Annotated in this window: 64 protein-coding genes, 1 tRNA gene and 1 rRNA gene (1 of these 66 running past the window's edge); 25 read left to right on the top strand and 41 right to left on the bottom strand. The window is 42.5% G+C overall.

The features are described 5' to 3' along the window. The 7 genes from BLQ53_RS19075 to BLQ53_RS14435 all read right to left on the bottom strand — a co-directional run. Window positions 1-81, bottom strand: a 16S ribosomal RNA gene (locus BLQ53_RS19075); the annotation flags it as partial. A 394-nt stretch (window positions 82-475) separates the two neighbouring features. Continuing rightward, window positions 476-1348, bottom strand: coding sequence for a nucleotidyltransferase-like protein (locus tag BLQ53_RS14410; RefSeq protein WP_093728008.1), 873 nt, complete (start codon window positions 1346-1348; stop codon window positions 476-478). A gap of 144 nt (window positions 1349-1492) precedes the next feature. After that, a complete protein-coding gene (gene perR, locus BLQ53_RS14415) occupies window positions 1493-1936 on the bottom strand; it encodes a peroxide-responsive transcriptional repressor PerR (RefSeq protein ID WP_093728009.1) in 444 nt (147 codons plus the stop codon). A 120-nt stretch (window positions 1937-2056) separates the two neighbouring features. After that, window positions 2057-2602 carry a cob(I)yrinic acid a,c-diamide adenosyltransferase gene (locus BLQ53_RS14420; RefSeq protein ID WP_093728010.1) on the bottom strand — a complete coding sequence of 182 codons (546 nt, stop codon included), beginning with the start codon at window positions 2600-2602 and terminating at the stop codon, window positions 2057-2059. Then, a complete protein-coding gene (locus tag BLQ53_RS14425; RefSeq protein WP_170829715.1) occupies window positions 2602-3558 on the bottom strand; it encodes a D-2-hydroxyacid dehydrogenase in 957 nt (318 codons plus the stop codon). Before BLQ53_RS14425 ends, BLQ53_RS14420 begins: the two co-directional genes overlap by 1 nt. 371 nt (window positions 3559-3929) lie before the next feature. After that, window positions 3930-4400: a thioredoxin-dependent thiol peroxidase gene (bcp, locus tag BLQ53_RS14430; protein ID WP_093728012.1), complete on the bottom strand. Its 471-nt coding sequence runs from the start codon at window positions 4398-4400 to the stop codon at window positions 3930-3932. Window positions 4401-4461: 61 nt separating this feature from the next. Continuing rightward, window positions 4462-4887: a potassium channel family protein gene (locus tag BLQ53_RS14435; RefSeq protein ID WP_093728013.1), complete on the bottom strand. Its 426-nt coding sequence runs from the start codon at window positions 4885-4887 to the stop codon at window positions 4462-4464. Window positions 4888-5049: 162 nt separating this feature from the next. Here BLQ53_RS14435 and BLQ53_RS14440 point away from each other — a divergent pair, with 162 nt between their 5' ends. The 3 genes from BLQ53_RS14440 (at window position 5050) to BLQ53_RS14450 (ending at window position 8526) form a co-directional block, all read left to right on the top strand. Beyond that, a complete protein-coding gene (locus tag BLQ53_RS14440; RefSeq protein WP_093728014.1) occupies window positions 5050-6339 on the top strand; it encodes a glutamate-1-semialdehyde 2,1-aminomutase in 1290 nt (429 codons plus the stop codon). 143 nt (window positions 6340-6482) lie between these two features. Next, on the top strand, window positions 6483-7550 hold the full coding sequence (locus BLQ53_RS14445; protein WP_093728015.1) for an FUSC family protein: 1068 nt from the start codon (window positions 6483-6485) through the stop codon (window positions 7548-7550). Window positions 7551-7647: 97 nt separating this feature from the next. Further along, window positions 7648-8526, top strand: coding sequence for an aminoglycoside 6-adenylyltransferase (locus BLQ53_RS14450; RefSeq protein ID WP_093728016.1), 879 nt, complete (start codon window positions 7648-7650; stop codon window positions 8524-8526). Window positions 8527-8666: 140 nt separating this feature from the next. Here BLQ53_RS14450 and BLQ53_RS14455 read toward each other — a convergent pair whose 3' ends face one another. The 11 genes from BLQ53_RS14455 to mutY all read right to left on the bottom strand — a co-directional run bounded on the left by BLQ53_RS14455 (window position 8667) and on the right by mutY (window position 18970). Next, on the bottom strand, window positions 8667-8891 hold the full coding sequence (locus BLQ53_RS14455) for a hypothetical protein (protein WP_093728017.1): 225 nt from the start codon (window positions 8889-8891) through the stop codon (window positions 8667-8669). Between the two features lie 2 nt (window positions 8892-8893). Continuing rightward, window positions 8894-9541: a class II aldolase/adducin family protein gene (locus tag BLQ53_RS14460; RefSeq protein WP_093728018.1), complete on the bottom strand. Its 648-nt coding sequence runs from the start codon at window positions 9539-9541 to the stop codon at window positions 8894-8896. After that, window positions 9528-10475: a 1-phosphofructokinase family hexose kinase gene (locus BLQ53_RS14465; RefSeq protein WP_093728019.1), complete on the bottom strand. Its 948-nt coding sequence runs from the start codon at window positions 10473-10475 to the stop codon at window positions 9528-9530. Before BLQ53_RS14465 ends, BLQ53_RS14460 begins: the two co-directional genes overlap by 14 nt. Window positions 10476-10489: 14 nt before the next feature. After that, window positions 10490-11845 carry a PTS galactitol transporter subunit IIC gene (locus BLQ53_RS14470; RefSeq protein ID WP_093728020.1) on the bottom strand — a complete coding sequence of 452 codons (1356 nt, stop codon included), beginning with the start codon at window positions 11843-11845 and terminating at the stop codon, window positions 10490-10492. A 12-nt stretch (window positions 11846-11857) separates the two neighbouring features. Then, on the bottom strand, window positions 11858-12136 hold the full coding sequence (locus BLQ53_RS14475; protein ID WP_093728021.1) for a PTS sugar transporter subunit IIB: 279 nt from the start codon (window positions 12134-12136) through the stop codon (window positions 11858-11860). Between the two features lie 5 nt (window positions 12137-12141). Beyond that, complete coding sequence (locus tag BLQ53_RS14480) at window positions 12142-12609, bottom strand: PTS sugar transporter subunit IIA (RefSeq protein WP_093728022.1); 468 nt, start codon at window positions 12607-12609, stop codon at window positions 12142-12144. After that, window positions 12602-14647, bottom strand: coding sequence for a BglG family transcription antiterminator (locus BLQ53_RS14485; RefSeq protein ID WP_093728023.1), 2046 nt, complete (start codon window positions 14645-14647; stop codon window positions 12602-12604). The genes BLQ53_RS14480 and BLQ53_RS14485 overlap by 8 nt, the downstream gene beginning before the upstream one ends. A 354-nt stretch (window positions 14648-15001) precedes the next feature. Next, on the bottom strand, window positions 15002-16780 hold the full coding sequence (locus BLQ53_RS14490; RefSeq protein WP_093728024.1) for an ABC transporter ATP-binding protein: 1779 nt from the start codon (window positions 16778-16780) through the stop codon (window positions 15002-15004). Between the two features lie 72 nt (window positions 16781-16852). Then, the gene (gene ntdP / locus BLQ53_RS14495) at window positions 16853-17380 is read right to left on the bottom strand and encodes a nucleoside tri-diphosphate phosphatase (RefSeq protein ID WP_093728025.1); all 528 of its coding nucleotides are present in this window, start codon (window positions 17378-17380) and stop codon (window positions 16853-16855) included. Between the two features lie 181 nt (window positions 17381-17561). Then, entirely contained in the window at window positions 17562-17810 is a 249-nt protein-coding gene (locus BLQ53_RS14500; RefSeq protein WP_093728149.1) for a gamma-type small acid-soluble spore protein, read from the bottom strand. Between the two features lie 74 nt (window positions 17811-17884). Then, window positions 17885-18970, bottom strand: a complete 1086-nt coding sequence (gene mutY, locus BLQ53_RS14505) for an A/G-specific adenine glycosylase (RefSeq protein WP_093728026.1) — start codon at window positions 18968-18970, stop codon at window positions 17885-17887. Window positions 18971-19042: 72 nt separating this feature from the next. Here mutY and BLQ53_RS14510 point away from each other — a divergent pair, with 72 nt between their 5' ends. Beyond that, window positions 19043-20038: a metal-dependent hydrolase gene (locus BLQ53_RS14510; protein WP_093728027.1), complete on the top strand. Its 996-nt coding sequence runs from the start codon at window positions 19043-19045 to the stop codon at window positions 20036-20038. 29 nt (window positions 20039-20067) lie between these two features. Here BLQ53_RS14510 and BLQ53_RS14515 read toward each other — a convergent pair whose 3' ends face one another. Further along, window positions 20068-20331 (bottom strand): YfhJ family protein, encoded by a 264-nt coding sequence (locus BLQ53_RS14515; RefSeq protein WP_093728028.1) that lies wholly within the window; start codon window positions 20329-20331, stop codon window positions 20068-20070. Window positions 20332-20430: 99 nt separating this feature from the next. Here BLQ53_RS14515 and BLQ53_RS14520 point away from each other — a divergent pair, with 99 nt between their 5' ends. Further along, on the top strand, window positions 20431-20595 hold the full coding sequence (locus tag BLQ53_RS14520; RefSeq protein WP_093728029.1) for a YpzG family protein: 165 nt from the start codon (window positions 20431-20433) through the stop codon (window positions 20593-20595). Between the two features lie 30 nt (window positions 20596-20625). Here BLQ53_RS14520 and BLQ53_RS14525 read toward each other — a convergent pair whose 3' ends face one another. Then, window positions 20626-20955: a YfhH family protein gene (locus tag BLQ53_RS14525; RefSeq protein ID WP_093728030.1), complete on the bottom strand. Its 330-nt coding sequence runs from the start codon at window positions 20953-20955 to the stop codon at window positions 20626-20628. A gap of 18 nt (window positions 20956-20973) precedes the next feature. Next, complete coding sequence (gene recX, locus BLQ53_RS14530) at window positions 20974-21801, bottom strand: recombination regulator RecX (protein ID WP_093728031.1); 828 nt, start codon at window positions 21799-21801, stop codon at window positions 20974-20976. An 84-nt stretch (window positions 21802-21885) separates the two neighbouring features. On the opposite strand from recX, the gene BLQ53_RS14535 reads away from it, so the two are divergent. From BLQ53_RS14535 to BLQ53_RS14555, 6 genes are all read left to right on the top strand, one after another. Next, window positions 21886-22782: a TIGR01777 family oxidoreductase gene (locus BLQ53_RS14535; protein WP_093728032.1), complete on the top strand. Its 897-nt coding sequence runs from the start codon at window positions 21886-21888 to the stop codon at window positions 22780-22782. Window positions 22783-23076: 294 nt separating this feature from the next. Continuing rightward, the gene (locus BLQ53_RS14540; protein ID WP_093728033.1) at window positions 23077-24228 is read left to right on the top strand and encodes an AI-2E family transporter; all 1152 of its coding nucleotides are present in this window, start codon (window positions 23077-23079) and stop codon (window positions 24226-24228) included. 654 nt (window positions 24229-24882) lie between these two features. Further along, entirely contained in the window at window positions 24883-25056 is a 174-nt protein-coding gene (locus tag BLQ53_RS18980; RefSeq protein WP_170829717.1) for a hypothetical protein, read from the top strand. Between the two features lie 72 nt (window positions 25057-25128). Then, the gene (locus BLQ53_RS14545) at window positions 25129-25548 is read left to right on the top strand and encodes a YkvA family protein (RefSeq protein ID WP_093728034.1); all 420 of its coding nucleotides are present in this window, start codon (window positions 25129-25131) and stop codon (window positions 25546-25548) included. A gap of 199 nt (window positions 25549-25747) precedes the next feature. After that, the gene (gene ltaS / locus BLQ53_RS14550) at window positions 25748-27679 is read left to right on the top strand and encodes a lipoteichoic acid synthase (RefSeq protein WP_093728035.1); all 1932 of its coding nucleotides are present in this window, start codon (window positions 25748-25750) and stop codon (window positions 27677-27679) included. A 281-nt stretch (window positions 27680-27960) separates the two neighbouring features. Continuing rightward, window positions 27961-28818 carry an AEC family transporter gene (locus tag BLQ53_RS14555; protein ID WP_093728036.1) on the top strand — a complete coding sequence of 286 codons (858 nt, stop codon included), beginning with the start codon at window positions 27961-27963 and terminating at the stop codon, window positions 28816-28818. 37 nt (window positions 28819-28855) lie between these two features. Here BLQ53_RS14555 and BLQ53_RS18985 read toward each other — a convergent pair whose 3' ends face one another. From BLQ53_RS18985 to BLQ53_RS14570, 4 genes are read right to left on the bottom strand one after another with little or no spacing between them, the layout of a single operon-like run. Continuing rightward, on the bottom strand, window positions 28856-29005 hold the full coding sequence (locus BLQ53_RS18985; protein WP_170829718.1) for a hypothetical protein: 150 nt from the start codon (window positions 29003-29005) through the stop codon (window positions 28856-28858). 44 nt (window positions 29006-29049) lie between these two features. Further along, window positions 29050-30807 (bottom strand): ABC transporter ATP-binding protein, encoded by a 1758-nt coding sequence (locus tag BLQ53_RS14560; protein WP_093728037.1) that lies wholly within the window; start codon window positions 30805-30807, stop codon window positions 29050-29052. Next, on the bottom strand, window positions 30789-31238 hold the full coding sequence (locus tag BLQ53_RS14565) for a hypothetical protein (protein WP_093728038.1): 450 nt from the start codon (window positions 31236-31238) through the stop codon (window positions 30789-30791). Before BLQ53_RS14565 ends, BLQ53_RS14560 begins: the two co-directional genes overlap by 19 nt. A gap of 48 nt (window positions 31239-31286) precedes the next feature. Then, window positions 31287-32174 (bottom strand): exonuclease domain-containing protein, encoded by an 888-nt coding sequence (locus tag BLQ53_RS14570; RefSeq protein ID WP_093728039.1) that lies wholly within the window; start codon window positions 32172-32174, stop codon window positions 31287-31289. Window positions 32175-32319: 145 nt separating this feature from the next. Here BLQ53_RS14570 and BLQ53_RS14575 point away from each other — a divergent pair. Then, window positions 32320-32392 (top strand) — tRNA-Ala (locus tag BLQ53_RS14575). A gap of 675 nt (window positions 32393-33067) precedes the next feature. Here BLQ53_RS14575 and BLQ53_RS14585 read toward each other — a convergent pair. The 3 genes from BLQ53_RS14585 to BLQ53_RS14600 form a co-directional block, all read right to left on the bottom strand. Beyond that, window positions 33068-33730, bottom strand: a complete 663-nt coding sequence (locus tag BLQ53_RS14585; protein WP_093728041.1) for an ABC transporter ATP-binding protein — start codon at window positions 33728-33730, stop codon at window positions 33068-33070. Next, window positions 33727-34947, bottom strand: a complete 1221-nt coding sequence (locus BLQ53_RS14590; RefSeq protein WP_093728042.1) for a peptide ABC transporter permease — start codon at window positions 34945-34947, stop codon at window positions 33727-33729. Before BLQ53_RS14590 ends, BLQ53_RS14585 begins: the two co-directional genes overlap by 4 nt. Window positions 34948-35596: 649 nt before the next feature. Beyond that, window positions 35597-35926: a hypothetical protein gene (locus tag BLQ53_RS14600; protein ID WP_093728044.1), complete on the bottom strand. Its 330-nt coding sequence runs from the start codon at window positions 35924-35926 to the stop codon at window positions 35597-35599. Window positions 35927-36803: 877 nt separating this feature from the next. Here BLQ53_RS14600 and BLQ53_RS14605 point away from each other — a divergent pair. Then, the gene (locus BLQ53_RS14605; protein WP_212733370.1) at window positions 36804-37742 is read left to right on the top strand and encodes a methyl-accepting chemotaxis protein; all 939 of its coding nucleotides are present in this window, start codon (window positions 36804-36806) and stop codon (window positions 37740-37742) included. A gap of 48 nt (window positions 37743-37790) precedes the next feature. After that, window positions 37791-38048: a methyl-accepting chemotaxis protein gene (locus tag BLQ53_RS19080; protein ID WP_212733371.1), complete on the top strand. Its 258-nt coding sequence runs from the start codon at window positions 37791-37793 to the stop codon at window positions 38046-38048. A gap of 150 nt (window positions 38049-38198) precedes the next feature. Here the strand turns inward: BLQ53_RS19080 and nadD are convergent, their stop codons facing one another. The 5 genes from nadD to BLQ53_RS14630 all read right to left on the bottom strand — a co-directional run bounded on the left by nadD (window position 38199) and on the right by BLQ53_RS14630 (window position 41979). Beyond that, window positions 38199-38813 (bottom strand): nicotinate (nicotinamide) nucleotide adenylyltransferase, encoded by a 615-nt coding sequence (nadD, locus tag BLQ53_RS14610; protein WP_093728045.1) that lies wholly within the window; start codon window positions 38811-38813, stop codon window positions 38199-38201. A gap of 1 nt (window position 38814) precedes the next feature. Continuing rightward, on the bottom strand, window positions 38815-40275 hold the full coding sequence (locus BLQ53_RS14615; protein ID WP_093728046.1) for a nicotinate phosphoribosyltransferase: 1461 nt from the start codon (window positions 40273-40275) through the stop codon (window positions 38815-38817). Then, complete coding sequence (locus BLQ53_RS14620) at window positions 40272-40835, bottom strand: cysteine hydrolase family protein (RefSeq protein ID WP_093728047.1); 564 nt, start codon at window positions 40833-40835, stop codon at window positions 40272-40274. The genes BLQ53_RS14615 and BLQ53_RS14620 overlap by 4 nt, the downstream gene beginning before the upstream one ends. 18 nt (window positions 40836-40853) lie before the next feature. Continuing rightward, entirely contained in the window at window positions 40854-41630 is a 777-nt protein-coding gene (locus BLQ53_RS14625; protein ID WP_093728048.1) for an NUDIX hydrolase, read from the bottom strand. A 112-nt stretch (window positions 41631-41742) separates the two neighbouring features. Then, window positions 41743-41979, bottom strand: a complete 237-nt coding sequence (locus BLQ53_RS14630; protein WP_093728049.1) for a DUF3953 domain-containing protein — start codon at window positions 41977-41979, stop codon at window positions 41743-41745. Between the two features lie 87 nt (window positions 41980-42066). Here BLQ53_RS14630 and BLQ53_RS14635 point away from each other — a divergent pair, with 87 nt between their 5' ends. Next, on the top strand, window positions 42067-42327 hold the full coding sequence (locus BLQ53_RS14635; protein ID WP_093728050.1) for a hypothetical protein: 261 nt from the start codon (window positions 42067-42069) through the stop codon (window positions 42325-42327). On the opposite strand, the gene BLQ53_RS14640 is transcribed toward BLQ53_RS14635, so the two are convergent. The 3 genes from BLQ53_RS14640 to BLQ53_RS14650 all read right to left on the bottom strand — a co-directional run bounded on the left by BLQ53_RS14640 (window position 42320) and on the right by BLQ53_RS14650 (window position 44771). Then, window positions 42320-42904 (bottom strand): NAD(P)H-dependent oxidoreductase, encoded by a 585-nt coding sequence (locus BLQ53_RS14640; protein ID WP_093728051.1) that lies wholly within the window; start codon window positions 42902-42904, stop codon window positions 42320-42322. The two genes, BLQ53_RS14635 and BLQ53_RS14640, sit on opposite strands and share 8 nt — an antisense overlap. 96 nt (window positions 42905-43000) lie before the next feature. Then, window positions 43001-43231, bottom strand: a complete 231-nt coding sequence (locus BLQ53_RS14645; RefSeq protein WP_093728052.1) for a hypothetical protein — start codon at window positions 43229-43231, stop codon at window positions 43001-43003. A gap of 112 nt (window positions 43232-43343) precedes the next feature. Continuing rightward, window positions 43344-44771, bottom strand: a complete 1428-nt coding sequence (locus BLQ53_RS14650; protein ID WP_093728053.1) for an alanine/glycine:cation symporter family protein — start codon at window positions 44769-44771, stop codon at window positions 43344-43346. A 132-nt stretch (window positions 44772-44903) separates the two neighbouring features. Between BLQ53_RS14650 and BLQ53_RS14655 the strand changes: the two genes are divergently transcribed. The 3 genes from BLQ53_RS14655 (at window position 44904) to BLQ53_RS14665 (ending at window position 45880) form a co-directional block, all read left to right on the top strand. Further along, window positions 44904-45083, top strand: a complete 180-nt coding sequence (locus BLQ53_RS14655; protein WP_093728054.1) for a hypothetical protein — start codon at window positions 44904-44906, stop codon at window positions 45081-45083. Continuing rightward, window positions 45083-45469 carry a GNAT family N-acetyltransferase gene (locus BLQ53_RS14660; protein ID WP_093728055.1) on the top strand — a complete coding sequence of 129 codons (387 nt, stop codon included), beginning with the start codon at window positions 45083-45085 and terminating at the stop codon, window positions 45467-45469. The genes BLQ53_RS14655 and BLQ53_RS14660 overlap by 1 nt, the downstream gene beginning before the upstream one ends. 102 nt (window positions 45470-45571) lie before the next feature. Further along, the gene (locus BLQ53_RS14665) at window positions 45572-45880 is read left to right on the top strand and encodes a DUF3243 domain-containing protein (protein WP_093728056.1); all 309 of its coding nucleotides are present in this window, start codon (window positions 45572-45574) and stop codon (window positions 45878-45880) included. Between the two features lie 32 nt (window positions 45881-45912). Here BLQ53_RS14665 and BLQ53_RS14670 read toward each other — a convergent pair whose 3' ends face one another. Continuing rightward, a complete protein-coding gene (locus tag BLQ53_RS14670; RefSeq protein ID WP_093728057.1) occupies window positions 45913-46809 on the bottom strand; it encodes a ComEC/Rec2 family competence protein in 897 nt (298 codons plus the stop codon). Window positions 46810-46935: 126 nt separating this feature from the next. On the opposite strand from BLQ53_RS14670, the gene BLQ53_RS14675 reads away from it, so the two are divergent. The 6 genes from BLQ53_RS14675 (at window position 46936) to BLQ53_RS14700 (ending at window position 51153) form a co-directional block, all read left to right on the top strand. Beyond that, entirely contained in the window at window positions 46936-47517 is a 582-nt protein-coding gene (locus BLQ53_RS14675; RefSeq protein WP_093728058.1) for a GNAT family N-acetyltransferase, read from the top strand. A gap of 90 nt (window positions 47518-47607) precedes the next feature. Beyond that, a complete protein-coding gene (locus BLQ53_RS14680; RefSeq protein WP_093728059.1) occupies window positions 47608-48462 on the top strand; it encodes a glycosyltransferase family 8 protein in 855 nt (284 codons plus the stop codon). Between the two features lie 80 nt (window positions 48463-48542). Further along, the gene (gene lepB, locus BLQ53_RS14685; RefSeq protein WP_212733372.1) at window positions 48543-49094 is read left to right on the top strand and encodes a signal peptidase I; all 552 of its coding nucleotides are present in this window, start codon (window positions 48543-48545) and stop codon (window positions 49092-49094) included. A gap of 144 nt (window positions 49095-49238) precedes the next feature. After that, entirely contained in the window at window positions 49239-49598 is a 360-nt protein-coding gene (locus BLQ53_RS14690) for a GntR family transcriptional regulator (protein ID WP_093728060.1), read from the top strand. After that, window positions 49595-50455 carry an ABC transporter ATP-binding protein gene (locus BLQ53_RS14695; RefSeq protein ID WP_093728061.1) on the top strand — a complete coding sequence of 287 codons (861 nt, stop codon included), beginning with the start codon at window positions 49595-49597 and terminating at the stop codon, window positions 50453-50455. Before BLQ53_RS14690 ends, BLQ53_RS14695 begins: the two co-directional genes overlap by 4 nt. Beyond that, entirely contained in the window at window positions 50452-51153 is a 702-nt protein-coding gene (locus BLQ53_RS14700) for a hypothetical protein (RefSeq protein WP_093728062.1), read from the top strand. The genes BLQ53_RS14695 and BLQ53_RS14700 overlap by 4 nt, the downstream gene beginning before the upstream one ends. Before the next feature lie 42 nt (window positions 51154-51195). Here BLQ53_RS14700 and BLQ53_RS14705 read toward each other — a convergent pair whose 3' ends face one another. From BLQ53_RS14705 to BLQ53_RS14720, 4 genes are all read right to left on the bottom strand, one after another. Beyond that, entirely contained in the window at window positions 51196-53340 is a 2145-nt protein-coding gene (locus BLQ53_RS14705; protein WP_093728063.1) for an ATP-dependent Clp protease ATP-binding subunit, read from the bottom strand. A 218-nt stretch (window positions 53341-53558) separates the two neighbouring features. Further along, window positions 53559-55139, bottom strand: a complete 1581-nt coding sequence (gene mbcS / locus BLQ53_RS14710; protein ID WP_093728064.1) for an acyl-CoA synthetase MbcS — start codon at window positions 55137-55139, stop codon at window positions 53559-53561. A 111-nt stretch (window positions 55140-55250) separates the two neighbouring features. Further along, window positions 55251-56123 carry a DNA-3-methyladenine glycosylase family protein gene (locus tag BLQ53_RS14715; RefSeq protein ID WP_093728065.1) on the bottom strand — a complete coding sequence of 291 codons (873 nt, stop codon included), beginning with the start codon at window positions 56121-56123 and terminating at the stop codon, window positions 55251-55253. A gap of 12 nt (window positions 56124-56135) precedes the next feature. Then, window positions 56136-57023, bottom strand: coding sequence for a LysR family transcriptional regulator (locus BLQ53_RS14720; RefSeq protein ID WP_093728066.1), 888 nt, complete (start codon window positions 57021-57023; stop codon window positions 56136-56138). Window positions 57024-57137: 114 nt separating this feature from the next. Here BLQ53_RS14720 and BLQ53_RS14725 point away from each other — a divergent pair, with 114 nt between their 5' ends. Further along, window positions 57138-57164 carry the 5' end (the start) of a flavodoxin family protein gene (locus BLQ53_RS14725; protein WP_158221479.1) on the top strand. 525 nt of this gene lie beyond the right edge of the window, so 27 of the gene's 552 nt are visible here — the first part of the coding sequence; the start codon lies at window positions 57138-57140; the stop codon falls past the right edge of the window.

The raw sequence follows: 57164 nt of genomic DNA on the forward strand, positions 1-57164 counted from the left end.
ATCTGGTTTCCTGCGCTCGACTTGCATGTATTAGGCACGCCGCCAGCGTTCGTCCTGAGCCAAGATCAAACTCTCCATGAAAGTGTTGATGCTTTGTGCTCGTTAGAGCTGACGTTGATCTTAATGATCATGTCGTTTAGTTCGTAATTGGTTGTTTTGTTCAGTTTTCAAAGATCAATTTCGTTCCATCGCTCATTTGGCGACTAGAACATCATATCATGTTTTAACTTGCCTTGTCAACAAGTTTTTTTGTTTCTTTATCGTCAGCCGTTGTGCTCGCTGGCGACGCATATAAATATAACACGCTAGATAAATCGCCGTCAACACTTTTTTATAAAAATCTTACATTCATTTTCAACAGGCTGTTTACAGCTAGAACAGCTTAGCACATATAATCTCCCTACACCATATGAAATCGGTAATTTTTAAAAGAGGGCAGGTTAACCCCGAACCAGCACCCCTCTCGCATCTTTTATCAAAATTCTTTGATTCGGTATTCCCGATGGTATATTGCTTTACCTTTTGTTTCTGTCAGTACCGCTTCAATGATCTCCTTCTCCTCTAAGTAATTGAGGAGTGCACTCAGATGCGCTGCATAGGCTTCCACTTCTGGTCTATTCTTTAATTCCCCGAAGGTCCATGCCTCTTTCTTCACACGCATGACACGCAGCAGATGCTCTGCGGCCGAGTGGGATCTGGCATTGATGGCGACATTGACGGCAAGGAGCATAAGCTGTACGCGCTGATCTGTCTCTTCCTTGCTCTGGATGAACTCTTCACAAAGCTTATATACTTCCGAATCTATTCTACGCACTTGATTCCAAACGGTGACTTCCGGGTGGTGTCCTTTTTCTATAATGGACAGTCGAGCCAGGTAGTGCAGGCATCGAACCATTCGCGTATATGCATCGAGATACTGCCCGCTGTCATGAAGATCCTTTGTCTCGGCATAAGCACTGATCAGTTTCGCAAATTCAATCGTCATTTTCAGCTTCCGCTTTTCATATGGAAAACCAGCCAGTTCTTTTTTTAGTTTGTCGATATATTCATTACGATCAAAAACAACTTTCCCTTCGAAGATCCATTCAACCGCCCGCCGATACGTACTAGTATCAATCCAATAATGAAGCAGCGACTCCTCTACGATATGCATCGCCGCTATTTTCCCTTCATAACTATAATGCTTCGTAAACCACGGCTCGGCTGCCTGTTTGACGATCACCAACAGAATCATATCGAAATTATCCGTGGTCGGGCTCACTGGTCTTGTTTTTTCCACTAAGATGATCCCCAATGTATTCGGCATACTAGCACGTTCTTGATAAATCGGACGAAGAATGTTCTCCAAGGCAATCCCTCCGCTTGTAATTCTATATATTTTAGTAGTAATTCAACACATTTCTCCAAAATCCTTTTTTACCTGACAAAAGAAAAGCCTTCATCACGAAGGTGACAAAGGCAATTTCTATCTATAGAAGAACTCCGCTCGAGGTTAATGCTTGGTTGTTTGCTGACAATCCGGGCACGTACCATACAATTCCATCCGATGGTGAGTTACATCAAAATTAGTTACCTGGGCAGCGAGCTTCTCTACTTCATAAAGACTTGGATAATGGAAATCGACAATCTTCCCACATGAATCGCAAATCAAGTGGTAGTGTTCTTCTGTATCACAATCGAATCGGCTGGAGGAATCTCCATAAGTCAACTCCCGTACCAACCCGTTCTCACGGAACACACGAAGGTTGTTGTAGACCGTTGCTACGCTCATATTAGGAAACTTATCCTCTAGCGCTCGATATATATCATCAGCGGTAGGATGGATCTTGGAATTCAGCAAGAACTCAAGCACCGCATGACGCTGTGGTGTAATTCTGACGCCGGATTCTTTTAATCGCTCCACTGCTGCTTGTAATCTCTGTTCAGACACCGTCATGCACCTCGCTTTCACTTGTAAATAATACATTTGTCTAAACAATGACTATTATTACATTATACTTCTTCTAAATTGTAAAGGGCTTTCCCTGATCTTGTCAATATAAAACCCTGGTTTCCTTTAAATATCCGGGACAAGGGGATTCTCTTCTGTCCCTTGGAGGTGATTCGCGTATCTTGCAGCTACAAAAAGATAATCCGACAAACGATTGATAAAAGAAAGTGTCTTACCGCTTCTATCTCCCTCCGCCAACGCGACAATCAATCTTTCTGCACGCCGTACAATGGTACGCGCTTGATGCAAAGCAGCGGAACTCGGGCAGCCTCCGGGCAAAATGAATTGTTGCAGCGATGGCAGCTCCTCTGACCAACAATCGATATCCGACTCCAAAATGGAAATGTGCTTGGATTCCAGCTTCCATTGAACTTCTTTATCTGGTGGCGTTGCAAGTTCAGCCCCTGCATGAAAGAGCAGTGTCTGGACACGCTGCAGTGATTGGCGGAAGGGATCGTTTTCGGCCGCTAAAAGACTGAGTGCCATCCCAATGGCCGCATTTGCTTCATCCAACGTACCATAAGCTTCGACACGGGGATGATTTTTCGGTACCCGCGTTCCATAGATAAGTGAAGTTTCCCCTTTATCGCCTGTTTTTGTGTAAATCTTCATTAGTATCCTCTGTCCAAATCAATTTTATTTATATACTGCTTATCAGCTGCTTCATCTGTATATACCGCTAGATTCTTTTCGAAAATATCCATTGCCCGTTCATTATAATGAGGGGATTTACCTGCCATATGCGGAGTCAGCACAACACGTTCATGATCCCAAAACGGATGATCCCCCGGAAGCGGCTCTTCCTCGAAAACATCCAGCACAGCAGCCTTTATCTTCTCTTTGTTCAATGCATCCAGCAGGACATCCGTCGCCACCGCATCTCCGCGTCCCATATTAAGGAAGACCGCATGCTTTGGCATAAGGTCGAAGTGACTTTCTTTATAGAAATACTTCGTTTCCTTCGTACTTGGCAGAATGGAAATCAAATAATCTGCATGCGGAAGTACTGTTTCGATATCTTTTTGCTTATATACTTCATCAAAATGGTCTTTCGGTGACCCGCTGCGACTCACGCCGATTGTATGCATGCGGAAGGCTTTCCCTAGACGAGCCACTTCTTGACCGATAGCACCAGCACCGACGACCACAAGTTTTTTCGCTGTGATTTCATCTATCATCAGATTCTTATCCCATACATGTTCCTCCTGTTTCTTCAGGAAAGCACGCTCGTTGCGGGCAACTGCCAGGATGGATGAAATCGCATATTCCGCCATTTGGATGCGATGGATACCGTTGGCGTTTGTCAGCATAATGCCTTTTTCCGCCATCACATCAAGCGGCAGGTTATCGACACCGGCAGAAATGACCATGATCCATTTCAGCTTATCCGCTTTTTGTAGTGATGCCTCATCCGCACCTCTTCCGCCAGTCACCAAAATTTCCGCTTCCTTGATGAGTTCTTCCGTCTCTTCCTTTGAGGAACTGAAGTGGAAAGTAATACCTGGATAAGAGCTTTCAAAATGCTGTTTCATTTGCTGATCTAATTTCACCGCTACAAGAACTTGCATCTGCATCCCCTCCAAAAGTGTATGTATTTGTTTTCTCCCTTTACTATACCCCTTTTGCGGTGGGCACGAAAAGCGACATCCTCCACAAAAAAAGCCCAGACACTGAATGTCTGAGCCAATATCATGTAGGGGAGGTTTCATAGTGTACTATATGCCAGCGATTCCTCCCCCGTATATGCACTTGTCACGGATTGTGCCCTTTCAGTTCATCCAGTACAAATAATCCGTCCTTACGTATAAGCACATCATCGAAATAAATCTCAGCTTCCCCCGCTTGTTTGTTCAACCGAAGATCTTTCATCGGATCACCTCTCTTTTAATACCCATTATTACAAAAAACGACCCAATGCGTGTGCATTGAGTCGTGGATATTATTGAAGGTTTTCCCGAATGAACTGCAGTGCTTCTTCGGTATGTCCGTCCACTTTCACCTTACGGAACTCCTTCTGAAGGTTTCCTTCTTTGTCGATGATAAAAGTAGAGCGTTCGATTCCGTAATACTCTTTACCGAAGTTCTTTTTCAGCTTCCAGCATTCATAATCTTCTGCTACAGCATGGTCTACGTCTGCAAGCAAAAGGAATGGCAGGTCGAACTTATTGATGAATTTTTCATGGCTTTCGATCGGGTCTGGGCTGACACCGATGATGACTGCATCCAAGTCAGTAAATTTATCATGATTATCCCGGAAGCTGCACGCTTCTGTCGTACAGCCTGGTGTATTATCTTTTGGATAAAAATAAAGTACGATATTTTTTCCTTTAAAGTCATGCAGCGAAACGATATCTCCGTTTGTCGCAGGCAGAGTGAAACTTGGTGCTGCTTTGCCGATTTCCGTTGTCATGGATAGGCCTCCTTTAATTTCTGATATGTCTTAGCGTATCCGATTTAAGCAAGAAGCACAACTAATCTCCTTCGCCATTCATCTTCTGCCTTACGACTGTGTGCTGCCACACTTTCAGCACCAATCCAGATGGCAGCAAATATCCGATCAAGGCCTCTATCAAGGCAAGGAAGCGACCGACACCTACAGGCAGGATATCGCCGTAGCCGACAGTGAGTAACGTAACGCCGCTAAAATAGATGGAGTGCAGCAAAGAACCCGCAAGTGATGAATCGATCAAGTCACCGCCTTCTGCCAGTACGATGCCCTCGATTGACAAGATGAAATAAATCAAGCCAAATGCGAGCATCACACTCACATACAGAAATAACAAAGACAGGAATAAATCGATGGAAAATATCGAGGAGGATTTCACCTCGTGTTTAAAAAAGGAATACATACAGCCGATCAAGGCAATGAATATCAGAATCACCAATACAAACACCATGTCCATCCCTCCGGTCCAGCTGCAAAAGCCAAACTGCTTTCTCCGCTTGTCTAATTAGTTTACGAGCGGCATGTCCCGACTATGTGTCCCAAGGCGCTTTTTTCGATGGTCCAAGGCACATATGCTATACTGTATAAGAGAATGATACGGAGGTTCACCTATATGAATAAGACTAAATCAGAACAGTTACATAAAGAAGCACAGGAGCATATCGTCGGCGGTGTGAATTCCCCATCCCGTTCGTTCAAAGCAGTCGGCGGCGGTTCTCCAATATATATGGAAAAAGCACAAGGAGCTTATTTTTGGGATGTAGATGGCAACAAGTATATTGATTATCTGGCTGCATACGGTCCGATCATCACTGGTCATGCGCATCCGCATATTACAGAAGCCATCACCAAAGCTGCCCATAACGGCGTGCTGTACGGAACACCGACGCGTCTGGAGAACCAATTCGCGCAAATGCTGAAAGAAGCAATCCCTTCCTTGCATAAAGTGCGCTTCACAAACTCCGGTACGGAAGCGGTCATGACGACGATCCGGGTCGCTCGTGCCTTTACCGGACGCAATAAACTGATCAAGTTTGCCGGCTGCTATCATGGGCATTCCGATCCAGTGCTCGTGGAAGCAGGATCAGGTCCATCCACTTTGGGTACACCTGACTCTGCCGGAGTACCAGCATCGATTGCTGCAGATATGATCACTGTCCCATTCAATGATCCAGAAGCATTACACGACGCTCTGGAAAAATGGGGCGACCAGATCGCCGGTATCCTAGTCGAACCGATTGTCGGCAACTTCGGTATCGTGACACCAGAGCCTGGATTCCTGGAAAAAGTGAATGAGTACGCTCATGCCAAAGGTGCCCTTGTCATCTATGATGAGGTCATCACAGCCTTCCGCTTCACATACGGCAGTGCTCAGCAGCTTCTCGGTGTTGAACCGGATTTGACAGCGATGGGCAAAATCATCGGCGGCGGTCTGCCAATCGGTGCATATGGCGGTAAAAAAGAGATCATGGATCAAGTAGCTCCGCTCGGACCTGCATATCAAGCTGGTACAATGGCTGGAAACCCAGCTTCTATGGCAGCGGGTATCGCTTGTCTGGAAGTGCTGAAGCAGCCAGGTATTTATGAGCGTTTCGAAGAGCTCGGCGCGAAACTGGAAGCCGGTATCTTACAGCATGCAGCTGATGCAGGTGTGACGATAACTGTCAACCGTTTGAAAGGGGCACTTGCGGTCTACTTCACCGATGAGAAAGTCACCAATTACGCACAAGCTTCCGCCTCCGACGGCGAGAAATTCGCACAGTTCTTCCAGCTGATGCTGGCACAAGGAATCAATCTTGCGCCTTCCAAATATGAAGCATGGTTCATAACGACTGCCCATACAGAAGAAGATATCGACCGGACACTCGAAGCGGTAAAAACAAGCTTCGAACAAATGAAATAAGGGTATGCTAAAAGGCATCAGCACTTTCGCTGATGCCTTTTTTTGGTCTGAAATATTTATTCAGTTAATACTTTATTATCTCAGGGCATTCGTGTAACATCATATAGGATAATCTTTCATGGAAAGAACGGAGGATCCAAGAAATGAAACTTGGTGCCAGAATGCTAAAAACTGGCGTGGCAATCACTATTGCCTTATATGCAGCGACCTTACTTCAACTGACGCCGGTATTCGCTGCCATCGGAGCTGCCTTTTCAATGCGGCAGTCCGTCTATCAATCCTATATCGGACTCATGGATCAAGTGAAAGGGAATATTGTCGGTCTGGTCGTTGCCGTTACAATGTATTATACCTTCGGGACGGAACCAATCATCATCGGGGTTTCCGCCATCTTGACCATTGGTCTTTGTGTAAGCTTGAAAATACGGGAGAGTGTCATTGCAATCGTATCTCTAGTTTCTGTTATGGAGAATACAAGCGGTATGGATTTTCTACCATTCGCCCTGCTGCGGTTCTCGACATTGACATTGGGTATTTTATCCGCCTTCTTTGTGAACCTGGTTTTTCTTCCACCTAAATATGAAGTTGTATTATTGCAGAAAATCGATCAATTCAGCACTGAAATCCTCCAGTGGCTGCGTGTCGCTACGCGTAACTGGTCGGACCAGCCAGCTTTGAAGGATGAGATTGCCAGGATCGAATCTGAAATCCAGAAAATTGACGATATCTATACCCGATTCACAGAAGAACGAACTTATACGAAAAAACAAAAGCTCGTGAAAGCTCGAAAACTCGTTGTCATCCGCCAGCTCATTACGACCTTGAAACAGTCACATGGCATCCTTGAAGAAGTATATGATCTTGGAGAAAAGATGTCAGAGCTTCCGACTTGTTCAAGCGATAAATTCGTCGAAGAACTCGATAAAGCAATCATGTCACATGAGAAACTTATCCTGAGCGCAATGGGCCGCATCAAGCACCAGCAGGAAGAAAGCAATATCCGCGAAACACTGGATCCCGATATCCCGGCACTTGTTGACTTGCTGATCCATGTTTTCGAAAACAAGGAAAACGATGAGAAGATGATCTTCCTTCCGCTTGCTTCGCGACTGATGGAATATCACAGGGAACAGGATAGACTGAAGCGGCTTTTGAACAGTTACCTCAGATACCATAACGAAGACTTTACAGTGGTTATGCCAAAGGAATAAAGTACATCACTTTTTTATCAAGTGATGTACTTTATTTATATCCATTTAACGGAAAATGATAAAATGGATATACAAAACTTATCAGGGGGTTTTCTGACTGAGGACAAATCACGACATGATGGAGTTAATACAAAACGTAGCAAAAAAAGACGAACGAATCCGCGCGGTATATATGAATGGTTCCAAGACCAATCCCCAAGCACCAAAAGATATCTTTCAGGATTATGACATTGTCTATGTAGTAACTGATCTGACTTCCTATCTCGATAACCCGCAATGGATCGATGTGTTTGGAGAACGGCTGATGATGCAGGAACCAGATAAACTGGATATCCAAAGAGGCCTTCATGTCAATACGAATAGTTACGGATACCTTATGCTTTTCCAGGATGGAAATCGACTTGATCTGCGTTTGCAGACGATTGAAGAAATGCAAAATACATATGAAACCGACAGCCTTACTGTTCCGGTTTTAGATAAAGACGGGATGCTTCCACTTATCCCTCCTGCCTCCGATAAAGACTATCACGTCCACCAGCCGTCAGAAGCTGATTATTATGCCTGTACCAATAATTTCTGGTGGTGTTTGCAAAATGTCGCTAAAGGTATTTGGCGAAGGGAACTTCCATATGCGAAGCAAATGTTCGAACTAGTCATACGCCCTTGCTTGGACCAAATGGTGAATTGGTGGATTGGCTGCAAGTATGCATTTCAAGTGAGTCCAGGAAAAATGGGGAAGTATTTTAGTACATACCTTCCTCCTGACTATTGGCAGCTTTACTTATCGACCTATTCCAGCAGCTTGGAGCAGCATTTTTGGGACAGCGTATTCTCGACTTGCAGATTATTCCGATGCTTAGCTCTAGACGTAGCATCTAATTTAGGATTCTCGTATGCCGAAGAGGAGGAAAAAGCAATGCTCCTTTTTCTTTATAAGGTTAAAGATTTACCCGATGGTGCATCATCAATTTTTTAACAAAACCTTTATCATTATGGGAATCTCTACCCAAGCTTCTATAATGCACTAAGGAAATGATTACCCTATGCACATTTACTAGAAAGCGGCTATAAACATGTCAAAATGATGTCCAGAGAGACAAAAAAGACTGTTGAGTTCTACTCCTCAACAGTCTTCTTCTGTAGTTTTTCCAATCTCTCTTTCCTTCTTTTAATAATTTCTTTGTAGTTAAAATAGGAGCTATTATACGTTTTCCCGAATACTCGCTGTGCCTGCAAAGCCGAGATAAGCGCCAACCCAGTCATCAAAAAGGAAGAGCTGAAAATTCCTGCTATTAACAACCCCGCACTTATAAAAATCCATAACTGAATGGAGTATTTCATTACTATTCCTCCAAATTATAGGTATGCACTTCTTCTGAACGCTTTGAGATATTTAATGCTTCAAATAAGAGGGCTTTTGAGGCGACATACGCATTATACTCAATTCGCTCAAGCATGTCATACGCTTTCCGAAGTGTTTTATCTACGACGAGTATGCCGTGCTTATTCAATAGCATCGCTTTAGGGAGCGCTTCATCTGACAAATCACTTAGATGATCTTTTACAATAGCTGCCAGCTCTTTAGAAGTTGCTGGTGCAAACGGTAATGTCGGAATTTGACCAAGCTTTTGCGTAGCCTCCGTTAAGTTAGGCAACTCCATTCCTAATGTGGCAAATACCATAGATTCCTTTGGATGTGCATGTAAGACACAACCAATATCTGAACGTTGTTTATAACAGGCCATATGCATGTTTATCTCACGTGTTATATTTCCTTCACCTTCTATTTTTTGCTCATTCATATCTACTACTAATATTTCATAAGGTTTTAAATCGCAGAACTTTTCCTGAGACATCAAAGTAGGGGTCATGATGATATGGTCATCATTCATACGTACACTCACATTGCCGCCTGCTGCATTTGTCTCATAGCGATCAAACATAATCTTTACAACCTTACATAAGTCCTCGCGTTCTTTACGATATAGCATCTGGGTTTACCTCCATTTTTTTAATTTCTATCATTGGCAGCATCTGCTCTGCTTGGTTTAAATCAAAATCAGTGCAATTCCGTTTTGTTACCTTGGATGCAGAACAAACTGTAGCATATGCGATTGCTGTTTCCAGATTGGCCTTTTGTGCTAATTGTGCAAGGAAACTCCCAACGAACACATCCCCTGCACCTGTATCATTTACTTCTTTAACCTTTGGCGGGACCACACGGTAAACTTCACCAGCATGAACAATATAACTTCCTTCTTTCCCCATGGAAGCAGCCACATATGGAATGCTTTTATTTAAAGCTAATAAACGATTTTTTATAGAATCTATTCCTGGAGTTAGTAGTTCTTCTAGTTCAAACTGATTCGGCTTAATAAAATCCACTTGCATCTCTACCGCTAATCGGAGCGCATCACCAGAAAGATCACACGCAATAAAGCTCCCTGCCATTTTGCCAACATCAATTATTTCTTTAAGTCGTTCCAGTGAATAATTAGGGGGAAGCGAGCCCGCTAAAACAAGCATATCTTCTTTTCGCAATAATCTTTGCAGTTGGGAGATCAATTTTTTATGATTAGCTCTTGAAATTTGAAAGCCGCTATCCGTCACCATCGTACTACCCTGGCTCTCCTCATCTATTAACACGATACACTCCCTGGTTGATGCATTTTTTTCGACAATCAACTGATGAGTCACTTGTTTCGCTTGCAGAATTTTTTCCATCTGCTGTTGATTCTCAGACCCTATAAAACCTAACGCAATATTTTCAATACCAAATTTGCTTAACACATGCGAAACGTGGAGTCCTTTTCCGCCTAGATCGTACTCTACCGTTTTTACGCGATTCGTTTTCTTTTTCATTAATAAACCGCTTGTTTGGATAAGCCGATCGATGGCCGGATTAAGCGTGACGGTGTAAATCATTTTTTATCGCCTCCTTACGCTACTTCTTCCTCCTTCTTTAATGCTTCCGTACGTTTTTTCATCATTCTGTAGTACACAACAAGCAACACAATCCATACTGCTCCAAAGAAGATTCCTAGAATGCTGCCGCTTGATGCATCTGCAAATATATAACGGAAAACGGGATATTCTAATGTACTCCAGGAAAGAAGCTGGCCGTCTGCAATATTTACGGCATTAGTATCTCGAGCAAGCTGTGTAATGGTTGGTGCGAATCCTGTAGCAATATATAAGAATATTGGAGTTGTAACAATACCGAGTAATATCATCCGAAGCAAGTTTCCTCCTGTGATGATTAAGGCCGGAACTGCTAACGATGTATTGATAATCCCCGCAAACGGAAGAACATTGTTACCTGGCAGGATGATCGCATAAATAAGGGTGATCGGTACTAGGATGATCATCGCTACCCATACTTCGTTACTTCCTGCTAGTATTGGCCAATCGAGACCAATGAACAGTTGTCTGTTTTGAAACTTCTTTCTCATAAAATCGGAGACAGCTTCTGATAAAGGAGATAACGCCTGCATAAACAATTTTGCTACCATCGGAAAAAGTGTTAGCGCAGTAGCCGCCTGAACCGCAAGCGTCAAAGTTGCCTGAACAGAATAACCAGCAACAATACCTAACAATAGACCAATGATAAAACCCATCACATGGTTTTCCGCAAAGATGCCAATTCTTTCTTTTAAAGTATCTGCATCTACATGTTTATCCAGAAATGGCACTTTACTAATAAGCCAGTTAAACGGAAGCAGAAAAGCCCCGAATATCATCATACTGTGCGACACCGTAACTCCAGGGATGCCGGTTATTTTTTCTATTTGCTTTTGATTCACGTCCCCTAAAAGCAGTTCGATGACCATTTGGAAAGCTGCTACTAAAAATGCGAGGACGACATTTCCGCTTACTCCAATAACTAGTACTGCCGTAAGGATTTTTCCCCATACATTCCACAAGTCCACGTTTAGCGTCTGGGTCTTGTTGATGATCAACATCACTGCATTGACAGCCATTTGCAACGGAAACATAAGGAAGGCTAAAGGCCACGCCCAAGCTAAAGTTGCCAAAGAAGTCCAGCCGCCATCAATGATATTGAGCTCAATACCTGTACGTTCCACAAGCCCTTGCGCTGCGGGCGTTAGTGCATTAAGCATAAAGCCGATAACAATGTTCATTCCAATAAAAGCTACGCCAAGAATGACAGCTGCACTAAAGGCTTCTTTCCATTTCATTTTTGCTGCTATCCCTACAATAAACATCAGTAACGGTACGAAAACTGCCGCTCCTAGATCTAATACATATTGAAAGATTTGTTGTAAAAGATCCATCCTCTCCACCTCCTACGATTTTAAAAGCGAGATTAGTTTTTCGGTTTCTTCCTTCATTCCCATACCTGTTAAAAAGGCAATTCCATTTAAAGTAGGGATATCATATTCTTTCTTGGCCTTTGTAATTGCGATATATACATGGCTAGTCTTGATATACTGATCCAATGACTTAATATCCACCGCTTCCACGTTTGCTTTCACACCATTTTCATTCAATATCTTTTTTACTTTGGACGCTACCGTCTGACTCGTTGCTACACCGGAACCACATGCAACAATAACTGTTTTCATCTTGCTCACTCCTCAAATTTATTTTTAATAAAGGAAAATAACGTATGCTGTTCATGATTAGACTGAAGTCCCTGAATAAACTCGACATTTGAAAACTTCTCCATCAAAAGTTGAAGCAGCTTTACTTGGTCTGCCGGATCTTTAATGCCAAGGATAAAAAAATAATCGATTAAAATTTGTTGATTATTCGTGCCCATATGAATGAAAGGAAGCTTATATTTATTTTTGACCACTGCTACAAAACCTGTATTTACGTGCATCGGGTCTGTATGCGGAATACCTATATTAATTCGCTCCAAGGCCAAGCCAGTTGGGTACAGTGCTTCCCTCTCTATGATTGCACGTGTAAAAGTGGATTTTACATATCCCCTCTTTTCCAGCTCCTCCCCTACAAATAAGAAAAGATCTTCAGTTTTTCTCGCATCAACATCCAGAAACACGAGCTCTTCATGTAACAAATCCACTTCACTCATGTGGGTCACCTCCTTTTTCCTTGTTTATAATTTTCAGTGCATCTTCTGTATTTAAAGCGCTTACAATTTTGTTGAAACTATCTTCTTCTAAAAACAGTTCATTTAAATGTAATAGTGTAGGAACATGGAGATGATAATCACTTGGAGCTAAAACAACTATTATCTTAGCAAAACGGGTATCGGGCATTTGAATTTGATTCCTGCAAATAAGTATGGAGAAATCCTGCTTGTGTACTCCATCAGACGGCTGTGCATGCGGGAGATAAACGTGTGGACCAAGCATCATTCTGTCGCTTTCCCGTTCGAATATCTCATATAATTTTTGTGAATAATTCTTTGTTATGGAGCCTCTGGATAGTAAGGGTTTAATAGCAAACGCTAGAGCGTCCTGCCAATGAATGGTTTCATCTAGAAATAAAATATGTTCTTTCTTAAAAGAAAAAAGACGTGAGTTTGTACTGCGCTCCATTTTTAAGTTTGGAGATTTATTAAAAAAGTCCACAATTTTATCATGAACAAACTGATAATTCTCTTCGTTGATATGTTCTTTCAAATAGTAGGTTAGTTCCCTGGCTTTCTTATCCGCGTTATGGTTAATATGTTTATCGATGGCATTTCGTATCTCTAATCTAGCAGCTCGATTTAAAAAAGGTTTTACTATAAATGTTTTCTTCGGCGTATTAAGAGGAACTGTGGAAAAGATAAAATCCACCTCTTGTTCATGTTCTTTGAAATGTCTTTCTGCATAAGCTCCCATAAATTGAATATGACTGAACATATCTTTTAACGTTTCTAATAGCAGCTTGGAGACGGAGGTTCCATTTCTGCATACCACTAATGCTCGAAAAGCATATTCTTGCTTTTCTTCCGTTCGATAGATCCATGCTTGAATAATCATAGCTAGATAAACCAGTTCTTCCTTGGAAATAGATGCATCAATACACTTTTCAATCGGAAAAACCGATTTTGAAATGATAGCAAACATTGCAGGATATTCCGCGATAAATTGCTCAGTTAAAGGATTTTGAATTGGAAGATTGAATCTTATCCTGTATATTGCTGGTCTAAGATGAAGCAATATTTTAGTCAAAAGCTCGGTTTTATTAAGTAAGTTAGTTGCAAGCTGAGTATCTACCATGTCAATTGTAGTTCGGACTGCCATTGACAATTCATTGCTCGAAGATATTGCCAATACAGATTCAAGCATATTGGATGACAGGACCTGTAAAGCTAAATATGTTTTATCTTCATCATCCAGATGACTATCCCAGAACATACGTTTCAAGGTTTGGATTTCATTGGATTGTTCCATATCTGCTAAATCAAATTCTGCTTGCCAAGATGCATTTGAATGTTTCATTCGCTGAATAAGGAGGTACAATACAACAGGTAAATCATCAATTTGCTCATCAGTTAAAGCGATTGACAACTTTTTCTCCATGTTAATTAATCGCTGTCGTAAGAAAAAGATATCCTCCTTGTTAAGGAAACCAAGACGCCAGAGGAAGGAGAAACCAAATTGTGCTGCTAAAACCCTTTTAATTTCCTCAATAAATAGTTTTCGTATCTTGAACTCTTCTCCACTGACACTGTATCCATTTTTTCTAGTGTAGTTTAACTCAATCAACTTTTCAGATAGTATGTTTTTTATTCGTTTTAAGTCTTGGAGAGCCGTATTCTTGCTTACCTGAACCAAATCAGCTAAGTCTTGAAGTGCAGGATTTTCATCTGTAATGCAAAGCTTGATAAGCAGCAAACTTTCTCGCATTTCAGGAGCAATATAATTCAGTTCGATCATTTTGCCGTGCTTTAGAATATAATACAAGCCCTCCCTTGTACTTTCATTAATCGTAATATTACCGTTCATAGTATCAATTCTAATGACTTCTCTGTTTTCTTTTATTAGATACTGATTCACATCGTCTATACAGGCTTGAAGACTGCGTTTATTTCTGCATACCTCTTCTTCAACTGCTGTTACTGATGATGAATGGTGTTCTAAAAAATACAGGACTAAATCACTCACTTCCTTTTTCATTTTTTCACTCCCTTCGTACTCTTTCTAATTTCATTATATTCGAAGAAAAATCAAGTGAAGTTGGATATATCACAACTTAAGTAAGCGCTTCCATTTTAAATTGTGATGAAATTGGATAATAAAGAACTAGTCAATGCTTGTTCTCTCATTTTCGCCTTTCCATAACGTTCATTTAAACTGTTTCCATGCGTGAATATGTAGTTTCTTCTCCTCTGTATAAGCATAAACCTCCATTTATCATGGATCGACAATACAACAAATTCAAAATATTGCCTTCAGCTGAATGCTTGCTTTTTCGATCCTAATTAAAAAGCAGTTTGCAAAACATAACAAAAAGGATAGATGGCCGTCCATCTATCCTCTTTCCGTAGTACTCAATGTACCTGCATCCTCATCCAGATGCTGTATTTGATATAGATTGAAGTAATTGCCCTGCAGTGCCATCAAATCAACATGAGATCCTTGCTCGACTATCTGACCATCCTGTACAACGACGATTCGGTCTGCATGTGTGATTGTTGCCAGCCTATGGGCAACGATGAATGTCGTTCGATCTGATGCCAGCTTCTCGAGCGCCTCCTGAATGAGATGTTCGCTCTCCAAATCGAGTGCTGATGTCGCTTCATCCAAAATAAGGATCGGTGGATTTTTGAGGAAGATACGGGCGATGGCAATCCGTTGCTTCTGGCCACCGGACAGCTTGACGCCGCGTTCTCCAACCAATGTTCTGTAGCCTTCCGGTAGATGCTCGATGAAGTCGTGTGCGTTGGCTGCTTTTGCTGCCGCCACTACTTCTTCATGCGTAGCCTCTGGCCTTCCAAGTTTGATGTTCATCTCGACTGATTCACTGAACAGGATATTATCCTGCAGTACCATTCCGATTTTATCCCGCAAAGAGCGTGATTGAACATCCCGGATATCGGTACCATCGATCGTGATCCGGCCGCCTGTCACATCATAGAACCGCGGAATGAGGCTGACGATCGTTGATTTTCCACCCCCGCTCATCCCGACAAAAGCGATGGTCTCCCCTTGTTTAACATCGAGCGAAATATCCTTGAGCACAAGCCCTTCCTCTTCGCCGTAACGAAACGAAACATTCTCGAAGGATACATGACCATCGACTTTTGTGAGTTTCGCAGCTTCGGGTTTATCTTCGATATCATATTTCTCATCGATGAATTCAAATACCCTGTCCATGGAAGCAACCGCTTGTGTCAGTGTTGTGGAAGAGTTCACCAGTCGGCGGAGCGGACTGTATACGCGGTCCATGAAGCCGGCGAAAGCCACCATTGTACCTAATGTAAGATTCCCTTGGATAACTTCATACGCTGCATACGCAATGACAATTAAGGGCGCCAAGTCTGTGATCGTATTCGTTACGGCAAAGGTCTTGGCATTCCAGGTCGTATGCTCAATTGCACTATCGAGAAAATTACGATTTTGTATATCAAACTGCTTTTGTTCATAATCCTCCAAAGCAAAACTTCGTGTGACGGGGATGCCTTGCACGCGTTCATGCAAATGCCCCTGTACTTCAGCCAAAGCTTGGGACCGCTTCCTCGTCAAACTGCGGAGTCGCTCATAGAAATACTTGATTGCCACACCATATACGGGAAACAGCACGATTGCCACCAGCGTCAGCGACACATCCATCGTAAACATGATACAAACGGCAATGACGATCGTGGCCAAGTCAAGCCATACGTTCATCAAACCAGTCATGATGAAGTTCTTTGTCTGCTCAACATCATTGATCACACGGGAGATGATTTCCCCCGTTTTCGTCTGGGAATAATACCGAAGGCTCAGACGCTGGATATGATCGAACAACTGGTTCCGGATGTCATATAGCACGCGGTTGCCTGTCCATTGCGCCAAGTATTGCCGATAATACTCCACTGGCGGTCTCAATATGAGAAAGACAATCAAGGAACCGCCAAGCAGCCAGAACAAGCGCTGCACCTTGTCTGCTGTCGATAAATCCGCATTGACGACATGATCGACTACATACCCTAAAATCAACGGAATAAGTAAAGGTATGGCGAATTTTACTATACCGATTATGATCGTCAAGATAATTTTCCATTTGTACGGTTTTACAAAACGTAAATACCGTCTCGTACTGCTCAACACAATCACCTCTCTGTTGTGCACAACGATAAATCCCTGTCGGTACCGGCAAGGATTCATAGCTTATGTTATTTATCTGTAGGTTAGGAACAGCTCATACCATGTATCGATGAAATCAGGTGAGAACGGCCCTTTTCCTTGTCTAATCCAACTGATCAGAACATCGACCTGATTCCATAGGATTTTCTCAATTTCAGGAGGATAATTCATCTGTCGCTTGTGTACATCGAATTCATCTTCATCCAAGAGCTTAAACGTCATATCAGGATATATCTTGATATCCAGATCATAATCGATATACTTCAGTGCCTCTCCATCATATACATACGGAGAACTGATATTGCAATAATAATAAATCCCATCCGTACGCAGCATACCGATAATGTTGAACCAGTGCTTCGCATGGAAATAAACAATGGCCGGTTCACGTGTAATCCACGTCCTCCCATCGCTTTCCGTGACCATCGTCCGGTCATTGGCACCGATCAGGATTTCTGCCGTACTCTTCAATACTGTGCTGCTTTCCCATACCCGATGGAGCTGGCCGTTATGTTTATAGCTGTGTATCTGAATTTTCGTTCCTGCCTCTGGGCCAGCCATGCGAATCTTCCTTCCTTTGTATTGTCCTATATGTAAGATCGTTTCTTTATATTATAAAGATATTTCAGACACAATGGAAATGAAAAACGCTGATTGCCGCCCATACATCGACAAAAGAGCCCCCCAGCGTCCGCTGAAGGGCTCCGTTCATACGAAAGTAACAATTCAGACGATGTCCGTCTTACTTGCGGGATTGTTGATTTTGCTGCTGAACTTGCTGTACATCTGTCTCAGAAGCAAATTCAGTTCCGAATTGGCTGGAACCGCCTTTTGCTTTCTGACGAGACTGCTGGTTCTGCTGTTGAACCTGCTGTACGTCTGTTTCAGAAGCAAATTCAGTTCCAAATTGGCTGGAACCGCCTTGACGTGACTTCTGGTTTTGTTGTTTAACGTGATTTACCTCAGTACCAGATTGTGTCTTTTTGTTCATTGTTATCACCTCCGCCACATTACTTTCTCCTGAATGCGGCGTTGTTATCCAAAAAAATTCAAAAAGCTACTGGTTTATTCTGGTACATGGATTTGCTGCAGTAGTTTCTGATGCGGCACCGGCAATGGGTAGTCATTTATATCCGATAAGCTGACGAATCTGCCCTGTTCCGTTGTTGCATCCGCGGTTTTCGCATGCAGAACGATGATTTCCCATATGATATGGGAAAAAACATGACGGACAGGTTGCAGCGTTTCGCCAAGCTCGATTTGAATGCCATACTCCAGCTTGAACCAATACGCCAGCTGTTCCACAGAAACCTCCGCCGCATCAGCCATTGGAAATTGCCATAAGTTCGCAAGCAGTCCTTCTTCCGGTCTTTTCTCAATAAGTACTTCGCCTTGTGCGTTCTCCACGATAACAGAAAGATACGGCATCGTCTTTTGTTTCTTGCCCTTGGACTTGATTGGCAGCTCTTCCTGGAGCCCTTGCTGGAATGCGGCACAATGCTCCTGTACTGGACATAACATACAAGCGGGTTTTTTCGGTGTACAAATTAGCGCTCCAAGTTCCATTAATCCTTGATTGAAGGATGATGGATCCTCCCTCGAAATCAATTCTTCGACTGCTGCCTCAAAGATCTTCCTTGCTTTAGGCTTCGCAATATCTTCCGTAATCAACAGGATTCGGGATAAAACCCTCATGACATTCCCATCGACAGCCGGCTGCGGAATGCCGTAAGCGATACTGAGGATAGCACCCTTTGTGTAGGGGCCGACACCTTTGAGTTTACCCAACTCGTCCACGTTGTCCGGTACCTTGCCGCCATACGCCTGGGCCACCTCACGCACGGCTGTTTGAAGATTGCGCGCTCGGGAATAGTAACCTAAGCCTTCCCACGCTTTGAGGACGTCCTGTTCATCCGCTTTGGCCAATGCCTGGATTGTCGGAAAGCGTTCCATGAAACGATGAAAGTAAGGAATGACGGTATCCACCTTCGTCTGCTGGAGCATGATTTCCGAAACCCAAATCCGATACGGATCCCGGTTTTCACGCCACGGCAGGGAACGTTTTTCCTGCTGGAACCAATTAATCAAATCATTTTGAAATAAATCTATCGAAAAATGTTGAAACTTAACATGTAGATCGTCTAATTGCAAATTCACTCACGCTCCGTGTTACAATAATTAATGTATTAGGTGGTTTGGTTTCATCAGAAGGAGGACATGAAGATGGACACTGGTACCCATATTGTCATGGGAATAGCCCTAGGCGGGCTTGCCACGCTCGATCCTGCTGTTCACCAAGACCCTGTATTGTTCAATGCAGTACTTGCTGGCACGATTCTTGGTTCACAGGCACCCGACTTTGATACAGTACTGAAATTACGCAACAATGCTTCTTATTTACGAAACCACCGGGGAATCACGCATTCCATCCCCGCTGTCATATTGTGGGGATTGGCGATTTCCCTGCTGCTGTACGTGTTAGTACCGAATATCAACTTTCTGCATCTATGGCTTTGGACTTTCGGTGCCGTTGTATTGCATGTATTTGTCGATGTATTCAATGCTTACGGCACACAGGCTTACCGGCCGTTCTCCAGACGATGGGTCGCTTATGGCTTCATCAATACCTTCGATCCTTTCATCTTTGCGATGCATGTGATCGGTATCGGTCTCTGGCTGATCGGTTTGGAACCTGGTCAGACCTTTGCAGTCATATACGCGATCCTTGTCCTGTATTATGTGAAGCGTTACTTGGATAAACGGCGGATCATCAAACAAGTGAAAGAAAGAATACCCGATGCCCAGATCATTGCCACTTCACCAACAATGAAGCAAGCATACTGGCGTGTTGCCATTACAGCACCCGATCATTTTTATGTCGGCAAAGTCGAGAATTGGCAGCTCCGTATCATCGATGAATTCGCAAGGAAACCACTGCCCGATAGCAAGCTGATGGAAGTTGCCAGAGAAGACAAGAATATTGCAGCCTTCCTTAGCTTTTCCCCTGTTTACACATGGGAAGTGAATTTGTATGATGATTTCACCGAGCTGCGGCTGATCGATTTGCGCTATCATAACAGCGCACAGCATTATCCATTCAAGGCAGTCGTTCAAATTGATGATAATCATCAAGTGATGAGCTCCTATACCGGATGGATCTTTTCCGAACAGAAACTGCAGCGAAAGCTTGTTACCGACGACAATCCATCTGCATTATAAAACCTGGAGATTTGATTCTCCAGGTTTTTTTATTGTTGTCTTCTTTCCATGAATAGATGATGGTACTTAGGATTGCGGTCGAGAAATTCATCCAGTTTCGGACCATAATGCTGTATCCACTGACGCACAATTGCTTCTGTCATGTCCTGCCCTTGATACTTACGACCGGCCTTTGCACGTGTGGCCTCGAAATCCTCCCAAAGAATCTCGACCCATGTCCGAGCCTCATCTATTGTCAGCCGTTCGTTCTGCTGCTGCAAAAGCGCAGCAAGTTCGCGGAATTTATTTTCCATTCATTCTTCTTCCTTTCCATCAGAAACCCAACATAATCTCAAAAAAATAAGCACAAGCTAGAAGTACTGCGGCGCATTAAATCTTGAGGAGGCAGATATATGTCCAAGTTTGATCGTTTTTCCAGAACTGGCACTATCAATTCCGTTATTCAGTCACCCCGCACCACTGCAAAACATGCGAATAACCAGGTGAATGGGGAAACACAGCAAACACAGACTGATATCATCATCCGTACTCAAGCAGTCAAGAAAAACCGCAGATAAAATATACCTCGGCTCTTAAAGCCGAGGCAATTACATAGTCGCCCTCCCGAGCACACTGATCGGCAAAGCTTCCAGCTCTTGTCCTGTTTCGGCGCCCTGACGGCGGTAGCCCCAAGCAAAGACGCCATTCAAATAATCGATCGTGAATACATGTGACCGGTCACCTTTTATCTGATACGTGCCGCCAGGCTTGAAATCATCCGGATTCATCGTATAAGCCTTGGCCATTTGCCGCTTGCGTTCCAGAATTTGATATTCACTGAAATTGCCCATCTGTTCTGCCTTTTGCTGCTGGATTTTCAATTGTTTCATTTCTTCTTTCAGCTGTTCCACTGTCAAATCACTATAACGTACTTGCATCCTCGCACCTGCTTTCCATTAATAAAGGTCTTTTTCTTTCGCTTCCTCTATATACTTCTGGATCAGCTCCATCGGGAAACCCTTTCGATAAAGCGCCATCTTGATTTTTTGATCGAGTTCATAGCCCTCTGCTTTTTGCGAATACTTGCGCCAAAGCTTGTCTCCTTGAAACTTGACAGCCTCCAGCTCAGCGTCCGTATCCTGATCGGTGTCTTTCAATGCCAGTGATACAGCTTCCTTGGCAGCAGCACTCGAGAAACCCTTTGAAAGCAATTGCTGCTGAGCAAGCTGGATTTTCTCCTGATGTGATTTCTTTGCTTTGGTATGCAGTTTGCCGCCTGCAAGCTTGATGGCTTTTTCCAGTTCTTTGTCAAACGTATAATACGCCATCGCTTGGTCTGCAGCTGCCCCCGTAATCCCTTTTTCCTGCAATTCTTTCCGGATGATTAGCGGACCTTTGCTCGTGGTGTTCACTTTCGTCCGGACAAAAGCACCAGCAAAGGCAGCATCGTCTATATAACCTTGCTCATCAAGTCTGTTCAAGGCTTCTTCGATATGTGTAGGATTCTGTTCTTTTTTGAGCAAATAACTTCTTATTTCTTTTTTTGAACGCATCCGGTAGCTTAAATATTGTAAAGCCAGGGTAAAACATTTATGAGCTGTATCTTTTTCGATGATGGTCTGCAACGATTCTTCGGATATTTCCTGTCCTTTGGTGATACCACTTGAAATCAGGATATCCTCATCAAGACCAAAGCCGAACTTTTCGCCTTTACCTTCATCGATAAAGACATTATAACGTCCGATTGTATTTTTTTGGGTCGTGATTTTCGTGATTTTCACCATTTTCGACACCTCTTATTTGTTATTCTACCATGAAATCATTGTCTGCAAAATCGTAAGCTCAACATACAGAAGGAGGATGCAAACATGAACATCGTCATCAGCGGCGGAACAGGATTCGTCGGAAAACAACTGGCAGAGAACCTGATTGAGAAAGGGCATCATGTATATATCCTTACTCGTTCACCTGAGCAAAAGCTCGACACGAAACAAGTCACTTATGTCGGCTGGCTCAAGAAAGGATTTGATCCTCTTTCCCAGCTTCCAGAGATTGATGCTGTTGTCAACTTAGCCGGAACCAGCCTTTTCGGCAAGTGGACGAAGGAGAAAAAAGCGCAGATACGCAGCAGTCGATTGGAAGCCACCGAAACATTGGTGGATATGATCGAAAAAATGCCGAAGAAGCCAAAAGTTTTTGTAAGCGGGTCTGCTGTAGGATATTACGGAACGAGCGAACAAGATGCGTTCACGGAGGATACAACGAAACGAGGTCAGGATTTTTTGGCAGACGTGACATATGATTGGGAAGAGGCTGCTATGCAAGCAAAAGGTCTTGGGGTCCGCATCGTGCTTGCACGTTTTGGAATCGTATTGGGTGACAAGGGAGCCCTGCCGCTTATGCAGCTGCCTTTCCGTTATTTCGCTGGCGGAAAGATCGGCAGCGGAGAGCAATGGCTGTCCTGGATTCATGTCCGGGATGCTGCAGGTTTGATTGCATATGCAATTGAAAATGAGTCGATCGAAGGACCATTGAATGTCACTGCACCTTCTCCGCGGCGGAACAAAGATTTCAGCAAGACACTAGCACTGACACTGCACCGTCCTTATTGGACGACAGCACCTGCATCGATTGTCGAAAAAGCATTAGGTGAAATGAGCATTTTGGTTCTGGAAGGACAATGTGTCTATCCGAAAAAAGCAATCGACAATGGATACCACTTCCGTTTCTCCAGCTTATCCGAAGCATTGGAACAAGCTTTATAATATTCGCTGTTATGGAAATAAGTGACTTGTGCACAATCACCCCTTCAAGACTTGTGGATTATGTGCATAAGTCTTTTTTTCGTTTATCTTATAGTTAATATATTGTTTATAACATTGTTGATAATTTAAGCCGATAAAATTATCTGCCTGTTTCTCGCTTACATTAGAATACGTGAGTAGATTAATTTGTTCCATAGGATTAAAATAAATATGACGGTTATTAGCCTTCATATTGGGCTATAATGATAGAACACTAGAATTAAGGAACAGCGGGCCAAAGAGGAGAGGATTGCCATGCAAGACTTACAGCGTAACAAGCAAGGGAAGTTCAGTAAGTTCTTCCTGAATAATAAATTTGTCATCGCGATGCTGATTCTTTTCATCATCGGGCTGAATATACTAGTTTATTCGCGTGTATCATTCATTTTCACACCAATTGTCGTTATCGTGAAAACAGTGATATTGCCCATCATTTTAACTGGTATTGTCTATTATTTGACAGTTCCAATCGTCAATTACTTGGAGAAAAAGCGTATAAAACGCATATATTCCATCATTGTTCTCTACCTTGTCATCATCGGATTGCTGACTATTCTCATAAGTTCTGTCATTCCGGTTTTGAAAGAACAGACATTGAGCCTGATCGATAATAGTACGGAATACTTTGAACAAGGCATTGAGATGGTCCAATCCATAACAGGGAGCAACATCGTCAATCAGATTCAGCAATCAGGCAATTTCGATTTCAACCAGATACTAAATGAATTACAGACTCGCGGAACAAGCATGCTGAATAATTTGTTCTCTAATTTGACTAGCTTCGTCGGAGCAGTTACCGAAGTGATCATCTCTATCGTGACAGTGCCTTTCATCCTCTTCTATTTATTGAAAGATGGCAAGAAACTGCCGGTCTATATCTTAAAATTGCTTCCGGTACGTTTCCGCAGTCAGACTTATGAAGTGATGTCCGAGATGAATCATCAGATCAGTTCTTACATACGAGGTCAGATTATCGTCAGCTTCGTCATTGGTGTTTTGCTGTATATTGGTTATTTGATCATCGGACTTGATTACGCACCGGTACTTGCTGTCATTGCAGCTTTCACGAGTGTCGTTCCCTATCTTGGTCCAGCAATCGCCATTACACCCGCAATCATCATCGCGATTGTTACTTCGCCGTTCATGCTTTTGAAGCTGATAGTTGTCTGGACGGTTGTTCAATTAGTTGAAGGAAAGCTGATTACACCTCAGATTATGGGGCGAAACATACGGGTTCACCCGATTACCATCATTTTCGTTATCCTGACTGCCGGAAACCTATTTGGTGTTGTCGGCGTTATACTCGCTGTACCTGGATATGCGATTCTGAAAGTTATCGTCACCCATACCTTCCATTGGTTCAAGAAGAGATCACATTTATATGATGAACAAACCAATACAAACTAAAATGGAGCTGCCCTTGGCAGCTCTTTTCTTTACGGCTTCATCAACTTATGCTTCTTTAAATGTTATCCTCTGACGCCATTTGGTGTGTGCTTTTGCATCGGCAGCCCACGTTGAATGGAGTGACAACACGATCACCTTTTTTGAAGTTCTTCATCTAATCCAAATTCCCACGATTTCCATTGGTTCGTGACCGATGATATAGTCTTTTTTAGATATGATCTCTCAGGTACAAATTGCAGATTGGAACCACAAATACCAAACGCAGTTATACGTACCGTCATACTGTAAGGCAAAAATCAGAAATTCTTTTTTAAAAAACGAAACCATCGGCTGCTTACTTCCGTCTATATAATGGAGAACGAAAAAAATATGTTTTCTAACAACATTACCTCCCACATATTTTATTCGTCTCGCCACATCTATATCTAACAACAACAGAAAAGCAGGCAGCCCCCGCTGCCTGCTTTTCCCGTTTTGATATTCTTGCTTCCTCTCTTTGCCCACTTTATTTATAATATAAAAGTGAACTATTTTTCACGCCAATTTTTCCATTGAAATTATTTTATCAATTGAGTCATTCGAGCTGGAAATCCCTGTTAACTCAGCTCTTTCTGACAGTGCCGAATGGTGCCGGTCATTTGAAAGGAGAACAATATGTTCAAAGTCATTGCAGTCGACTCAAACCAAGTGAAGCTTGAATTCGTCGGAAAGGACGGAGAAGTGTTCACTTTTGACACATATGAAGCGGCAGAATCCTTCATGCGAGAAGTAAAAGCAAAAGATACGCTGCCCGAACGATATCGGGTGCTTGTAAAGAAAATAGATTGAAAGCCCCTTCCTTGCATGATGGGGAATTGTTCCTCATAATAGGATAGAGAAGGTAACAAGGAGGCACACCTTATGAAATGGAACCTAACACAGCTCCTGGAGAAACGGCATGCTTACACACCGAAGGCAAAAGCATTGCTGCAGGATAAGGAAAAATCGAAGGAGCTCCTTGCTAATGTATCGACGAAAGCGACAGATAACAAAGGAAAACTCGCAGAAATATGGTCAGACCTGCAGTTAATGGTGGACATGCTTCGCGATTGGCGTAAAGGTGCTTACAAGCAGCTGCCGAAAAAGTCACTGCTTATGATAGCTGCAACCTTCCTCTATTTCCTGAGCCCGGTCGACTTTGTCCCGGATTTCATTCCAGGCGGCCTGCTTGATGACGTCGCGCTTATCGCTTTCACATTTAAGCAGATACAGCTGGATGTAGCAGCATACAAGCAATGGAAACATCAACAGCCAATTGACACCCAATTAGGTGCTTTGTAAAAAAAGAGTGCAGACGCGCTCTTTTTTTCTGGGCAAATATCCCATTTTGCTTTTTCAGTGGAATCTGTTATATTTATAGATTATGAGCCCCAATATTGTTTCTGGGTTTTAGTTGTGTTTAAGTCTGTAAATTTGATAGAATCAATGTCGTTGTTTCATTCAATAGACGCCTGATAAGAAAATGAAGAGGTGAAAGATAATGAAGAAGCTTCTGGCTTCAAGGAAAGGATTTTTTGCGCTGGCCGTTATTTTCTTATGGGCCAAGACGTATTTAACCTACCAAACGGAATTTAAATTAGATATAACGAACGCCATGCAGGAATTCCTGCTCGTAATCAACCCGTTCAGTGCGAGCATCGTGTTCCTCGGACTCGCATTCCTGGCAAAGGGCAAGCGGATGGGAATCTGGCTGCTGGTCATCGATTTCTTCATGAGCTTCCTGCTTTATGCCAATGTCCTGTACTATCGATTCTTTAATGATTTCATTACGCTGCCAACTTTAAAGCAGACGGATAACTTAAGCTCCGGTATGGGCGGCAGCATCTTCGGGCTGATGGAAGGCTTTGATTTCGTTTACTTCCTGGACATCATCCTGTTGATTGTATTGTATGTTTACACTAGAAAGAACTGGACTACGGAGCGTCTTGCTTTCCGGAAGACGGCTATGGTCATCGTTTCCGGTATTGCACTATTCGCAGTCAACCTAGGATTGGCTGAGGTTGATCGACCGCAGCTGCTGCAGCGTACATTCGACCGTACGTACTTGGTGAAATACCTCGGTCCATATAACTATACAATCTATGATGCGGTACAAAATGCGAAAACTTCCACACAGCGCGTCATGGCTAGTCCGAATGACGTAACGGAAGTGAAGGAGTTCGTAGACAAGAATTATGCAGAACCGAATCCAGAATACTTCGGTAAAGCAGAAGGCATGAATATCATCAAGATTCATTTGGAAAGCTTCCAAAGCTTCCTGATCAATTATAAATTGAATGGTGAAGAAGTGACGCCGTTCCTGAATTCACTGGTGAATGATAAGGAACTCACTTATTTCGACAACTTCTTCCACCAGACAGAACAAGGTAAGACAGCCGATGCGGAGCTATTGATGGATAACTCCCTCTACGGTCTTCCGCAGGGTTCTGCCTTTTCTGTAAAAGGTACGAACACATATCAAGCAGCAACTGCCATACTGAACCAGGAACAAGGCTATACGAGCGCAGTATTCCACGGTGATGAGAAAACATTCTGGAACCGTGATGAGATTTACAAGCAATTCGGAGTCGATCATTTCTTCGATTCCACGTATTACAACATGGAAAACTCGATCAACTATGGTTTGAAGGATAAGCCTTTCTTCGAGGAATCCATGCCGATGCTAGAATCACTCGATCAGCCGTTCTATGCCCATATGATCACGTTGACGAACCATTATCCGTTCACGCTCGATCCAGAGGATGCAACGATTGATAAAGCGACAACAGGGGATTCCACTGTGGATAACTATTTCCAGACAGCACGTTACCTGGATGAAGCACTTGAGCAATTCTTCAATGACTTGAAGGAATCCGGCATGTATGACAATTCCGTCATCCTGCTTTACGGGGACCATTACGGTATTTCAACGAACCATAATAAAGCAATGGAGCAAATCATCGGTACAGAAATCACCGATTATGAGAATGCACAATTGCAGCGTGTCCCGCTTATGATCAAGGCGCCAGGTCTTAAAGGCGGCGTGAACCACACGTACGGCGGTGAACTTGATGTTCTTCCGACACTCGAGCATTTGCTTGGCATCGACTCTTCGAAATATATTCAGTTCGGTACAGATTTATTATCCGAAGAGCATAACGGTGTAGTCGGCCTCCGAAACGGTGACTATATCAGTAAAGATTACACAGTACTTGGTGATGATTATTATGATACAAAAACCGGTGAAGTAATCGAAGACGAAGATAAGATCAAAGAAATCGAGTCCGAAAAAGATAAACTAGCCGAGAAATTGAGTCTCAATGACAAAATCCTCTATGGCGACCTGCTACGCTTCTACGATCCAGAAGGATGGACGCCTGTAAACCCAAGCGATTATGATTATAATCACCGCTCAGAGGAAGAGGATAAATAATGTTGAAACACCTGTCTGCCATGACAGGTGTTTTTTTATACAAGCCCAATTCACTAATTTCTTTAGACAATACAAAGCAATATCGATACAATTGAGAATGCTGTATATAATAGAAATTAGGGAATACATCATGTAGCATTTCAGCTGAAAGGAGGTATGATTTTATCGGAAGCTTCATTTACGCCGTATCCATCATACTCATCGGACTTATCATCGGCAGGGCCATCCGGATCATCGCCGAGAAATATCGGCTTCCGGAATGGTTCTCGCTCAATTATTTTATGAACGCATTGATTCGGGTCGTTTTGCTCGTCCTGAATCCCATCATCTTAATCAGTGCCTTTTGGTCAGCTGATCTGACTAATGTCAGGCTGATTTACTTACCGGTTTTCGGAATCGTAACCATTTTTCTTGGTGCTGGTTTGGCATTGCTATATTCTAAATGGAGACAGCTTCCAAAAGACCAGATTGGTTCCATGTTTGTATCTGGTGCATTTCTGAACCTAGGTAGCTTCGGTGTACTTTTTTGTGTGCTCTTCATTGGCGAAAAAGCAGTTGCCTATGCAGCCATGTTCCGATTACTCGAGGAATTCACCTATTATACGATCATTTATCCGATTGCAAAATCATACGGGTCAATCGAAGAGAATACATCAGGATCACGTGTGATGCGGATTGTGAAAGATCCATTCATCATGATCACTTTCTGTTCGATTGTCATCGGAGCTGCACTGAATTTATCTCCAATCGATAGATTTGAATGGCTGGGTGCAAGCAATTCGGCACTTGTTGCATTGGCTTCCATCCTGTTATTGGTTCCGATCGGCTTCAGCATGCGTATTGCTTCCGTAAAAAAATACTGGAATCTCAGCATGTGGCTGATCCCGATTAAGTTCCTGGCTGTTCCGCTTGTCATCACAGGCAGCGCGTACTTGATTGGTCTTGGCAACTTGTATGACGGCATTCTTTTGCAAGTACTCCTCATCATGTCCGCCATGCCGCCGGCAGTCGCTTCACTTGTGCCGCCGAGGCTGTATAAGCTGGATATGGAGCTTGCCAACTCCAATTGGATCGTCGCGACATCTTCGTTGATTTTTGTCTTGCCGATTTTGTTTATGCTCGTTAACTGGATGAAATGAAAAAAAGCTGCTGCCTCATTGGAGGCATCAGCTTTTTTTAGTCTTCCTTGACAGAAATATATTCGTTTTCCGCATCGCCTGACCCATTGACGTTATTCTTGAACTGACTCAATCGACCATTCCGCTTTTCGCCATGGTTCTTGTTTTCTTTGAATTGATGATCATTATTGGGCTTTTTCTTCGGCATGACAGAACCCCCTTTTCGTCTATTATGCGAAAAGAGGGATTCATTTATTCCATTTTACCCGCCAAAAGCTGCTGCTGTGATGCGAACTCACGATACAGATCGTGCTGCTTGAATAATGCTTCATGGGTTCCGATACCGGTTATTCTTCCTTTTTCAATGAACACGATTTGGTCTGCCTCCACAATTGTCGACAATCGGTGAGCTATCACAAAGGTAGTCCGATTCTGCATTAGATTTTGCAATGCTTGCTGGACATAGATTTCCGAGCTGCTATCCAGACTCGATGTCGCTTCATCCAACATCAAGATCTGCGGATCACGCAAGAGCGCCCTGGCGATCGCTATACGTTGACGCTGTCCGCCAGAGAGTTTGACCCCCCGTTCGCCTACCGTCGTTTCAAAACCATCAGGCAGCTCTTCGATGAACTGCTTGGCATAAGCCATCTCCGATACGCGTTCAAGTTCCTCATCGGACACCTCTCGCTCCAATCCATAACAGATGTTTTCGCGGATTGTACCGGAAAGCAGCGCTGTTTCTTGCGCTACGTAGCCAATCTGTCGTCTCCAGTCATGGAGCTTATAATCCTGGATAGGTGTATCATCAAGCCGAATCGTCCCTTCTGTCGGTTCGTAATACCGCTCCAGCAAGCCAAATAGGGTCGATTTCCCCCCGCCGCTTGGTCCTGCGATGGCCGTCACCTTTCCAGCAGGAGCTGTAAAACTAAGATCGTGCAAGACTTGATCAGACTGATACGCGAAGCTCACATGCTCGATATGCAAATCCCCATCCACACGCTGAATGGATTTCCCTTTATCTGCATCCTCTGTCTCTTCCCCAAGCACATCATAAATACGTTCAGTTGCGCCCATCGCTTTTTGCAGATGTGTGAAGAACATGGATAGCTGCGTCATCGGCATGATGATTTGGAACAGGTATAGGATGAAAGCTACCATGTCGCCCGCTGACAATGCACCGGATGCAACGCGGACACCGCCATAACCGATGATCGTTACTAGCAGAAGCATCATGACGAACAGCATGAGCGGTGAAAGCAGCGCTTGAATTTTTGCTTCCTTCAACCCATACGTAAATAATGTCCGGATACCTTTGTTACCGCGTTCCAGCTCGACATGCTCTGCATTTGAAGCTTTGACGAGTTTCATTTCCGGGAGCACCTGATTCAATACCGCTGTGAATTTAGCCGTCTCTTCCTGCATCGTCTTTGATACCCGATACATCTGGCGTCCAAGCACCATGATGATGATGATAGCAACTGGGACAGCCAACAGCATCACAATCGTCATCTTCCAATCAAGAATCAGCAAAATGATGATAGAACCAACAATGGATATGATACCAGTTACGAAGCTAGTCAAATGATCCGTGATCAACTCTTTTAGTATACCCGTATCATTCGTCACCCGGCTTAGTGTCTGTCCTGTTTCATTATTATGGTGAAAACGAATCGGCAGGTGCAACAGTTTCTCCCACAAACGCTCCCTAAGCTTAGCTACGACATGATGACCGACTTTAGCCAGTAAGTAAATGGACAAGCCGCTCGCCAATGCCTGCAGAACGAAAGCAATTACCAATATGGTAATCTGTCCGCCGGTAAACGATTGTCCGCTGAACCCATCCACAAGATTTTTCGTGAATAGTGGCACAGCGAACCCGACACCTGTTGTCATCAAACTCATGAGGAGTGCTGTTATGACTATTCCAAGCGGTGGTTCGGTCCCTTTTACCAGTGCCAGGAATAAACGCCAGTCAAACTTTTTATTCTCTAATTGGTTCTGCTCCATTTTGTACCTCCAAGTTCTAATACATATCTATCTTCTGCGAAAAGCATCGCATATCCTTCATGCGCATTCATTGTGAAGTATTCCTTATCCTTCCTTAGAAAGGATATATCCTCCGGGAGCAGCGGCTGCTGCCAATAAAAAAGACTGTCTGCAGCATCCACGATCAACCGCAGAGATTCTTTGTTAAAATGATAGTAATAATTCGGAACAGATATATGCGCTTGAAATAAGTTGGCACGTGTACCATTCGTATATTCTATCTTTTTAAGATACGGCTCTAGGCTCTCCAGCAGTGTATGGAGCGTTTGTTTCTGACCCATCATCTTTTTCGGCAGTACAGCAAAAGTGAATGTGTCACAGACATCGCATAATCTTTCCATCAATGACTCATATGCCTCTGCCAGTATATCGGTTTCTATTATTTCAAACATCATACTATCCCCTCAATAAAACAAGGAGTCCTCTCGATGGAGAACTCCTTACACCAATGATAGGAATTTTTCTTCAGATATGATTCGCAAAGGCCGCCCGTTCTCGATCATTCGCTCCGCTTGCACAAGCTTGCTCGTTTTCTTTCCGGCAGCGAACTTCTCATAATCCTTCGCTCCGACAACGAGATACTGCGTAGACGCATCCATCTTGTCAGTGTGCACGCCGCCTACATTGACCAGCTTTTGGATGGCGTCTTTCCGTTTCAGGCCTTTCATAGTCCCGGTAAACATCACTTGCTTCCGGTAAAACGGATGTGACGAGTCGAATTGATCCGTTTGCGGCTTAATATCGCCGTAACGTGATCTACTGCCAGAGGAGCTTGTATCATGGATGCTTTTTTGCTTCACCTTCAATACCTTAGTCAGTTCCTCGATGCTCTGTACTCCAGAATCAGCCATCGCATGAAGGAAGATATTCGCTGCCACCCGTGCATCTTCCATAGCATTATGATGCTCGAAGCTGATTTCCTTGCTGGCAGCCAATGTATTAAGCCGATGGTTCTCCATATCCGGCCAAACCTTCTTGCCGATGATCCGCGTACAAAGATAAGCAAAATCCGGCATCTCCAAACCAAAACGTGCCACTGCCTTACGGATGACGCCCATATCAAAGCTCGCATTATGCGCAATAACGACATTACCTGCCAGATAGCTGCCAAGCTTGGGCCAGATTTCCTTGAACGTCGGCGCATCCTCCACATCACGCGGAAGAATGCCATGCACCTGGATATTCTGATCTTCAAAATCCATCAGCGGATTGATCAGGGTGTACCACTCCTCAACCACCCCTGTCTCATCCGCTACAGCAACACCCACTGAACAAGCACTGGACCAATATCGATTCGCCGTCTCGAAATCTATACTCACAAACCGCACTGCATCGTCCTCCAAATCGACTTTATGTTACATAAATTATATCACAGCAGCCGATAGAGTCCCTCAATTGTGCTTGTTGAAAAAGATATTGTCAGCAGGAGAGATAAGCGTTATAATATTTTTGTGACGAAATAATATATTATACGGGGCATTAGCTCAGCTGGGAGAGCGCTTCGCTGGCAGCGAAGAGGTCAGCGGTTCGAGCCCGCTATGCTCCATCTATATAAACCCTCTAAATAACAGCTTTTAATGTTATTAGAGGGTTTTATTATTACATATTTAAGTATGACATTTATTGAATGGTCATACTATTGGTCATGCTAGGGAATTATTACTCACTCTCTTGTTTATCATAAACATTCACATTCATTTCCAATCCCATTTTTCTCCACGAGATACTTCGTTCACCTGATGCTCTTTTAAGATCTTCTTCAAGGAAGAAATTTGGAAATATTAAATTAGTAAAGATGTTCTACTAGATGAACAACAGATAATTCAGAATAAAAATCGTGTAATAATCATACTGCCCCCTCCATATCTAGGATATAGAGGGGGCAGTATAATTATCACATTATTAAAAAAATGCGTTTTTCAATGATTGAAGAAACATTCAAGCAGACTTACAATCATTATGTCCATGTGCTTTTTCAGTTCACTAAAAAAGCTGCGTAAATAAGATAATCGTTTCACTGAGATACCAAATATAACTCATTTATTCTATATAAAACTATGATTCTTAATGAGGCCTTGCTAGATAAACAGCAACAAGAATGAGAATGATTCCTAGCACTATGAAAATCTTATATAAAAAATTCTGTTTTCTACGAGAAGCACCAAGAATGGTGAAGAATATGCCAAGGATGAATGACATGATCATTATATAGAATCCCATTTTATTCATTCCTTTCGAGAGTAATTATTCGTTCATGGCGATTGGCTAAATCTAAATCATGAGTCACTGTAATAACAGTAGTATTAAATTCTTTATTCATATCAAAAAGTAGATTGATAATTTTTTCTTTATTTTCTAAGTCTAAAGACGCAGTTGGTTCATCTGATAAAATTATTTGGGGATTCATAATTACAGCCCTAGCAAAAACAGCTCTAGATCGTTGGCCACCAGAACAATCAAGTGGTTTTTTTTTCAAAATGGGCTCAATCCCAATTTTATTAGTAATTCGTTTAAAGTGATCTTGGACAGTTAGGTCTTTTTCAGTTTTAGCATACATAAGCGGCAATTTAATATTATCCTCTATGGTCAAAGAATTAATTAGTGAGGACTCCTGAAGAACAAAACCAATTTTTTGATTACGCCACTCAGCTAGTTTATTTCGTGATAAATCCTTAACAGATGAATCAAAAAGCTTATAGCTCCCTTGATATTGTGTATCAAGTAGACCAATAATATTAAGCAAAGAAGTTTTTCCAACTCCAGACTCTCCTATAATAGAAAGTCTTTCCCCAGGTTCAACTTCCAAATCAAAATCATTTAAGATAGAAAAACCTTTCTTCTTGAATGTTTTTTTCTGGATTTCTAGTTTAATTATACTATTCATTGTAACACCCCTACGGAAATCGGAATACTTTTAATTTTTCTTATCGTAAGTTCAACAATCGTAAATCCAATAATAAAATCTATAAAAAGAACAATAAGTAAAGCCATCCAATCCATACTTATTAAGCCAAATATTCCGTAAGTAGCAAAAGTTGAGTCTTTGTTTAACCAAAAGCCGTATCTATTGAAAGCGGTTATTGCAAATAATATGGCTAGAATAATAGAAAACAATATTCCAAAATAACTATAAAAAATTACTCTTAGTTTTGAATAACTTAATCCAACTAATAAATTGATTGTAAAATCTTTTATCATCAACCGAATACTGACCAGGGTATTCCAGATTGCTAAACAAACAATGATTATGAGTAAAATAAAGGTGATAGTACAGATGATTTTTAATGAATTAACATAATAATCTTCAAAGTAATTAAAGTTTTCTTGTTGATTAAAAAAGTTAAATTCTAAACCTAGATTTTCCTGGATATGTTCTTTTAAATTCATTGCTTTCTCTTTTGACGAATCAAGAAGCACAATGTCCATCAAACCATTAACGTGGAGGTCAAGACCCGCACTTTGAATAAATTCTTCATTAACAGGTAGAAAAATTGAAAAATTGAAGTAATTCTTTGAATTGGGAGCATAAAAATTAGAACGATGAGTATTCTCCTTCAAGACTCCTTGAACTTTTAAATTGACTAATTGTTGGGTGACAGGATCTGTAATCTCAAAATTTGATCCTACAGGATATGTTGTGGCTAGACCTGCACCTACTAAAACAGGTATTTCTTCTTTATTAAATTTATAATTGAAGTTTAATTGGTTTCCTTGAGATAATCTAAATTGATTTATCTTATAAGCCTCTTCGTTGATATAATTGAAAGGAACTTCCATCTTATGTTTATTATGTAATGAAGTGACAAAACCATCGACTTGAAGAGCATAAGTATAATTGTTGTTTAAATATTCATATACCTTTTGTGTATCATCTATTTCAATTTTAGTAAAATCAGCTTCACTATTTGGGTCTAGATTAGCAATAAAAGTTCCTTCTTGATTCAGAGTTTCTATTTCTTGATAACCTTGAAAAGTTGAAATAACTGAACGAGCAGTAGTAAAAGAAAGATAATTAGCTAAAAAAAGTAATATTATCATACCCAAAACAAGTATCCATCTTTTTAAAAGTATTCTAATTATAAAAAAACGTAAAATTCTCATTCTTTTTCCACCTTACCTGCACTAATTAATATATATATAATAAAAATAAAAACTAAGTAGAGATTGCTGGTTACATTGAGCTCTAAATAGAAGTTTAATAAGAGTGATAGTAAAAAACTAAACACTAATATAGCTAGACTATTCAAGATATATCGAATTATAATATTTACCATTGTATCTCCTACAAGTATTCGGCAGGATATTTCTGTTTTTTTACGATTTAGAAATTGATAGTGAAATACTATTATAATAAATGTAAGAAAAATATTTATTATAAGCTGATAATCTATAATACTTTTTAAAAAAGACTTTAAAATATAAGAACCTTCTAAATTCAAAGTTTGTACATAAATAAATATCAAGTTTGAAGCAAAACAGATTAGATAGCTAGCAAACGCCTCAAAAACGTCGATAAATCTAAATAAAGAATATTTCAATAGTATCACCTTTTAATAAATACCAACTACGTAGTTATTATTCATAATTAAAGTAATGCGGTACTTTATAAGATTTAAAAGTCGAATTCGGGCCCTGTAGGGAAATACCTATCAGGCCCGAACCATTTCCTATAATTCAATAATAATAAATCTCATAGATATTTCATTAAAATTTGTTAATAGAATATTTCAAAAATTTAAACTAAGAAAAATTATTTTTTTGCTCCACGGCTCCAAGTAAATTTCGTAGTATACTTGTCTCCCCATCTTAAATCGTCCCAAACAGAACCTGTCACTTTGCTAGTATAGGCTGTTTTACTTAGTAAAGTTCTACCATTTCGTGTATATTTAAACGAAGTAGACTTATAGGCCGAATTAGAGTAATTCCAGGCGGCACCATTATATTTAATTTGGAAAGACTCTACAGAGGAGGCTCCACTAGAAGAATTTCCGAAAGATGCCGCATCCGCTGTACTTGCACCTAATCCAATTGTGCCAACTACCAACATCGAGCAAATAAACTGTCTCGTTTTCTTTTTCATAGTACATCCCTCCTTTCTATTAGTATTTACTACGAATATAAACTAACATATTTTTCATTAAAGTACAATAAATTGGAAAATAATTATAATAATTTACAGAAAATTATTATATTATAACGGAAATGGTTCACGAATACAGTAAGATGGAAGTTCCTTTTACCCTTTTCAGACGTTTTCCAAGGGAAGTCATTGACAACCGAGCATCTGATTGTAAACGCATTAGTATATCTCTATCGATACTCTCCATATTAAGTACCCCTTCATATAATAATTGTATTTTGTTTATAACTAATTAAAATTCTATCATTCTTCTTCATCTAAAAGGCATACACAGTGGCGATTATGAGTGCTTTAACCCTCAATTTCCATTTATTCCTTAGATATCATCATCAAAAAAACTGTAATTGGAGTACTAGATGTCATACAACGCACATTGAATTTTAGCTAAATCACTGAAGCATCTTTACAACTATGGTCATAAATTGGTCACAAACCTAAGAATACAAGAGATAATCAAAGATAATAAGAATGATTATTATTTCAAAAACACACACAACTAATACTCAGTATTTCTTATAAGGAACTAGAGATTACAGTGCTCTCTACGCTGGCAGCGAAGAGGTCAGCGGTTCGAGCCCGCTATGCTCCACTAAGAACGATAGCAAATCGGAGGCATAATTTATTTATGCCTCTTTTTTGTTTTAATTCCATCCACTTTGTACTTGCTACTTAAGATACATATGCATTTACACGATGACCTATTACTCATCTCATTTCCTGAATAACATTCGCAAAATACTTCTTTTTTTCTAACTTTCTCCATCGTATTATCCAATTCTCGACAAAAATCGACATAAACGTAGGTGCATCGCTGATCATGCATAACGGTAGTGAGAATTCATCCGCTTCTACTGCCAACGGGGAAGCTGTACAGCACACGCAATCAGGATTCATGATTCCGACACCTGTGTTGTGGGGCTTGGTTATTTCCCTGATCGTTGGGGTTATTTTATCGTATATATTAGGAAAAGCGATTGAAAAACCCATTGAGAAGGTAACGGAGATTGCCGGAAAAACTGCTGATTTAGATTTGGTGGATACAGACGAAGATTTAGAAAAATTGTTGAAAGCAAAAGACCAAACCGGTGATATGGCAAAAGCTTTATATGAAACAAGAAAAGCACTCAAGGATATGATTTCTAAACTCCAGATGTTTTCTTCCACTGTTACGAACCACTCAGATAAACTTACTAAAAATACATATGAAAATGTGAACTCGATTACACAGGTAGTCACTACATTGGATCAACTTGCTGCAGGAAACGCAGAAGAAGCAGAGACAATGAGCGGTATTAGCAGGACATTCTCGGATGTGGTCTCGCTGATGGACGATATAGCTACAAATACGTCCGAAAGTGCAGAACAAGCATCTAAATCGATAGAATCGATCAATGAAGGTCAAAAAAGTGTCGATATGCAAACGAAGAAGATGGACGATACCCTTCATGTTTCACATGAAGTCAATTATTCAATAAATGAACTAAAAGAAATGATAAATCAAGTAACAAGTTTTGTCGGTATTATTAAATCCATCGCCGAACAGACAAATTTATTAGCACTGAATGCATCCATTGAAGCAGCAAGAGCCGGCGAAGCGGGTAAAGGATTCGCCATAGTAGCAGATGAAATAAGGAAACTCGCCGAAGAAACTTCTATTTCAGCTGGCGAAATAACAACTATCATCGAAAAGACTTCAAACAAAACAGATTTAGCCGTTACAAATATCAGCAAATCAAACCAATTAGTGAACGAGTAAAGAGATGCATTAAAAGTTACAAAAGACGCATTTGAAAAAATCAAGAGTATGTATGAAGGTATTGTAAATCACTTTAACCAAACGGCAGAAGCCATTCGAACTGTGAACGCAAACTCAAAAACAATATCTAACCAAATTCAAGACCTGACATCACAAGTGGAAGACTTTGCAGCAAGTACGGAAGAATTATCTGCTGCTGGACAAGAACAATTGGCATCAACTGAGATTACCGCAAATTCCGCTAAAGATTTAGATGGATTAGCAATCCAATTAAATGAACAGCTTAATAAATTCAGAATTAAATAGCAGTAAAAGCCAAAGCGTTTTCAGACTTACAATCAAAATGCTTCATAACTTAAATTATATGAAAAAACCGAATATACGTGAATCCTGGTTAAAGAATTCACGTCATAGTTCGGTTTTTGTTCTAGCTACATCATTTTTGTCCCAGTGAAATTATTTATATATCTGATGCTCCTTAATATACTGATAACAGCTCTCCGGCAGCAAGTACCTCGGCTCTCCGCCGACAGCAAACTCATCGCGGATGTAAGTAGAGCTGATTTCCATCGCGAGCCCTTTATCAATCAGATGAAAGGTTTGCCCGTCATCATGATTGCGCAGCAGCGGGGAATGACTGATCACTTTCAGCATATCGATATCGTTACGGGCCATGACAATGAATCGATTGTCACGTACCAATGCTTCACTGTTCCCCCATTTTCCCGCTCCAATATCTTCGAGCAGGTCTGCACCCATGATGAAGTATATCTCATCCTCAGGATAGACTTCCTTGAAATGCTTCAGTGTCTGCTCGGTATACACATTCCATGCTTCTTGCTTCATTTCGTAATCATCGGCAATATAACAATCATTATCCTGGATAGCCATCTGGACCATTTGCCAACGATGTTCGTCGGTTGTATTGAGTTTTTTATCCTTCCGCTTACTCGAGCAAGGCAGGAAGATCACCTTATCCAGCTTGCAGCGATGGGCTACCGTGCTGGCAGTCCACAAATGGACATTTGTAATCGGATCGAAGGAAGAACCATAAATGCCGATTTTCCCCATGTCACTTCTCCTCCAGCTGTGACTTGATGCGTTCGATCAATTCCATCTTATTGTTCCAGCAAGCTGTGCTCAAGTCGACAGGATATGCCTCGGGGTTATGTGTCCGTTTATATTCGTCCCATAGGTAAGTGAGGCTGTGTTTCACATATTCACGCATCTCTTTCAGGGATGGAAGCTTGTAGACGAGCTCACCGTTTTGGAAAATTGGCTGCTGAAGCTCCTTCGCCTCGAAGTCCGTTACGAACTTGCTGATGTACGGGTAAGTCGGGTGGAACATCTTAAGCCTCTTTTCATCCTCTGGATTTTCATCCTTTAGCGCAATATAATCCCCTTCCGATTTCTGATTGGCCCGATTTATGATCCGGTAGACGCGTTTCAATCCAGGTGTCGAGACCTTTTCGGGATTGGCGCTGATTTTGATTGTATCAACCATGCTTCCATTGTCATCCTCGATGGAGACAATTTTATATACCGCTCCCAATGCTGGCTGATCATACGCAGTTATCAGCTTCGTACCAATGCCCCAGTTGTCAATTTTTGCTCCTTGTGCCTTCAGTGCCCCAATTGTCTCTTCATCTAAATCATTGGATGCCGTGATCTTGGTTTCCGTGAAACCTGCTTCATCCAGCATCTTGCGTGCTTGTTTTGATAAATAAGCAAGATCTCCGCTATCCAGACGAATGGCGTTGAAGCGTATTTTATCTCCCATTTCTTTTGCCACTTTGATGGCATTAGGCACCCCCGACTTCAATGTATCATACGTATCCACCAGGAAAGTGCAGTCCACATGGCTTTCTGCATACTTGCAAAAGGCCTCATACTCGTCAATATATGCCTGCACAAGTGCATGGGCGTGCGTACCGGCAACCGGTATCCCGAATTTCTTACCCGCCCGCACATTGGAAGTAGCATGGAATCCACCAATGTAGGCGGCCCTGGTCCCCCAAATGGCTGCATCCATCTCTTGGGCACGCCGGGAACCGAATTCCATTGCAGTCTCTCTCTCATCCAATACCTGCATGATACGAGCTGCTTTCGTAGCAATCAGCGTTTGATAGTTCACGATATTCAGTAATGCTGTTTCAATGAGCTGAGCCTGGGCCAGAGGCGCTTCCACCCGGATGATCGGTTCGGTCCCGAAAACAAGCTCTCCCTCCTGCATGCTATATAAATCCCCGGTAAAACGCAGCTCGCGTAAGTAGGCAATAAACGCTTCATCATAGCCAAGCTCCTGCTCCAGATAATCCAGATCCGAGTTCGAGAAGCGGAAATCCTTCAAGTAATCGATGACGCGTTCCAATCCGGCAAAGACGGCAAAGCCATTGCCAAATGGCTGCTTACGGAAAAACAGTTCGAATACCGCTTTACGATTGTGTTTTCCATCCTTCCAATACGTCTGGGCCATATTAATTTGATAAAGATCGGTATGCAATGCCGTGCTATCATCCTGATAATATGTCATCGTTCCTTTCCTCCTTCCACAACTTCAGCACCTAATACGTTTTTAAAATGATGCAGTGCATAGGCATGCCCTTCCTGGTGGAAGCTTGCCACCGCATCCGCATGGACGATGATTTTATAGCCATAGTTATAAGCATCGACAAGCGTGTGGAACACACAAATATCCGTCGCTACACCAACCACATGGATTTCTTCTATTCCGCGCTCATTCAACCGCTGCAGCAAGTCAGTACCAGCAAATGCGCTGTACCTTGTTTTATCCATAAAGTAGACATTCGATTCTTGTTCAGCCGCTTTATACACATCATCAAGCTTTCCGAACAATTGCCGTCCTTGTGTCCCTTCGATATTGTGCGGTGGATACAGCTTTGTTTCCGGGTGGAACACATCCCCCTCCTCATGCTTATCGATGGCGAAAACAACGTAGTCTGCCCTATTGATAAATGCGGAGGTAATCGCCACCAGCCGTTCCTCGATTTCACGTCCTGGCTCCCCGCAACTGAGCGCTCCATTTTCTGCTACAAAATCATTGGTATAATCGATATTGATCAATGCTTTCATCCTGCATCCTCCTTTGGATTAATGACGAGCTGTATAAATCGATTGCTTTATGTCTGTTTCAACGAAACGATAGAGCTGTGTCGGAAGTTTGGAGGTCCGCTGTGTCTTCTGCCCCTCAACTGCTTCGATAAAGGGCAGTGATTTGATTTTACGCGCAAACGCCTGCTCATTCCGGATTGCCTTGTCATCTGTGATGGTAAGCAGGACAGCCTGCAGCTCTGAATAGGTGAATGACTCGGGTAGGAATTGCTTTGCAACTGTAGTTTGCAATAAATCCCGCGAGATATGAGCGATTGCATCACAAATGATAGCCGAATGATCGAATGCCAATTGATTCCACTCAAGTTCCTCTACCGAAAATAATTCCACATCCGCAGCATCATCATTCGCTTTTCTGGAAAATAATTGATGTTCCGGTACAATTGCATAATGCGCATTCGAGATGATCCATCCGCGCGGATCCCTCTCAGGCTGATCATAAACGCCAAAATGCTTCACAGGAATACCATCGATACCTGTTTCTTCGCTCAACTCACGACTGGCAGCTTCTTGGGCGGTTTCTTCCGGTGTCACGAATCCGCCCGGCAACGCCCATTTCCCTGCTTCAATATTCGGATTCCCTTCTGTATCATAATCCGCGCGCTTGATGAGCATCAGCTTGAGCTCCATTTTGGGTGGGGCATAGGCTTTTGTCCTTTCTGAGGTGATTGTGAAAACGGCGATATCCGATGTATAACCATCAGGTGTACGATAGCGGCTGACATCATAGTGTTTCACTTCTTTATTCGACTTCAATCATGTAATCTCCTTTTAATTAACAATATGTTAAATGTTAATTGCATTATATGCAAGTTAACTCCATAATGTCAAGGATAAACAAAAAAGCCTCCTCTATGATGAAGGAGACTTACGTCTGTGTGAAAATCATGACAGTTGCACCCGCAACAATCACGAAGATGACCACATATAAACTGGCGATCAGCTTTCTTTTGTTCAAAATCGCCTCAATGGAAAACAATAAAAACATGAGTGATAATAGCGGCAGCATCAATTGGGGATTCACTTCATAGTCTTGATCGATATATCGGTAGACGCCGATTGCAATGACAATGACGGCGAGCAGAGCATTTATTTTTCGTAACATTTGCATTCTTCCTTTCCAAGGGGCATGATGAGTCATAGACAGTATAACAGGACGAAGCTCCTTATTGAATAGAAAGGGGTATGTAATATGCCGACTTATGACGAATGGCAAGTAACCTATAAAGAGACGGCCATCCGGGAGATTCAGAAATACTTCCGAATTTATGAAATAGGTAACGTCTCAGAAGCAGTTCTGGAAGCAGGATCTGCCAGGATTGCCCAACAGGCAGAACGCATTGAAGATGACACATTCGCTTCCTTGCTGGAACAAATCAGTCGCAGTTTAGCCAAAAATGATATCCAGGATGTCCGTAACAAATATTACGAATTGGAACAGCTGGCTATTTAGCTAATTTACTAAAGAATGCTTTGGTTCGACTCAGATATTTTTTCTGTTTCCCATCCTTTCTTTCCATGCCGCCGAACTCGAATATCTTCACTTTGCGAATGCCAACAAAATGAAACAGCGCTCGTTCCATCAGGATTTTATGTGCATTTCGCAAATAGAAGCGGCTATATAGAGAGGGACCTTTCATCGTTGAAACACATACTGCCTGCTTCCCTTTTAGAAGTCCTTCTGGCAAAAGTCCGTCATGCCGGTAAGCAAAATTTGCCGCAAAGACTTGATCGATGAATCCAAGTAGCATTGCTGGGGGCCGCCCCCAAAAGATTGGATAAATGAATACAAGCAAATCAGCCTGATTGACTTTCTCACGATATAATGCGAAATCCGGATCGGTGTGCATATCCCGGCGGCGCTTTTTCTCATGAAAAACCAAGGCAGGCTTAAAGTCTTCCTCATATAAATCAATTATTTCCGTTTTGCTGATGACAGGGTTGGCTTTGATCCCTGCTTGTACAGCTTCTAAAAAGCTATGGTTGAGTGATGCATGATTAGGATGTGCGTATACCAATAATGCGTTCATCGATTTCCTCCTGAAACCAAGATATCTCATATACACCAACCATATAAAAAAGTTCCAAAAAAAGAGTGTCAGCATTTTACGCTGCACTCTTTCCATTTATGCTGTCAAGACGAGAACGAGGAGAGCCACGATTTGATAGCCTGCACCAATGACACTTGTTGCCAAACCACCGATTGCCATCCTCCTCCCTGCCTTTTCTACATGCTCTGCTTTCCGTATCGTATGTATGGCAAGGACAAAACCAATGATACCGAAAAAGATACCGTATAGAGAAAGAAACAAACTGATGACCCCGAATACGAGCGAAACAAGTGCTGTTTTCTGCATGGATCAAAACTCCTTCTTCTAAGTTCTGTTTCCATTGTATCCCTAGTCTTCCCTCACTGTCCTGTTTCTTAACTTTTCTAAATTATTTTATCCTAAACAAAAAGGCATCCTCTCAAGAAGAGGATACCTTGGATTTGTCAGCTTGCTTTGCCCAAACATCTTCGTCTACGTTCGGAATCCCCGCTACGCTATCTGCATAGAATTGCGGATTTTTTCCAGCCTGCTTTTGTCCCATATAGTCTTTTAATGCACGGAAAGCGATTTTTCCAAGCAGCACAATCGCAATCAAGTTGATGAACGCCATGATTGCCATGAACAGATCGGCAATTCCCCATACGAAATCAAGACTTGCCATGGAACCAACTGCAACCATCGCAACTACCGCTACACGGTAGATGAATAGCCATGTTTTGCTACGCTTGATAAAATTGATGTTCGACTCACCATAAAAATAGTTACCGACTACAGATGAGAAGGCAAACAATAAGACGATCAACGCAATAAAGATTCCTGCCCAAGATCCAACAAGGGAACTTAGTGCATCTTGTGTCAGCACGATTCCATCAGATTCCGTACTTGTATAAAGTCCGGACAGAATGACGATGAATGCTGTAGCTGTACATACACCGAATGTATCGACATATACACCAAGTGATTGGATGAAACCTTGTTTCACCGGATGAGATACATTGGCAGTAGCCGCCGCTTGCGGTGCACTACCCATACCGGCTTCATTCGAAAACATACCTCGTTTGATACCTTGCATCATCGCAACACCAACGGCTCCGCCAGCAATTTCTTTGATACCGAATGCATCTTGGAAAATGATCATGAATGCATGCGGAATATCCGTGATATGGAAGATGATGATACCGATAGCCAGCAGGATATATCCTCCTGCCATGACCGGCACGATAATTTCAGATACTTTGACGATTACCTTTGTACCGCCGAAGATGATAAGTGCACTGATGACTGTCATAACAATCGCCAATAGTCCTTTGCTGATACCGAAGGAGCTATGGAATGCACTTACGATCGTATTGGCTTGAACGGAGTTAAAAGCAAGACCGAATGTCAAAGTGATGATTACGGCAAAAGTGACACCAAGCCAACGCTTACCTAAAGCTTTCTCCATATAGTAAGCTGGACCACCGCGGAAAGAAGCTTCTCCGTCTCGCGTCTTATAGATTTGTGCTAGTGTCGCTTCGACGAAACCAGACGCTGCACCAAGGAAAGCCATCAGCCACATCCAGAATACCGCCCCCGGACCACCGACAGAAATAGCAAGCGCGACACCAGCTAAGTTACCGGTACCTACACGTGCAGCAGCACTGATACAAAAAGCCTGAAAAGAGCTGACCCCTTTCCCATCGGCTGTCTTTTCACCGATCAATTTAAACATATGCGGTATTTGCGTGAATGTCGTCATCCTAAGCCTAAGGGTAAAATAAAGACCGACTAGGAGCAATAAACCCATCATGATATAAGTCCACATAAAATCACTTGCAGACTCTATTATTTTTAATAATATATCCATCTCTTTCTCTCCCCATTATAAATACACCTAACCAATGTAACAAAATCTAACATGATACGCAATGTTTTTTCCTTCCATCGTGATGCGTTTTCCATGATATACTGGGGTAATAAAGACAAGGTGGGATAGGAATTGAAGCAAGATAAGGAGAAAAAAACCTTTCGTTATCCATTGGCGATCACAGTAGGTGTTATGATGGCAATACTATTCGGAATTGCCCTGCAAAGCGTCGCTACTGGTATAGCAATGGGGGCTATTTGGGCCATCATTTTCGGATCGATGCCAAAAGGTACAAAAAAGGAGAAGAAATAATGATGACAATACGTCCCTATCAGGCAGGAGATCTAAACAGGATTATTACATTGTTAAAAGAAGAAGGCTGGACCACCCTTGCCGCTGATCCTGTCCGCTTCGATCAGGCTATGGAGGGATCAACAGCTCTCGTTGCCATGCTTGATGGCCAAATCTGCGGCTATATCCGCTGTATCACCGATAAAGTCATCACCCTTTTCGTTGCCGAATTGCTAGTGGATGACAAGGTGCGTGGACAAGGGATCGGCGGCAAACTGCTTCAAGCAGCACACGATCTTTATCCTTTGACACGTATGGAGCTGCTTGCCACAAGCACATCAAAATCGTACTATGAGCAGAAACATTTCCGACCTTTTTATGGTTTCCGCAAGACATATGCAGAGTAACTACTCGTTTATCTAGTACATATGATATATATTTAGCATTTGTTGTTTGTCAGTTTGTACACTGGGAATACATTACTAACTCAACTAGAGGAGGTAATGAGAATGGCACATGAAGATCGCGCACAACATGCTGCGAAAAATCTCTCTCAAGAAGATAAGAACGAGATTCTGAACAATTTCCAGAACTTCCAAGATTATTTAGGAAACAAAGTGAAACAAGGGGAACGACTTGGGTTGAGTGAAGAAGCTTTGACAAAAGCCGCTCAGCGCGTCGCTGATTTTTTAGCTGATAAAGAGGAACCTCGCAACCGTGAGGAGTATTTACTCAAACAACTGTGGTTGGTTGCTGATGAGGAAAATAAGAAGCCGCTTGCGAATACACTCGTGAAGCTGGCGGATCAAACGAATTAATGAAAAAAGCGGATCCGATCGGATCCGCTTTTTCATTTGACCCGATAAATCGGATCGGGCTTTTCACTGCTGATCTGACAAGACAGCCCATTCGTCTCAATACTGATTGTGCCGCCTTTGGCCGTTGCATACAGCACAGCACCGGCTTTTCGCAGATTACGCACAACTTCTTTTGTTGGATGTCCCAATTGATTGTCTTTCCCATAGGAAACAACGGCATAATCAGGTTTTACTTTTTTCAGGAAAGCGAGTGTATTACTTGTTCGGGAACCATGGTGTGCCACTTTATATACTTCCGATTCCACTTCAAAATTATTTTTCATCTTGTATTCCTGTTGTGATTCGGCATCACTCATCAGCAGGAAATCGACTGTGCGATACGTAAGCCGCAAAACGATGGATGCTTGATTATTCGTCGCTTTCGGGTGATTGGCGTTCAATACTTGGAGGGAAATAAGCGGATCAATTGATAAATAATGACCTTCTTTGGCAATTGTCACTGGTATTTTCTTTTCTGACAGGAGTTCTGTGTAGCGTTGATACGTTCTGGTCGTGTACAATTTCCCGCTATCCAGCACTTGCTTTACTTCTAGTTTTTCCAGCACAGGAAGGAGTCCGCCGATATGGTCGATGTCCGGGTGAGTGGCAACAACGAGATCTATTTTTTCCACTCCTTTGGCAGAAAGCGCTGATACCACCTTCTCCCCCGCTTCCCTGTCGCCTCCATCCACTAGAATATTATAATGTGATGGCGTTTGTATCAGCATGCTGTCCCCTTGACCAACATCGAGAAAATGAACTTGCAGGTTACCTGCTTCTTCAGTTTGCGAAAATATATAGTCCCAAATGGCATTCCCGCTTTCGGCAGCTGCACTTGTGGGGAAACTAAGTATCAACCAGATACAAGTCATACTTATCCATTTTTTCATTGCGTTCCGCCCCCTTTTCCATAGGATGCAATCCGCAATGCGATCGTATGCACGAAGGCTTTTCTCCTAATTTTAACAATCGCTTGGACATGCTATACTAAAAGCAATCGAAAGGAGCGACGAATCATGTTTACACATCGGATTGACTCAGCCACTTATATGAAGCTTTTGGAACAGCAGGACAGCGAGAAGCTGTTCCAGCTGATCGACAGCTCCCGGGAGCATTTGCGTCAATGGCTTCCGTGGGTAGATCAGAATACAACTGTCGAGCACAGCAGACAATTCATCCAGCGTACACTGGAGCAGTTCGCGGCCAATAACGGATTTACTGCAGGAATATGGTATCAAGGCGCTTTAGCCGGAGTGATTGGTTTCCATAAAATCGACTGGGAGAATCGCTCTACCAGCTTAGGCTATTGGCTGGGGGAAGATTATACTGGTCTTGGTTTGATGCAGAAGGCTGTCAGCAAATCCCTTGATTATGCCTTCCTTGAACTTCGGCTGAACCGGGTCGAAATCCGCTCCGCCATCGGGAACGTACGAAGCAGGAGAATCCCGGAAAAGCTTGGCTTCACGCATGAAGGTACAATCCGCCAAGCGGAAAAGCTTGTCTATGGGTTTGTGAATCATAATGTCTATGGCATGTTATTGGAGGAATGGGAAGAAAAAGAAAACAGCAAGACGGAAGATGATGAAGCACAAGGATAATCATCACATTTCAAATTATTACATTTTCATCTCATACGTTTAGTCTCATATTCCAAAGGTTATATAAACACCAAGGAGATGAGAAGAACAATGAAGAAGAAAATGCATATTGTATCATCGACAGACGACAACTACGCACAGCATTTGGGTATGACATTGGGTTCTTTACTTGAAAACACTTCAAACCCTGAGGATATGGTCATTTCAATCATCGATGGAGGAATTAGTCAGCAAAAGAAACAGTTGCTGAAAGAAACGGCGGCTGCCTATGGGACGCCATTGCATTTCCTCGATGTGGATTTGGATGCATATGGAGGCGCTATTGCCAGCCGACACATTTCAAAGGCGGCTTACTATCGTATATCCATCCCCGAGATGATGGATCCAGCTATTGAACGGACGCTGTATGTTGATTGCGATATGCTGATTTTGGATGATGTCAAAAAGCTTTTCGATGCTGATATGAATGGCAATATCATTGCAGCTGTCGGAGATTACGGCGAGCACCACCGACTTGAAAAGATGGGAATCACTAAAAAAGACCGCTATTTCAACTCTGGCCTGCTCCTGATCGACATGAAAGCATGGCGTGACAATGATATTACGGAGAAAGTGCTGACATTCATCAACGAAAATCCGGATAAACTGGCTTGGCATGACCAGGATGCACTGAATGCTATTCTTTGGAATGACTGGCTCATGCTCCATCCAAAATGGAATGCACAGACGCACGTTATCCTAAAAGAATACAAAGCGAAATCACTCAAGGAAGAGCGGGTATTGCGCACAGTAAGAGAAACACCATCCATCGTCCACTTCTGCGGGGAAGAGAAACCTTGGCAAGAAGGATCCATCCACCCCTACACTGATGGTTATTATGAATATCTGGCCAAAACCCCGTTTGGACAGCAAAATGCCACATCTAGAAATTCCTTATCTGTATAAATTGTTTGTTAAACCGGAGTTAAAAAAACTCCGGTTTTTTCTATGATCCCACCTTCTATGTTACACTGGTACTAAAGGAGGTGCTTTCCCTGAAAGCTAGACGCACACTATATACTGTGCTGCTGTCGGTTGGCATCGTCATTGTCGCTTTATTCATTTTCCGCTCTTTTTTCTATTTCCCCAGTACCGTATATGGCGAATCAATGGCCCCGACTTTGGAAGACCAAAACAAGATCATCATCAGCCGGATTGGAGAAATCAACCGTTTTGACGAAATCGTTTTCCATGCCCCAGACCAGGATGCAAGCTACGTAAAACGTGTAATCGGTGTGCCAGGAGACACGATTGAATACAAAAATGATGTACTCTATGTAAATGGCAAAAAGCATAAAGAGCCCTATCTGAAAGAAATGAAGGCAGCTATGCAGGGAGATGCGTTATTTACGAATAACTTCAAGCTTCGTGATGTCATTGGGGAAAATACAATTCCCGATGGTTACCTGTTCGTCATGGGAGATAATCGCAGAAATAGTAAAGACAGCAGGATGTTTGGCTTGATCCCACAAGACTCCGTCATCGGGGAAGTAAAGTTCCGCTATTATCCAATCCCCCAATTCGGATTGACCAACTGAATAATTATTAGTGACGAACAGTGCAGGCTATTGCACTGTTTTTTTATTTTCTCCAAGTTCTGGTTGACTTCCTCCTTCTTTGGTTATATAGTTAGTTACATGAGTAACGAACCAATTACCCCAATCTTATAAAGGAGCAATTCTATGCTTGATGAATCAAAACCAATTTTCATCCAGATAAAAGAACAGCTGGAAGATGCCATCCTGAACGGATCTATCCAAATAGGCGAAAGAGTACCCTCTACCAATGAATTTGCTCAACATTATAAAATAAACCCGGCCACAGCAGGAAAAGGCATCAACCAGCTTGTAGACGAAGGTATATTATTCAAGAAAAGAGGCGTAGGTATGTTTGTAACAGAAACAGCACCTGAAATTCTTTTAGGAAAACGAAAGCAGCAGTTTTATGATTCGTATATCATTCCGCTGAAACAAGAAGCGAATAAGCTAAACATTTCTCCAGAAGAGATAATTCGTATGCTAAGAGAGGATGAACGAAAATGACTATTGTTGCGGATGCTCTAACGAAAGAGTATAAATCAACCAAAGCTCTGAAGGGAATTGATATTCGTATTACCGAGCCTAAAATTTACGGTCTGCTAGGTCGTAACGGCGCTGGTAAGACTACCTTCATGCAGCTATTAGCTGGCTATGACAGACCTTCAAGCGGTGATTTATTTATTAATGGTATGAAACCCTTCGATAACCGAGCTGTTACAGAAAAAATCTGTTTGATAAAGGAAGCAGATAATTTTAAAAAGGATCTTACCGTTCAGCAGGTGCTGAAAATCGCTTCCATGTTCTATCCGCAATGGAATAAAGAACTCGCTGAAGAGTTGCTGGAAGGCTTCGATTTGAACAGGAGACGCCGCGTCAAAAGCCTTTCAAAAGGCATGGAATCAGCGCTAGGTATCATTGTAGGCCTAGCAAGCAATGCACCTGTCACTATGATGGATGAACCATATATCGGATTGGATGCTGCTTCCCGTGCTTATTTCTACGAGGTGTTGCTGGAAGAATTTCAAAGTAATCCTCGAATCATCATCCTGTCCACCCACTTGATTGATGAAGTCAGCAATTTATTCGAAGAAGTGATTATCTTCAATAAAGGCAGCATCCTTCTACAAAAAAGTGCTGAAGAACTTAGAGAACAGAGTTATTGCGTCTCAGGTCCAACAGATCAAATAAAAGCTTTTGTAGAAGGCAGACATATAATCAAAGAAAAGAGCTTCGCTGGAACTTCACAAGCATATTTTCTATCAGTGGAAGCACCGAAAGTGACTGGTGATCTTACGATTTCCGGTGTTCCGATGCAAGATATGATGGTTCATTTAACAGAAAAAAGAGGTGCGCGTGCATGATGAAACAAATTCAAGCTTTACTCTATTTCTTTTTTATTGATAGCAAGAGGACAATAACGATATTTTGTTCCATTCTTCTCTTCATCATTATTGTATTAGCAGCTTTTTCAGCCGGGTCGGATGAAATGTATATCGCGATTACTCCACCAGCATATATATTCATGGCTATCTTTGGCTTCCGTACTATCCAGGAAAGTCTCCCATTTGCAATCAAGCGCGGCGCTACAAGAAAAAGCTATCATACGTCAGTGGGGATTTTCACAATTGGAATCAGTTTCATCATGACAACCTTCCTTGCTGCGGTGCAATTATTGCTTCATGGTGTACTGCAAGTTGCCAGTATAACCAATATCCATATCATTCGACCGATTCACGAAAGTACCGAGTTGACTAGCATACTCTTGAGTCTGCCACTTGATTTCGCTATCATGCTTTTCAGCTTTGCTGCAGGCCTTTTACTTGGAATCATCGTTTACAAATTCGGGTTCCTTGGTGGTTCTGTCTTTGGAGCTATCGCTTTAGTTGGTATTACTCTCTCATTAACAAATCAACAGCGTATGATTGACTTGCTGGATTGGGTACAAAATCTATCTGTTCTTCCGGCATTTGGTTTGATTTTCGCTATCGCCTGCATTTGCTACTTGATCAGCTGGTTCTTCATCCGCACCAGTACCTCTATCGGTCAGCGTGCCATATAAAAAAAGAGACTCACGCCCCGGGGGCATGAGTCTCTTTCCTGCTTATTTACTTACTACTGTAATCTGTTCATCAACCAAATCCACTATCATATTGCTTACATCTTCTTCTTCAAGAATAAAATCAGTGATTTTATCTTCTACTTGACCCTGGATGACGCGGCGTAATGGGCGGGCACCAAAACGAGGATCATAGCCTTTTTTAGCCAAGAAGTGTTTCGCTGCGTCAGTCACTTCAAGCTGGTAGCCTTCTTCTTCCATGTTCTTCGTCAAATCTGTCAGCATAAGCTCGACGATTTGTACCAAGTCTTCCTCTTTCAATGCCTCAAAGCTGATGATGGAATCGAAACGGTTCAGGAATTCTGGTTTGAAGTATGCACCAAGCTTTTCCATGACGGATACAGCCTCATTGCTGGAATTTGTAAAGCCGACAGAGATCTGTTTATCTCCTGTACCAGCGTTACTTGTCATGATGATGACCGTATCCTTGAAGCTCACTTTTCGGCCTTGGCTGTCTGTCAAATGCCCGTCTTCCATGATTTGAAGGAACATATGCTGTACATCCGGGTGTGCTTTCTCGATTTCATCCAATAGGACGATAGTATACGGGTTGCGACGCACACGCTCTGTAAGCTGTCCAGCTTCTTCATGTCCGACATATCCTGGAGGGGAACCAATCAGTTTCGCAACAGAATGACGTTCCATGTACTCACTCATGTCCAAACGGATGAATGATTCACGTGTGCCGAACATTTCCTCTGCCAGCGCTTTTGTCAATTCCGTCTTACCTACCCCAGTTGGACCGACAAAGAGGAAGGAACCAATTGGACGCTGTTTGGATTTCAAGCCAGCTCGGCTGCGGCGGATTGCTTTGGCAACCCGTTCTACTGCCTGCTTTTGTCCGATGACTTTGCTGGATAGGTTCGCAGCCAAGTTCTTCATCTTATTCTGCTCTTCAGATTGGATCTTCGTTACAGGAATGCCCGTTTTCTCTTCGACAATCTGCTGGATCACTTCAACAGTCACTTCGCCTTTTTCTTCATTCTTCGGTTCTTCAAGCTTCTGTTCAAGCTGGATTTCCTCTTGGCGAAGGTATGCAGCTCGTTCGTAATCTTCACGACCGGCAGCTTCTTCCTTCTCTTTTGCAATCTGCGCAAGACGAGTTTGGATGGCATCTTCATCCGTTGTCACTGTCAGCAGATTGATACGAGATCCAGCTTCATCGAGCAAATCGATGGCTTTATCCGGCAAGAAGCGATCTTGAATATAACGCTGCGACAAGTTCACGCTCGCCTTGATTGCATCCGCTGAATAAGTAACTTGATGGTATGCTTCGTATTTTTCCTGCAAACCTTCCAGAATTTCGATAGCCTGCTCTGTTGTCGGCTCTTTCACCATGACTGGCTGGAAGCGACGTTCCAGTGCAGCATCTTTTTCAATCTGACGATACTCTTTCAAAGTAGTGGCACCTATCAGCTGTAACTCACCACGTGCAAGCGCTGGTTTCAGGATATTCCCTGCATCCATTTGGGAACCTTCTGCAGTTCCAGCTCCGACTAGCAGGTGAATTTCGTCCACAAACAGGATGACGTTCTTACGCTGCTGCAATTCGGAGATAAGCTGTTTCATCTTTTCTTCGAATTGACCGCGAACACCGGTGTTTGCAACTAGTGAAGCGACATCGAGCAAGTAAATTTCTTTATTTTGCAGTTTTACTGGTACATTGCCTTCGACAATCTGCAAAGCTAGTCCTTCTGCAATCGCCGTTTTACCTACCCCAGGCTCGCCTATCAGGACTGGATTGTTTTTATTGCGTCGGTTCAGTGTCTCGATGACACGTTTCACTTCCTGCTCACGGCCGATTACTGGATCGATCAGACCGGCACGTGCACCATCTGTCAAATTCTTACCAATTGAGTCCAGCAAGCCCCCGCGTCCGCGGCCATTACCGCCAGCTTGGGTTTGATGATTCGCACCAGCTTGGAAGCCGGATTGTGCTCCACCACCGAAGATATTCTTAAAGAAATCATCCATTGTTCCGCCATTGTTCGCGAAACCTGCAGGATTCTTAGATGTATTTTTCATTTCATTATAGCAAGTATGGCAGAGCTGTAATTGTTGTTTTTGGTTATTGAATTGCATAAGTAAGTTCACATTTGCTTCTCGTTCACCACAATGTTGGCATTTCATAATTACAATTACCTCCCTAATAGGTTTGTTTAATTTAGTTGGTCAAGTGTCTTGCTTTGACTTTGACTATCTTTGACCTTGTGATCTCATTATAGTCTGACCTTCTTTGACTTTCAAGTGTTTTGTTTCCTTTTTTATATTTTTTTATAAATCCTTTCTCTCTATAGAAATAAGCAAGAACAAAAAAAGCACCGCCTATAATAGGCGATGCTCCTCTTTTATTTTGCGTTTTGTTTTTCTTGATTACGTAGTTCTACGCGTCTGATTTTACCAGAAGAAGTCTTCGGCAAATCTTTGACGAACTCAATTTTACGCGGGTACTTGTAAGGTGCAGTTGTATTTTTTACATGTGTCTGTAATTCCTTGACAAGGCCAGGATCGTTTTCATCCACCCCTTCACGGAGGATGACGAATGCTTTGACGACATTTCCTCGGATTTCATCAGGACTGGCGACAACTGCGCATTCTGCTACAGCTGGGTGTTTGACCAAGGCGTCCTCTACTTCGAATGGTCCGATCGTATAACCGGAACTGATAATAATGTCATCGCTACGGCCTTCAAACCAGAAATAGCCGTCTTCATCGACAGAAGCCTGGTCACCAGTGACAAAGTATCCGTTTCTTTCCGCTTGTTCACGGCGTTCAGGTTCACGGAAATATGTTTTGAACAATGCCGGACTATCAAGTTTCAGAGCTATATCACCGACTTCACCTGTTTTGACCTGCTTACCTTCTTCATCGATTACGACTACTTCGTTACCAGGTGTTGGCTTGCCCATGGAACCCGGTCTAGGCTCCATACCTTTCATGATACCAAGCAGCAGCGTGCTCTCCGTCTGTCCATAGCCGTCTCGTACAATGATGTTAAAATGCTTTTGGAAAACATCAATGACTTCCCGGTTCAATGGTTCACCAGCGGATACCGCACTATGCAATGCACTTAGGTTATAACTTCCCAAATCTGACACTTTCGCCATTAGGCGATACTCAGTCGGTGTACAGCATAGTATGTTGACTTTGTAATCCTCCAATAAGGACAGATAAGTTTTGGCGTCGAAGCGTCCCATGTAAACGAAGCCAGTAGCACCTGTTCCCAATACAGAAAGGAACGGACTCCATACCCATTTTTGCCAGCCAGGTGCCGCTGTCGCCCATACGACATCACCTTCGGAAGCAGACAGCCAGTTTTCAGCCGCTGTGCGCAAATGCGCATATCCCCAGCCATGTGTATGCACGACCCCTTTTGGATTGCCTGTCGTACCACTTGTGTAGGACATTAGTGCAATATCTTCACGGGAGGTTTCTACTGTTTCCAGTTCTGCTGAGGCTGCCGCTTTGAGCTTCCCGAGATCCTCCCATCCAGCTGCAGCTCCGCCGACTGCAAGTTTGATCAAGCTATCTTGATTCTCAATCTTTTCAAATTGTCCAGTGAAGGCATGATAGCTGATGATGCTCTTCACTCTTCCATGATCGATTCGGTATTGCAAGTCCTTCGTCTTCAGCATTTCGGAGCTAGGGATGATTACAAGTCCGAGCTTCAAAGCTGCCGCATAAATATGATATGCCTCCACGACACGCGGTACCATCACGAGAATGGAATCGCCCTTTACCAAGCCCAGTTGTTTCAGAACATTACCTGTGCGGTTTACGTCCTGGAATAACGTCTTATACGTCACTTCCTTCTTATTGCCCGCCTCGTCCATCCAAATGAGCGCTTTACGATCTTCGTCTGTAACATATCGCTCCATTTCATCAACGATGTTGTATTGCTCTGGTGCAATCAAATCTTTTCTTTCCATATTTACGCCTCCTAAATGGCTGCCTGATTTACCTAATGGACTTATTATAGCAGACAAAAGCACGGCTTCCCAGTAATAATTGTTACCAAATTATAAAACTTGATATTAGTATCAGGTCTCAATACTTCTCCAAAGCGTAACAGCCGCATAACTACGGTAAGGAGACCATCTTTCTCCACGTTCATGAATTGCTGCTGGTGTCGGCTTTTCAGCGAGATTGCCATAGGTCTTCAAAGCGTTTTGCACCCCGATATCAGCAGCAGGTAATAAATCAGCTCGCCCTAACCCGAACAGCATCCAGTTTTGAGCTGACCAGCTGCCAAGCCCCCTAATTTCCGTCAATGCTGCAGCGATTTCTTCATCAGATGCGGCAGCAAGCTGCATCAGATCTAATTTCCCCTCTGCAATCAAACGGCTTGTATCAATCACATATTCTGCCTTCCGCTGCGAAAACTGCATCGCACGTAAGTCTTCGTACGCCAAGGAAGCAACAACATCCGGCGACGGATAGAACCAGATGTCATCTTCCTTTGTTCCGAATGTCTCCACGAATCGATTCGTCAGCGTGTAGGCAAACTTCAAATTCAATTGCTGGTGGATGATTGTCTTCATCAAGCAGTAATACAAGTCCGTATCTTTTACGATTGGGGTTCCTGCATGTGCGTAAAATAGTTGTTCCAGATCCGAACCGACAAAATGCGCAGCTACCCCCGCAAGATCGATATCCCACTGGAGCCAGCTCTCCACCCAAGCAAGTATATCTGCTTGTCTCAAAGAATCCACGCTAGAAACGTTAACAACAGGAGCTGTGATAGGTCCGCCGAACTTTAATAAAACAATATGGCGGGACCCATCCTTTAAAACAACCGGAAGCTTCATTACATGACTTTCCGGATCAACTACATTCAGCTGATCCATACTCCATCTTTTCATCAAATAATGATAATTGTATGTATGTGTTCCTTTAAGCTGTTTTTCCCACATGATTATTCTCTCCTATCCTATATGTTTTATTGAAAAGTCAATGACATCCTGTACCACTTTCGTCATTCGTTTATCTTTATGCCAAAGCAGTTTCGTTATAGGCTGATTGATCGGGGCATCAATCCGGATTGAGCTTAATTCCCCTGATTCCAATTCATTCCGTACAGTCATAAGCGGCAAATAGGAAAAACCAAGCCCAGCCTTCACACATTGTTTAATCGCTTCGATACTGCCGAATTCAATGATGTTTTCTAAATGTAAATTCTGTTCCTCCAGTACCTGCTCCAACTCCGTCCTGTAAGAACACCCTTTCTCAGTCAGTATTAAAGGATGCTGCATCACCTCAGACAAAGCAGCGGATGATTGAACTGATAATGGATGATTCGCCGATCCTATCAGGACGATATCCTCCTGAAATAGGGAAACGGATTCCAGGAAGTCATACTGCTGGTCCCGATCCATGATAAAAGCTAGATCCAATTCGCCCTTTTGCAGCATCTGTTCCGAGGTTTTACTGGATGGTACAGGTTTCAGGACGACCTGTACTTGCGGATATCGGGAACGGATGAAACGAAGCAATTTAGGCAGACGATAGATGCATTGACTCTCACAGGCGCCTATTAGAATTGTGCCTTTTTCCTCCATCCCCTCATCGAATTCCCGGCTCATTTCATCATGCAAAGCCAGGATCCTTTCAGCATAGCTTTGCATTTTTATTCCCGCTTCAGTCAAATAAATCCTCTTTCCCAGACGCTGAAACAGCTCGACACCGTATGCTTTCTCCAATGCTTTTATCTGGGCAGTGACACTGGATTGAGCATAATCAAGCCGTTGGGCTGTCTTCGTAAAATTAAGTGTGTCTGCTGCTACAGTGAATGTCTTTAAATGATTGATGTGCATTTGCACTCACTCCTAAATCGCTTTTTCCGATTATAATAATCAAATAATTCAGCTTTTCCTATGCATGAGTGCAGTATACACTTTTTATATAAATATTGGAAAGGGCGTGATAGCTTGTCTATCGGATTGATTCTTGGCAGC

The organism is Terribacillus halophilus (genome assembly GCF_900101385.1).
Classification (GTDB): Bacteria; Bacillota; Bacilli; order Bacillales; family Amphibacillaceae; genus Terribacillus; species Terribacillus halophilus.

Bases quoted from the DNA above. Each gene is read 5' to 3' on its own strand.
- perR (WP_093728009.1), bottom strand. From the start codon at position 1,936: ATGACGGTGTCTGAACAGAGATTACAAGCAGCAGTGGAGCGATTAAAA.
- BLQ53_RS14420 (WP_093728010.1), bottom strand. From the start codon at position 2,602: ATGAAGATTTACACAAAAACAGGCGATAAAGGGGAAACTTCACTTATC.
- BLQ53_RS14425 (WP_170829715.1), bottom strand. From the start codon at position 3,558: ATGCAAGTTCTTGTAGCGGTGAAATTAGATCAGCAAATGAAACAGCAT.
- bcp (WP_093728012.1), bottom strand. From the start codon at position 4,400: ATGACAACGGAAATCGGCAAAGCAGCACCAAGTTTCACTCTGCCTGCG.
- BLQ53_RS14435 (WP_093728013.1), bottom strand. From the start codon at position 4,887: ATGGTGTTTGTATTGGTGATTCTGATATTCATTGCCTTGATCGGCTGT.
- BLQ53_RS14440 (WP_093728014.1), top strand. From the start codon at position 5,050: ATGAATAAGACTAAATCAGAACAGTTACATAAAGAAGCACAGGAGCAT.
- BLQ53_RS14445 (WP_093728015.1), top strand. From the start codon at position 6,483: ATGAAACTTGGTGCCAGAATGCTAAAAACTGGCGTGGCAATCACTATT.
- BLQ53_RS14455 (WP_093728017.1), bottom strand. From the start codon at position 8,891: ATGAAATACTCCATTCAGTTATGGATTTTTATAAGTGCGGGGTTGTTA.
- BLQ53_RS14460 (WP_093728018.1), bottom strand. From the start codon at position 9,541: ATGCTATATCGTAAAGAACGCGAGGACTTATGTAAGGTTGTAAAGATT.
- BLQ53_RS14465 (WP_093728019.1), bottom strand. From the start codon at position 10,475: ATGATTTACACCGTCACGCTTAATCCGGCCATCGATCGGCTTATCCAA.
- BLQ53_RS14470 (WP_093728020.1), bottom strand. From the start codon at position 11,845: ATGGATCTTTTACAACAAATCTTTCAATATGTATTAGATCTAGGAGCG.
- BLQ53_RS14475 (WP_093728021.1), bottom strand. From the start codon at position 12,136: ATGAAAACAGTTATTGTTGCATGTGGTTCCGGTGTAGCAACGAGTCAG.
- BLQ53_RS14480 (WP_093728022.1), bottom strand. From the start codon at position 12,609: ATGAGTGAAGTGGATTTGTTACATGAAGAGCTCGTGTTTCTGGATGTT.
- BLQ53_RS14485 (WP_093728023.1), bottom strand. From the start codon at position 14,647: ATGAAAAAGGAAGTGAGTGATTTAGTCCTGTATTTTTTAGAACACCAT.
- ntdP (WP_093728025.1), bottom strand. From the start codon at position 17,380: ATGGCTGGCCCAGAGGCAGGAACGAAAATTCAGATACACAGCTATAAA.
- BLQ53_RS14500 (WP_093728149.1), bottom strand. From the start codon at position 17,810: ATGAACAAAAAGACACAATCTGGTACTGAGGTAAATCACGTTAAACAA.
- BLQ53_RS14510 (WP_093728027.1), top strand. From the start codon at position 19,043: ATGGACACTGGTACCCATATTGTCATGGGAATAGCCCTAGGCGGGCTT.
- BLQ53_RS14515 (WP_093728028.1), bottom strand. From the start codon at position 20,331: ATGGAAAATAAATTCCGCGAACTTGCTGCGCTTTTGCAGCAGCAGAAC.
- BLQ53_RS14520 (WP_093728029.1), top strand. From the start codon at position 20,431: ATGTCCAAGTTTGATCGTTTTTCCAGAACTGGCACTATCAATTCCGTT.
- BLQ53_RS14525 (WP_093728030.1), bottom strand. From the start codon at position 20,955: ATGCAAGTACGTTATAGTGATTTGACAGTGGAACAGCTGAAAGAAGAA.
- recX (WP_093728031.1), bottom strand. From the start codon at position 21,801: ATGGTGAAAATCACGAAAATCACGACCCAAAAAAATACAATCGGACGT.
- BLQ53_RS14535 (WP_093728032.1), top strand. From the start codon at position 21,886: ATGAACATCGTCATCAGCGGCGGAACAGGATTCGTCGGAAAACAACTG.
- BLQ53_RS14540 (WP_093728033.1), top strand. From the start codon at position 23,077: ATGCAAGACTTACAGCGTAACAAGCAAGGGAAGTTCAGTAAGTTCTTC.
- BLQ53_RS18980 (WP_170829717.1), top strand. From the start codon at position 24,883: ATGTTCAAAGTCATTGCAGTCGACTCAAACCAAGTGAAGCTTGAATTC.
- BLQ53_RS14545 (WP_093728034.1), top strand. From the start codon at position 25,129: ATGAAATGGAACCTAACACAGCTCCTGGAGAAACGGCATGCTTACACA.
- ltaS (WP_093728035.1), top strand. From the start codon at position 25,748: ATGAAGAAGCTTCTGGCTTCAAGGAAAGGATTTTTTGCGCTGGCCGTT.
- BLQ53_RS14555 (WP_093728036.1), top strand. From the start codon at position 27,961: ATGAACGCATTGATTCGGGTCGTTTTGCTCGTCCTGAATCCCATCATC.
- BLQ53_RS18985 (WP_170829718.1), bottom strand. From the start codon at position 29,005: ATGCCGAAGAAAAAGCCCAATAATGATCATCAATTCAAAGAAAACAAG.
- BLQ53_RS14560 (WP_093728037.1), bottom strand. From the start codon at position 30,807: ATGGAGCAGAACCAATTAGAGAATAAAAAGTTTGACTGGCGTTTATTC.
- BLQ53_RS14565 (WP_093728038.1), bottom strand. From the start codon at position 31,238: ATGTTTGAAATAATAGAAACCGATATACTGGCAGAGGCATATGAGTCA.
- BLQ53_RS14585 (WP_093728041.1), bottom strand. From the start codon at position 33,730: ATGAATAGTATAATTAAACTAGAAATCCAGAAAAAAACATTCAAGAAG.
- BLQ53_RS14590 (WP_093728042.1), bottom strand. From the start codon at position 34,947: ATGAGAATTTTACGTTTTTTTATAATTAGAATACTTTTAAAAAGATGG.
- BLQ53_RS14600 (WP_093728044.1), bottom strand. From the start codon at position 35,926: ATGAAAAAGAAAACGAGACAGTTTATTTGCTCGATGTTGGTAGTTGGC.
- BLQ53_RS14605 (WP_212733370.1), top strand. From the start codon at position 36,804: ATGCATAACGGTAGTGAGAATTCATCCGCTTCTACTGCCAACGGGGAA.
- BLQ53_RS19080 (WP_212733371.1), top strand. From the start codon at position 37,791: ATGTATGAAGGTATTGTAAATCACTTTAACCAAACGGCAGAAGCCATT.
- nadD (WP_093728045.1), bottom strand. From the start codon at position 38,813: ATGGGGAAAATCGGCATTTATGGTTCTTCCTTCGATCCGATTACAAAT.
- BLQ53_RS14615 (WP_093728046.1), bottom strand. From the start codon at position 40,275: ATGACATATTATCAGGATGATAGCACGGCATTGCATACCGATCTTTAT.
- BLQ53_RS14620 (WP_093728047.1), bottom strand. From the start codon at position 40,835: ATGAAAGCATTGATCAATATCGATTATACCAATGATTTTGTAGCAGAA.
- BLQ53_RS14630 (WP_093728049.1), bottom strand. From the start codon at position 41,979: ATGTTACGAAAAATAAATGCTCTGCTCGCCGTCATTGTCATTGCAATC.
- BLQ53_RS14635 (WP_093728050.1), top strand. From the start codon at position 42,067: ATGCCGACTTATGACGAATGGCAAGTAACCTATAAAGAGACGGCCATC.
- BLQ53_RS14640 (WP_093728051.1), bottom strand. From the start codon at position 42,904: ATGAACGCATTATTGGTATACGCACATCCTAATCATGCATCACTCAAC.
- BLQ53_RS14645 (WP_093728052.1), bottom strand. From the start codon at position 43,231: ATGCAGAAAACAGCACTTGTTTCGCTCGTATTCGGGGTCATCAGTTTG.
- BLQ53_RS14650 (WP_093728053.1), bottom strand. From the start codon at position 44,771: ATGGATATATTATTAAAAATAATAGAGTCTGCAAGTGATTTTATGTGG.
- BLQ53_RS14660 (WP_093728055.1), top strand. From the start codon at position 45,083: ATGATGACAATACGTCCCTATCAGGCAGGAGATCTAAACAGGATTATT.
- BLQ53_RS14665 (WP_093728056.1), top strand. From the start codon at position 45,572: ATGGCACATGAAGATCGCGCACAACATGCTGCGAAAAATCTCTCTCAA.
- BLQ53_RS14670 (WP_093728057.1), bottom strand. From the start codon at position 46,809: ATGAAAAAATGGATAAGTATGACTTGTATCTGGTTGATACTTAGTTTC.
- BLQ53_RS14675 (WP_093728058.1), top strand. From the start codon at position 46,936: ATGTTTACACATCGGATTGACTCAGCCACTTATATGAAGCTTTTGGAA.
- BLQ53_RS14680 (WP_093728059.1), top strand. From the start codon at position 47,608: ATGAAGAAGAAAATGCATATTGTATCATCGACAGACGACAACTACGCA.
- BLQ53_RS14690 (WP_093728060.1), top strand. From the start codon at position 49,239: ATGCTTGATGAATCAAAACCAATTTTCATCCAGATAAAAGAACAGCTG.
- BLQ53_RS14695 (WP_093728061.1), top strand. From the start codon at position 49,595: ATGACTATTGTTGCGGATGCTCTAACGAAAGAGTATAAATCAACCAAA.
- BLQ53_RS14700 (WP_093728062.1), top strand. From the start codon at position 50,452: ATGATGAAACAAATTCAAGCTTTACTCTATTTCTTTTTTATTGATAGC.
- BLQ53_RS14705 (WP_093728063.1), bottom strand. From the start codon at position 53,340: ATGAAATGCCAACATTGTGGTGAACGAGAAGCAAATGTGAACTTACTT.
- mbcS (WP_093728064.1), bottom strand. From the start codon at position 55,139: ATGGAAAGAAAAGATTTGATTGCACCAGAGCAATACAACATCGTTGAT.
- BLQ53_RS14715 (WP_093728065.1), bottom strand. From the start codon at position 56,123: ATGTGGGAAAAACAGCTTAAAGGAACACATACATACAATTATCATTAT.
- BLQ53_RS14720 (WP_093728066.1), bottom strand. From the start codon at position 57,023: ATGCACATCAATCATTTAAAGACATTCACTGTAGCAGCAGACACACTT.